Origin of the sequence: Glycomyces salinus (assembly GCF_016428645.1) — a bacterium.
Lineage (GTDB): Bacteria > Actinomycetota > Actinomycetes > Mycobacteriales > Micromonosporaceae > Glycomyces > Glycomyces salinus.
Window position 1 is genome coordinate 1 of sequence record NZ_JAELXW010000050.1, and the last position, 54,274, is coordinate 54,274.

Sequence of the window (54,274 nt, forward strand, 5' to 3'; positions counted from 1 at the left end):
GCCGGCGTGGCGATGGCGGCCGCGGCCGCCATCGCCACGCCGGCGACCCTGCCGGCAGCCGCCGACGACGGCGACAACGTTGACTGGACCGCGTGCCCGGAGGACGTGACCGGCGGCGAGCGCCTCGAATGCGCGACGCTGGATGTGCCGCTGGACTACGGCCGGCCCGACGGAGACACCATCGACATCATGATCTCACGGCTGGCCAGCCCGAACCCGGAACAGCGGCGGGGCGTACTGCTGCTCAACCCGGGCGGGCCGGGAGGCTCCGGACTCTCGCAGCCGACCGAGCTGGTCGACCTGGGGCTGCCGTCCACCGTCTCCGACGCCTACGACCTCATCGGAATGGATCCGCGCGGCGTCGGGCACTCCTCGCCAGTAAGCTGCGGTTTCACCGTCGAGCAGGACTACTGGGGCAATGTCCCCCCGTACGCGGCCGACGCGGCGGCGGTCGCCGACCGGGCCGAGGCCGCCGAGGCGATCGCCGACCAGTGCGCCGCGAACGACCCCGACGGGATCATGCGGCACATGACCACGGCCAACACCGCGCGCGACATGGACTTCATCCGCGAAGCCCTCGGCGAGGACGAGATCAGCTTCTTCGGAGCCTCGTACGGCTCCTCACTGGGCTCGGCCTACGCCTCGATGTTCCCCGAGCAGAGCGACCGGATCGTGATCGACAGCAACCTCGGTGGGACCGCGCTCGACTGGGACGCGCAGCGCCGTTGGGGACCGGGATTCGAAGAGGCATTCCCGACCTTCGCGGCCTGGACGGCCGAGCGGCACGACAGCTATGGGCTCGGGCAGACCGCGGACGAGGTGCGGGACGGCTTCCTCGCCTTGGCCGAGCAACTCGACGAGCAGCCGGTCGGGGGCGTCGACGGCGCGTCGTTCCGCTTCCAGATGTTCTTCGCGCTCTACTCTGAGGCGTCGTACGCTCCGATGGCGAGGCTCTGGCAGTCGCTGACCGCATCCGACCAGGAGGAGGTCCGCACCCGGCTCGACGAACTTCAGTCGGCACCGCCGCTCGAAGCCGCCGAGACGACGCCTGAGCTCTCGCCCTACGACAACACCTGGTCCGCGCACCTGGCCGTCACGTGCAACGACACCGAATGGCCGAAGGACGTGCAGACCTACCAGGACGCGGTCGAGGCCGACCGCGAGCGGTACCCGATGTTCGGCGCCGCCGCCGCGAACATCAACCCGTGCGCGTTCTGGCACAATGACCCGGCCGAGCCGCAGGTGGAGATCGCCGATGAAGGGCCGCGGAACGTCCTGGTGCTCCAGAACCAGCGGGACGTGGCCACCCCGCTCGAGGGCGGACAGCTCGTGAGAGAGGCGTTCGGCGACCGGGCCCGCCTGGTCACCGTGGACGGCGACGGCCACGGCGTCTACGTGTACGGCGACAACCCGTGCGCGTTGAACACCGCCACGCGGTACCTCGTGGACGGCCGGATGCCCGACTCGGACGTCTCCTGCCCTGCTTAGAGCGAGTCGGCCCAGGCGATCACCGGGCCGGGTCCCGCGATAGTGCGGGACCCGGCCCGGTGCGTCATCGTGCGGCCGCCCGCGCCTCGGCGATCGCTATGACGTCGTCGAGTCGGCGCAGCGCGGTCCGCAGCCGGTCGACGGTGCCGCCGATCCGGTCGCGTTCGGCACGGAGCATCCGCCGCTGCGCCTCGTCGGTGAGCCCGGTGTCGATGCACGGCAGTAGCTCGACGATGCGGCGGCTGGAGAGGCCCGCGGCGTACATGTCCTGGAAGAACGTGACCCGCTCGACCGCGCTCTCGGAGTAGAGGCGCTGCCCGGACGGGCTGCGCTCGGGCTCGAGCAGGCCCTGCTCCTCGTAGTACCGCAGAGCCCGCACGCTGACACCCGTGCGTCCGGCGAGTTCGCCGATGCGCATCACAGTTTCCCCTTCGATTCGCTCTTGCCTCTGACGTCAACGTCAGGTTCTAGCGTAGTCCGTATGAAGATCAACGGAGCAACAGCAATCGTGACCGGAGCCAATCGCGGAATCGGGCGCGCCTTCGCCCAGCACCTGCTCGAGCGGGGAGCCGCGAAGGTCTACGCGGCGGCGCGCCGGCCCGAGACCGTCGACCTCCCCGGCGTCGAACCGATCCGCCTCGACATCACCGACTCCGAGCAGGTGCGGCGCGCGTCCGAGATCGCCGGAGACGTGACGCTGCTGGTCAACAACGCCGGTATCAACACCTTCCAGGACCTGGTCGAGGGCGACCTCGACAAGATCAGGCTCGACCTCGAGACGCACCTGTTCGGGTCGCTGAGCATGATCCGCGCCTTCGCGCCGGCACTGGCCGCGGGCGGCGGCGGAGCGATCGTCAACGTCCTGTCGGCCAGCTCGTGGTTCGCGCTGCGGGGCGTCGACTCCTACCACGTGGCCAAGGCCGCCCAGTGGGCCATGACCAACGGGGTTCGCCTCGAACTCGCCGACCAGGGGACGCTCGTCACCGGCCTCCACCTCGGTCTCGCCGACACCGACCTGGTCGCCGACATCGACGGACCCAAGCTGCCGCCGTCGCAGGTGGCACGCGCCGCCCTCGACGGCGTCGAGGACGACCGCTGGGAGGTGCTCGTGGACGACTGGAGCAAGGGAGTCAAGTCCTCCCTCGCTTTGGACCCGCGCCCGTTCTACGAGAACCTGACGCTTCCCGCCTGAGACCGATCGGTCGGCGGCTCGTCCGCTACGGCAGCCGGATCGTGGCCAGGACCGGGGAGTGGTCGCTGCCGTCCTTCGGCAGGACCTGGAAGTCCAGGACGGCGGCGCGCTCGTCGGCCAGGACGTGGTCGAGGGCGACCGCCGGGGGTCTGACCAGTCCCCGCAGGTAGCCCTCGAGCGGCCGCCAGGTCATTGCCAGGCCCTCCCCGGTGGCGTCGGCCGCGTCGGTGTAGCCGTCGTCGATCAACTCGCGCATCAGATGGTGGTCCAGGGTGGCGTTGAAGTCGCCGGCCAGGATCCACGGGGCGCCGTCGTCGGGGCGGGGCATCTCGGCGAAGTCCTGTTCCCAGTGCGGGATCCGGTGCGGCGCGTACGGTGCGGCGGCGTGGACGGCCAGGAACCGGACCGTCTCGCCGCCGCCGAGGTCGACCTCGGCGGCGACCTGGTAGAAGATCCCGTCGGGTTCGGCCTCCTCCAGACGCTCCAGCGGATGCAGCGAGTACAGGGAGGTGCCCTCGGCGGCCCAGCCGCTGGTGATGATCGAATGCGGCATGAGGTCCTCGAGCCCGAGCCGCGCCAGCTCGTCCTGGGCGTACGGGGTCATCTCCTGGACGCTCAGCAGGTCGGGCTCGTGCTCCTCGACCAGGTCGACGACGTACTCCAGGTTCCCCGATCCCACATAGAGGTTCACGCTCATGACCGACAGTTCGGGACCGGACGCGGACGGCTGCTCGTCCGCGATCGCCCTAGGGGCCACCGCGGCCGCCATCGCGACCGCGAGCAGCGCGGTCGCGGCGACCGCCCGCCAGTGCCTGACCGCGGCCTGGACCCCGGCCCAGACGGCCGCCGCGGCGGCCGCATACGGCACGAACGCGATCGAGGTGACCAGCGGCCAACCTGAATCGATCCCGAACAGCCGCACCGCCGCGTAGACGGCGACGCCGAACGTCGAGAACCAAGAGAGACCGCGAACGAGGCGCCGCCGATACCAGGCAGTCCGCGGACGCTCATCTGACCGCTCGGCGGTCGCTTCGGCCGTATCGGCTCCAGTGGCTTCGCTCATCGAAGGGAGCATAGCGGGCCCCGGCAATCGAACCCGCCAACCGGAGTCCAATGAGGAGTCGCGCCCAAGCCGCGAACTCGGCGGCGAGTGTGGTTCAGCGCATGGCGTGGACCATGCGGGTGTAGTCGCCGAAGGCTCGGTCGACCGCGTCCTCGTCGAGGCCGTAGTGCGCCAGGCTGTACTCGTGCCCGCGCTTCATGCCCGGGCGGGCCAGGACGCGGCCGAGGTTGTCGTGGTCGTCGTCGGTCCAGTCCATCTCCAGGCGCTCGAAGATCCCCGGCAGCTCCCCGTAGGGGTTGCCGGTGAGCTGGTGGTAGGAGACGTCGACGATCTGGTTCCGGGGAAGCTTGGCGCGGCTGCTGCGGGCCGTGTCGACCATCCGCGAGAGCATCTCGATCCAGTCGGCGCCGATGTGGTGCGGATCGTACTCGCGGTTGGCCAGCGCCGTGCCCGACTCCATGAGCGAGCACCAGGACCCCATGACCGTGTTCGGGTCGCGGTGGGTCCACAGGATCTTCGCGTCCGGGAAGACCTTCAGGATCGTGTCGAGGTTCTCCAGGTGATAGGGGGACTTGAGGACCCACCGCTTGCGCGGGGCGCCGGTCTGGAGGACCTGGAGCACCTGCTTGTAGTACTGGAAGTCGGCCAGGTAGTCGTGCTCGTCGAGCCACGCGCGGTACTCCGGGAGCCGGAAGCACACCAGGAGGTTCCGCCCGTGCGGCAGGGCGAACACGCACTCCTCGGGGGATTCGGGCTCCATCGGGTGGATCTGCTTGAGCGAGGGCGCGAACCGGTGGCCGAACGCCGACATCTGCGCGGCGACCTTGCGCCGCTTGCGCTTGAGTCGCTCGTCGATGTCGAAGCGGTCGGTGGCCTGGAGCTCCCACATCAGCGGGGCCCGGTTCCCTTCAGGACGGGCGAGGATCTTGTGCGCCAGCGTGGTCGCGGTGCGGGGGAGCCCGGTGACGATGACGGGCCGGTCGATCGGCTCGTCGGCGATCTCGGGGTGCTCGGCGATCAGGCGGCGGACCCGGAACCGGTTGGCCATGCGGGTGCGCAGATCGGTGAGCATGCCGGTCCAGCCGAGCCCGGAGATGGTCGGGACCGTCGCGACCTCGCGCAGGAGCGTGCGGTACTCCTCGAGGAACGTCTCGTCGCCCGCGGACGAGCCTCCGGAGTCCTGCTCCGCCCGCGCCACGATCTTGTCGAACGCCGCGTCGGCGTCGGAGCGCTGCTTGCGCGACGAGGACTGAAGCATCGCATTGATCGGAACGACCATTCTGGAGACACGGCGCATCTGATTCAGTTCCTCTCAGGGGGGCAAAGGGTTCCAGTTCGAATCCTGGCACAGTCGCGGGCGGACGGCCATACCGGATCGGAAACAAACTTTGCCGTGATCCCCCCTTGGCGCCGGGCCGGCGGTTCACCGGGTCGCGGCGAAGCGCTCGACCGCCCGGTCCAGGAAGCAGTCCATCTCCCAGTCGATCCCGGCGGCCCTGGCCGGGCGGAACTCGCAGTGCATGCGAATGCCGTTGTCGCCGTCCTCGCTGGAGACCACGTGGTCCCAGGCGTCCCGGTCGTCCCTGGTCGCCAGCCAGCTGTAGGTGGTGACCTGGTGGCCTTGGACCAGTTCCGGTTCCAGGAACAGGAGGTTTCCCATCACCTCCCCGAAGTTCAGACCGCGCACGCCGGTCTCCTCCACCGCCTCGCGGATCGCGGCCTCACCAGGTGTCTCGCGAGGGTGCGCTCCGCCTCCGGGAATCTGGGTCCCCGCCTCCGGGGCGTCGAGGTGGAGCATTACCAGGACCTCGATCTCGCCGTCGGCGGCTCGTCGGAGCACATAGGAAGCGGCGCGCTGGCGGAACTCGAGGACGTTCTTGAGCATCGGCACCAGCCCAGTCTCGCAACGGAACCGACCGGCGGCAACAGAGATTTCACCAGACCGGCCCGCGTAGCAGGAGTCCGCGGCACCGGGGATCCGGTGCCGCGAACGGGTGTTTCCTGGTGTTCTGTTCGGGTGTTCCGACCGGACGAGTCCGCCGTCAGGCCGGGGCCGGTTCGACCGCGGACTCGGCGCCCTCGGACCGCTCGGCGAGCTTCTTCTTGGCGATTCCACCGGCCTTGCCGGCGACCTCCATCATCCCGATGCCGACCGCCACGTGCAGCATGAAGATCACCTGGCCGACCACAGTGCCCTCGGTGCTGACCAGTACGATGACCGACTGGAGGACCACCATCCCCAGCAGGATCGCGGCCAGCCCGACCAGTCGGCCACCGGCCCTGGCGAGCGCCGCGAACAGGATGCCCAACAGGGTCACGACAGTGATCAGGCGGCCGTTCAGGATGTGCAGCTCGAAGTCGTCCCCGATCGAACCGCCGCCGTAGACGCCGTAGCCGGCCAGCAGGAACTGGAGGCCCAGCAGGATCCCCAGGATCACCATCCAGACTCGGAAGAACTTAAGCATCGACCGCTCCCAACTGCTCGCACTCAGCCTGAATCCGGTCCACCGCGCTCATCGCCCCGAACGAGGCCAGCATGACCACGCAGTGATCGGAGATCTCCCCGCCCCGCCAATCCTCGACCTCCCGGTCGGTCAGCGACCCGGGGTCCAGGGCCGCCTTCGCCGCCACGCGCGCCCCCAGCGCCGCCCGAGCCGGAAGCCCGTCCAGCCCCTCGATCTCGACCGGCCACGACAGCAGGCCCAGCTCCCGGTCTACTGTGGCCTCGACGGCCCGCGCCGCCCGCTCGCTCAGCAGGCCCCGCCCGCACGAGGCGACCGCGCGCAACTGCGCGTACGCCCGCCCGCTCGGCGAGTCCCCGGCCCAGGCCGGGACGGTCAGGTCCAGACCCGGCCAGAGCTCCTCGAGCCACGCGGGCCGGTCCTCCAGCAGCGCCAGGCTCGAACCGGGCTCCAGCCGCAGACCCACCGCGTTCCGGACCATCCGCGAGGCCACCGAGCGGCCCAGCCTGGTCGACATCGACGGGTGCGGAGGTGCATTGGTGGCCATCACCTTGACCATGCGAGTGATGAACTCGAACGCCAGCAGCGTCCCGATGAAACGCGGAGCGGCCTCGGCCTCGAACGGCCCGACCGGTCCCGGCCGCTCGGTCCAATCGACCAGTTCGGCGTGGGTGCGCGGCCTGCGTCCCTCGCTGAGAGTATCGGCCAACTCCTGCTCGCCCAGCGCGTGCAGCAGCACGCTGTGGGCGTCGACGCAGAACCGGCACGAGTTCTTCACCGCGACCGACAACGCGACCACCTCCTTGGCGGCCCGCTCCTCCGGACCGCCGACCAGAAGGGACTCGCGCAGCAGCGACCACATCGCGGCGAGCGTCTCGGGGGAAGGGGTGAGCATGGCGAACGTGGCGCCGACCGCCCCGAGCTCGGCGCGGGCCTGGCGGTACACCTCGGCTATCACGCCCTCGGCGTCACCGGGGTCGACCGGCGTGATGTGTCGTATGGAGGGTGGCATGACACTTCTCCTCGATGGGTTCGCGGCGAGGGGAATGCCCCGCCTGCCATCCAGCCTCCCCGCCGCGGGCCCCCGCGTCGTCGTCCCGGCGGCGGCAATCCCGCCCTCGCCGAGCGCCGCAGGTGACGTGCCCGCATACGCCCCGGGTAGTACGCCCGGCCTGGAGCCGCAGGTAGACGCCGCCTCGGATTCCCCGGCCTAGGATGAAACGATGTTCAAGCGCCTGCCCATCGGACGAAGGGACCTGGCCCTCGCCATCGCCCTCGCGGTGCTCATCGAGACGCTCGCCGTCCTCCGCGGAGAGCCCCTGCCCCCGTGGGCCTGGATCGTTCTGGGGATCAGCCCTGTCGCCCTGATGTTCCGCCGGGCGTTCCCGCGCACCGTGATGGGCGTGGCCATCGGCTGCATGCTCGTCCTGGCCCACCTCCAGTTCGGGGCCCTCACGATCCTGCCCGCGCTGGTGGCCATCGGCACCGCCATGTACACCGGGTACCGGGCCTGGACCATCAGCGCGGTCTTCGCCGTCTCCGCGTTCGCCGCGCTCAGCTTCTGGCAGGGCGCCGACCGGCAGCTCAACGCCGAGGTCGTCCGGAACACGCTCCTGGTGGTCGGCTGGCTCCACGTCGCGATGATCACCGGCGAGTCGCGGCGCCAGCGGGACGCCTACATGGAGGAGGCCGAGCACACCAAGGAAGAAGCGGTACGCCGCAAGGCCGCGGACGAACGCGTGCGGATCGCCCGCGAGCTGCACGACTCCCTGACGCACTCGATCTCGGTGATCCGAGTCCAGGCCGGAGTAGCGATCCATTTGGCGCGCAAGCGCGGCGAGCAACCGCCCGAAGCGCTGGTGGTGGTCGAGGAGGCCGCCAAGGACGCCACGTCCGAGCTGCGCGAGACCCTGACGATGCTGCGCGGCGACGAAGGGCCCCGCCTCGCCCGGGTCAAGGAGCTGGCAGCGCGATACGAGGGACTGGGCTTCGACCTGGAGATCGACTGCCTCGCCTGCGACGAGGTCGACGTCGCCCCCGAGGTCGACCACGCGGCCTACCGGATCGTGCAGGAGGCGCTGACCAACGCCGTCAGGCACTCGGGCGGCGACCGCGTGACCGTCACCGTCGCCCACGACAGAGGCGAGCTCGCCATCGAGGTGTTCGACAACGGCACCCCGGGCGGATTCGAACCAGGACGCGGCATCACCGGCATGCGCGAGCGCGTCGATTCCCTGGGCGGGGAGCTCGCGGTCGGACCCACCGCCGGCGGCTTCGCCGTCCGCGTGCGTCTCCCGGCCCGCGCCGACGTCCTGGAGCCCCAGGCCGTGGACCTAGAGAGGATCGAGCAGTGATCAAGGTGCTGCTGGCCGACGACCAGCCGCTCATGCGCGGCGGCTTCAAGGCGCTCATCGAGGCCGAGGACGACATGACCGTCGTCGCCGAGGCCGCCGACGGGCCCGCCGCGGTCGAGCTGGCGCTCGAGAGCCGCCCCGACGTGGCGCTGGTCGACGTGGAGATGCCCGGCGGCGACGGTATCAGCGCCGTCCGCGAGATCGCCGAGTGCGCGCGGCTGGCCGACCTGCGCGTGGTCATGCTGACCAACTACTCGTTCGACTCCTATGTGTTCGACGCGCTGCGCGCCGGAGCGGCCGGGTACCTGGTCAAGGACACCGAGCCGGAGGAGTTGCTGCGCTGCGTCCGCGCCGCCGCGGCGGGCGAGACGCTGCTGTCCCCGGCGATCGCCTCGAAGCTGGTGGCCGAGTACGTGGCGCACCCGCCTTCGCGGCTGGCCGGGAAGGTCGACGGACTGACCGAGCGCGAATCCGAGATCGTGGCGCTGGTCGCGCGCGGCCTGACCAACACCGAGATCGCCGAGCGCCTGTTCATCAGTCCCGCCACGGCCAAGACCCACGTGCACCGGGCGATGATGAAGCTGCGGGTGCGCGATCGCGCGGGCCTGGTGGTGTTCGCCTACGAATCGGGCATGGTGCAGCCCAGAACCGGCCAGTGATCTTCAGTCGACGGCGGCCTCGTCCTCGTCCGGCTCGGTCCGGTCCGAGGCGTTGAACTCCGAGCCGAACAGCAGGACGGCGTTGGTGATCCACAGCCACACCAGGAACACGATGACGCCGCCGAGGGTGCCGTAGGTCTTGTCGTAGCTGCCGAAGTTCGCCGCGTACAGCCCGAACAGGGCCGAGGCGGCGAGCCACAGCGCCACGGCCAGGGCCGCGCCGGGCGCGCGGAAGCCGAAGCCGCGCCGCTCGGCCGGGCCCAGCCAGTACAGCAGCGCGACGATGACGACCACCAGGACCAGCACGACGGGCCACTTCACCCAGTCCCACACGGTCACCGCGGTATCGGTGGCGCCGACCGCGCCGCCGATCTGTCGGGCGAGCGCCCCTCCGGTCGCGGCCACCATCGCGCAGGCGGCCACCATCGTCCCGACGATGACCGTCAGCACTACGCGCACGATCAGGACCGCCCACCACTTGCGGGTGCGGCTGGCCCCGTCGACCGCGTCGAGCGCCCTGGAGAAGGCCGCCACCCAGTTCGAGGCCGCCCACAGCGCGCCGGCGAGGCCGACCAGGGCCAGCACTCCGGCCGCCGCGGGATTCCGCTGGAGCCCGTCGACGGCGGTCTCGACGATGTCGAACCCGTCGGCCGGGACGATATCGCGCGCGCCGTCCAGCAGCTCGGCGGTGGCGTCGTCGTCGAGCATGCCGATGATCGAGGTGCCGACGAGGATCGCCGGGAAGATCGACAGGACCGAGTAATAGGTCAGGGCAGCGGCGGTGTCCGAGCGGTTCTCCGCACCGAACCGCTTCGCCGCCCGCACCACTGAACGTCCCGCCATCGTTTCACCGTGCCAGGCGGTGCGCCGGGTGTGGGCCTAAACGGGAGATTCGGTCCCGCTCGTCGGCCTCGGGCCCCGCCTCGATCCGGATGGCGAGGACCCAGATGACGAGGACGTCGGCCGCGATCGCCAGCGTCGACCACAGCGGGTACTGCGGGGCCAGGAAGAACTGGCCGATCGCCGAGACCGCCGCGACGCCGCACGCGAGCAGGGCGCCCGCACGCCGCCGCCGGTCGCCGCGACCGGACGCGGTCATCACGACCGCCAGGACGATCGCGGCCAGGCCGAGGAGCAGGTTGAGCCAGCCCCAGCCGGGGCCGTCGGCCCGGTGCCAGTAGCCGTCGCCGGAGAACGCGGCCGCCTCGCCGGTGGCGATCGAGTAGCCGATGAGCACCTGCCAGGCCCCGGTGAGCAGCAGCAGCATCGACGCGAAGGCGAGACCGCCGTCGGGCCGGGGCCCGGGGCGAGGATTCCAGTCCTCTCGAGTCACGTGTCAGCAGTCCCCCGCGTCCGTGTGGGTGTGCGGATCGGTGCGGATCGACCGGACGCCGCGGCCCGATCGACCGCCTCGGTTCCTAAATGGCCTCACGAGCCGATTCGGGCAGCCTCCCCAGCCAGTTCTCCAGGAGGGCGCTGCCGTCCTCGGTGAGGATCGATTCGGGGTGGAACTGCACGCCCTCGACGTCGGCGTCGAGGTGGCGCAGCGCCATGACCACGCCGTCGGCCGTGGAGGCGGTCACCGCCAGCGGAGGGGAGACGGTATCAGGCTCGACGGCCAGGGAGTGGTAGCGGGTGGCGGTCATCGGGCTGGGGCAGCCGGCGAACAGGCCGGAGCCGTCGTGGATGATCGCGGAGGTCTCGCCGTGGCGCAGTTGCGGGGCGCGGACGACCGAGGCGCCCCAGTGCTCGGCGATGACCTGGTGGCCCAGGCACACGCCGAGGATGGGCACGCGGCCGGTGAAGCGGTCGAGCAGCTCGTGGCCGAGGCGGGCCTCCTCGGGGCGGCCGGGGCCCGGAGAGAGCAGCACGCCGGCCGGGCCGAGCTCGACGGCCTCGTCGACGCTGGTCTGGTCGGAGCGGCGGACTTCGACGCGGGCGCCGAGGGCCCGCAGGTAGCTGACGATGGTGTGAACGAACGAGTCCCGGAAGTCGACGACCAGGACACTACCCATCGCCCTCCTGATCGTCCTCGCCCGGCTCCGGCGACTCCGCGGTCTCGTAGTCCTCGGGATCGGCGTCGCTGTGCCTGCAGTCAACTCCCGGGGTGCAGGTGGGTTCGTCTCCGGCGGGCTCGTCATCGCCGCCCTCCTCGTTCTCGACCAGCGATCCGCCCTCGTCCGGGATGTTGCTCCAGGGCATGATTGGGCGGACGGCCGGGAAGATCGCGAACCACAGCAGCGCCAAGACGCCCGCTGTCAGGGCCAGCGATCCGATGATCTTGCCGGGCAAGCCCAGCGGAAGTTTTCGCCAGATCCATCCGTACATCTCAGACCTCCGGATCGACCGCGGCGTCGGGCAGGTCGCTGTCGGGGTCGCGTTCGACGGTGTCGACCAGCTGGGAGTAGACGACGTACCGCTCGAAGTTGTCCCACAGCGGATGGCACGTGAACAGCGTCATCCAGTAGTCGTCGTCGCCGGGCTCGACGCCGGGCTGCTGGGGTACCGGCGCGGTGATGTCGACCTCGGTCTCGTCGACCACGACGTGATCGGTGACCTCGTAGACGTAGAAGTTCTCCTTGGTCTCGATGACGACCTTGTCGCCGGGTTCGAGCTCGCGGATCTTCTGGAAGATGATCGGCACGTTGTGCCCGGCGAGGGTGAAGTTGCCCTGCTCGCCGGGGTAGGCGCCGTCCAGGTAGCGGCCGGGCGCGTACTCGATGTCGGACAGGTCGGTCCCCTCGACCAGGATCCAGGGCTCGGGCCGGATGTCCGGGGCCCACATGCGGGCGAAGGCGTCGCCGAGCTCGGGCACGGGCGCGCCGTCGACCTCGTCCTCGCCGGTCTCGGCCTGGTCCCACATGATGTCGAGGTCGCCGGAGAGGTCCTGCTGGTGGTCGTTGACCTCCGCGGCGACGCCGTAGACCTCGTAGACGGCGTAGAGCAGGACGATGACGCCGAAGGTCACCAGGATCTCGCCGATGCCTCGCACGGCCTTGCGGCCCGTGCCGCCGCCCTCGCCGCGGTGGCGCTTGACGGTGAGCTTCTTGCGGACCTCGCTGCCGGCGCCCTCCGGGGCCGGGACCTCCCCGCCAGGGATCTGCGGGAGGATCGCGGTGCCGTCGGGAGTCGGGATGAGCCCGGGCCGGTCCTTTCCGGCCGAAGGCGGTCGCAGCGGCGTGGTCTGGTCGCTCGGAGGCTCGTCGCCTCCGCCGGGCGCCTCGGATCCGGGACCGGGCACACGGGCCCTGCCCGAGCTCGGGTTGCCGCCCGGCTGCCCGCTCGGCGGCTCCGAGCCGGGGAAGGGCGACCAATCCTGGTTGCTCACTTGGGGCGCTCGCCTCCGTCGGTGCAAGTGATCGGCTCGTAGAGAAGGTTCCGAAACCTTAACGTCTGAACCCAGCCTATGGTTACGACTCAAGTTCAAGTATCGCCCGAACGGGCAAAGCGGTGTGTACCGGCGCTCACGGTACGCTAGAGCCGGACCTGTCCCTCAGTTGGAGATTCGACGATGCCGAAGTCACGTGTGCGCAAGAAGAAGGTCTACTCGAACCCCACCAATACGGGTTCACAGACCAGCGACAGCTACGAGCCGAGCCCGCTGTGGGTGCCGATCACCGCGGTCTCGCTGATCGTGATCGGGATCGGCTGGCTGGTGCTCTACTACCTGTCCGGGCAGGCCTACCCGGTGGCCGCATGGGGCTACTGGAACCTCGCGGTCGGCTTCTCGTGCATGGTCGCGTCTCTGCTGGTGCTCTCCAAGTGGCGATAGCGAGGCCGCACTCACACTGAGGCGGCCACCGCTCCCGCACGATATGTCGGACCCCGGACTTAGACTTGTCGTTGGACCAATTTACGGCTTGCAAGCTTCGCCGAGGCGGGGTTCCTTTATGTCGTATTTATCGCTTTAAATCGGGTTTCACTTTTCGCGGTCACCGCAGCAGCTCGAAGACTGTGGCGTTCGCCATACCGCCGCCCTCGCACATCGTCTGGAGCCCCCGGTGCGCGCCGGTGTCCCTCATGTAGTGCAGCAGCGTCGTCGCCAGCCTGGCGCCCGAGGCCCCCAGCGGGTGACCCAGCGCGATCGCGCCACCGCGCGGATTGAGCCGGTCCTCGTCGGCGCCGATCTCGGCCAGCCACGCCAGCGGCACCGAGGCGAACGCCTCGTTGACCTCGAAGACGTCGATCTCGTCCAGATCCAGACCGGCGCGGTCCAGGATCCTCGCCGTGGCCGGGATCGGACCGTCGAGCATCGTCACCGGGTCCGAGCCGACCGCCGTCGCCGCCGCGATCCTCGCCAGCGGCGCCACCCCGAGCCGCCGCGCGTGCTCGTCGGTCGTGATCACCAGCGCCGCGGCCCCGTCCGAGATCTGCGAGGACGACCCGGCAGTGACCGAACCGTCGGCCTTGAACACCGGCTTCAGCCCGCCGAGCTTGGCCATGTCCGTGTCGCGCCGGATGCCCTCGTCGGCCTCCACCCCGGCCAGCGGCGCGATCTCGGCCGCGAAGGCGCCCTTATCGGTCGCGTCCGCGGCCTTCTGGTGGCTGGCCAGGGAGAACTCGTCCATCGCCTCACGGGCGATTCCGTAGCGCTCGGCCACCAGCTCGGCGGCCAGCCCCTGCTGGAACAGCACCGCCTCGCCCGCGTCCACCCGGTCGGCGTAGCGCACGCGCACCGCCGGACCGTAGGGAGTGCCGACCCCGGTCGAGACGTTCGAGCCCATCGGGGCCCGGCTCATCGACTCCACGCCCCCGGCCACCACCACGTCGGCGTGCCCGGCCAGGACCGCCGCGGCCGCGCTCGACACCGTCTGCTGGCTGGAGCCGCACTGCCGGTCGACCGTGGCGCCCGGGATCGTCTCCGGCCACCCGGCGGCCAGCACCGCGTTGCGGGCGATGTTCCAGGACTGCTCGCCGACCTGCGTGACGCATCCGAACAGCACGTCGTCGACCGCGTCGGGCTCCAGGCCGGAGCGCTCCAGAGCCGCGTTCAGCGCGTGCGCGGCCAGATCGACCGCGTGCACCCCCGACAGGCCGCCGCCGCGCCTGCCCAGCGGCGTGCGCGCCGCCGCCAAGACCACCGCCTCAGGCATTGCGGTACACCGGGGTGATCAGGCCGCGCGCCAGCACGGCGAAGGTCAGGTTGAAACTGCCGACCGCGTTCGAGGCGTCCGGCGGCACCTCGACCTTCTGGCGCAGGGCGTGCACGGCGAAGATGTAGCGGTGCGGGTAGTCGCCGGCGGGCGGGGCCGCGCCCATGTAACCGACCTTCCCGCCGTCGTTGCGCAGCTGCACCGCCCCGGCGGGCGGGGCGTCGGCGGCCCCGGTCGGCAGCTCGGTGACCGAGGCGTCGAGGTTGAGCAGCATCCAGTGCCAGAAGCCCGACCCGGTCGGGGCGTCGGGGTCGAAGCAGGTCACGGCGAACGCGGCGGTCTCGTCCGGGAAGCCGGACCAGGACAGCTGCGGGGAGACGTCGTTGGGGGCCACCTGCGGCTGCGGCAGCGTCTCGCCGTCGACGACGTCGGTCGAGGTGACCTCGAACGACGGGATCCGGGGCAGGAAGTCGTACGGCCAGGGAGCCTGCGGACGGTCGAGCGTCATCGATTTCCTCCTAGTGGCGAAGCCTCTGGGGCCCAAAGGAGAGCCCCTCACTTGCACCGTATCGCGCCGAGCCCGCGCCGGTCAGGTGCACCGCGCCACCGGCAAGCCGCTCGACGGAGCCGTCGGCGGCCGCATACCCTGAGGGCATGCCGAACACCGACGTCATCTCATTCTCCCGGGGCGCTCCGTCGCTCGACATCGTCGACACCGAAGGAATCAAGGCCGCCGCCGCAGCCGCGATCGACAAGGACCCGGCGCGGGTCACCGGCTACGGCACCTCCGTCGGCTACCCGCTGCTGCGCGAGTGGATCGCCGCCAAGCACGACGTTCCGGTGGAGTCCGTGCTCGTCACCAACGGCTCGATGCAGGCCGACGCGTTCCTGTTCGACCAGCTGGTCGAGCCCGACTCCCCGGTGATCGTCGAGCGGCCCACCTACGACCGGACCCTGCTGGGCCTGCGCAACCGGCACGGTCGGCTCCACCCGGTGACCGTCCAGGCCGACGGCCTCGACGTCGACGAGCTCGAAGGCCTCCTCAAAGGCGGCGTCCGCCCGACGCTGGCCCACATCATCCCGAACTTCCAGAACCCGGCCGGCGTGACGCTCTCGGGCGAGAAGCGCGCCCGCCTGCTGGCGCTCGCCGAGGAGTACGACTTCACGATCTTCGAGGACGACCCGTACCTCGACATCCGCTTCCGCGGCGAGCAGTTCCCGACCATGCTCTCCCAGGACGACTCGGGGCGCGTGGTGTACGCCTCCTCGTTCTCCAAGACCGTCTGCCCGGGGCTGCGCACCGGCTACCTGGTCGGCCCGCCCGACCTGATCAAGTCGATCGCGACGGCGGCCACCAACACCTACATCGCCCCGAACATGTTCGCCGAGGCCACCATCTACCAGTTCGCCGCCTCCGGGGCGCTGGACCGGTCGATCGCCACGGTCAAGGCCGCGCTCGAGGAGCGGGTGGACCAGCTGGCCGCGAGCCTGCGGGCGCACCTGCCGGACGCCGAGTTCGTCGTGCCCGACGGCGGATACTTCCTGTGGGTGGACCTGGGCGAGGGCGTCGACTGCGCCAAGGTCTCGGCCGCGGCGGCCGACGAGGGGGTCCAGGTGGTCAAGGGCACCGACTTCGTCGTCGACGGCGGCGAGTCCTGCCTGCGTCTGGCCTACTCGGCCGTCCACGCCGACCGGATCGACGAAGGGGTGCGGCGCCTGGCGAAGGCAGTCGAGGCCTCCCGCGCCTGACCACTACTTCACGTAGCGGTCGAAACACTTTGTGTGGAAACGGGATGGCGGTTATGCGACATGGCGTATAACCGCCACCGGAAAACCCTTCACATAGGGCCTGCGGGGCGCGAGAATCGGTCTCGTGAAACGCGGCGGATGGCTGCGACGCTCACCGAGAGACACGGTGAGACCGCGGATTCAGCCGCCGGCCGCGCGGAATGACCGTATTCCCGCCCCCATTGGCGCCGGATCGGTGAACTCGCCCACTCCCCCCCGGGGCGAGGCACCGGTCCGGCGTTCAACTTCTCATCACGAACGGGCAGAGCGGATTTCGAGCAGCCTCCACCATGCCCCCGGCCCCGCGCGCGGCGCCGTGCACCGAGCGATCCATCCGTTCGGCCGGGGGTCATCGGGCCGCCTTCGGCTCCGGCCTCAGCGCGTCACGCTGTCGACGAGCTCCTCGCCCAGCTGCGGGTCCTGGAGCCGCGGGTCGTCCCGCGAGGGCTCCTCGGTCTCGTCGAGCAGCTCGTCCGCCAGCAGCGCCTCGCCCATCGACTCGGTGCGGCGGCGGTAGATCAGGTAGGCCAGCGCCCCGCCCGCGGCGACACCGACGCTGATCGCGCCGGCCACCCACGGCCACTTGGCGGCCTGCTTCTTCCTGATGCCGACCTTGGTGAGCATGACCTCGACTCTCGGTCCGGCGGCGTCGCGCGTGCCCTTCGCCGCGGCCACCCCGGCGTTCTTCAGGTGGGAGACCCCCTGGCTCAGGTTATCCCTGACCTCCCGGGCCGGTGCGGTCGATTTCCGGCTGAAACCCATCGTGATTGCCTCCTCTAGGTGCTTCCGTACGTCTCATGTTGCCCCGCCTTGTGACACCCGTCGAGGGAAACGGGGGAGAAAGTTGGAACGACATCCGGCACATGGCACCATGGACGGCATGACTGTGGCGACTCTCAATACCAATGTCGGTGACATCAAGATCAAGCTCTACGACGACCACGCGCCCAAGACCGTGGCGAACTTCGTGGGCCTGGCCGAAGGCACCAAGGAGTACAAGGACCCCAACACCGGGCAGCCGGGCTCGGGTCCGTACTACGACGGTGTCATCTTCCACCGGGTCATCGACGGCTTCATGATCCAGGGCGGCGACCCGACCGGCACCGGTCGCGGCGGCCCCGGCTTCCAGTTCGCCGACGAGTTCCACCCGGACCTGCACTTCGGCAGCCCGTACCTGCTGGCCATGGCCAACGCCGGGCCCGGCACCAACGGCTCCCAGTTCTTCATCACCCTCGGCCCGACCCCGCACCTCAACGGCCGCCACACCATCTTCGGCGAGGTCACCGAGGGCCAGGACGTGGTCGACCGGATCGGCAAGACCGCGACCGGACCGTCGGACAAGCCCGTGAACGACATCGTCATCAATTCGGTGAGCATCGAGCGGTAGATGAGCGAGGAGCAGTCGCCCCCGGTCTGCTACCGCCACCGGAACCGCCAGACCTACCTGCGGTGTGTCCGCTGCGATAAGCCGATCTGCGCCGACTGCCGAATCGACGCGCCCGTGGGGTTCCAATGCCCCGACTGCGTCGCCGAAGGCCGGAAGTCGGTCCGCCGAGCCCGCACGGCCTTCGGCGGCCGCGCCACCACCGCCTTCGGTGGCGGCGCGGGCGGATCGGCCGGCGTCGTCACCAAGACGATGATCGGCGTCAACGTCGCCATGTTCGTGCTCACGCTCGCCGTCGGCGGCATGAGGGCCGTCGGCGGGGCCGCCACCGAGCTGCACTACGCGTTCGCTCAGGCGAGCTTCTTCTTCTACAACACCTCTACCGGCGGCACCGTGGCCCGCCCCGACGCCCACATCGACCTGTTCGGCAACCCGCTCTCACTGCCCGGGGTCTCGACCGGCGGCGAGTACCGGCTGCTGACCTCGACGTTCATGCACTACGGCGTCATCCACCTTCTGTTCAACATGGTGGTGCTGTGGATCCTGGGCCGGGTCCTGGAGAAGGACCTCGGCTCGCTGCGGTTCCTGTCGGTCTACCTCCTCTCCGGTCTTGCCGGGAGCGTCGCGACCTACCTGTTCGCCGACCCCGCCACGCTCAGCGCCGGCGCCTCGGGGGCCATCTACGGCATGTTCGGCGCGCTCATCATGATCAACCGGCGGCTGAGCCGGGACAACTCCGGCCTGTACGTGCTGCTGGGCCTGAACCTGGTGCTGACATTCATGGTGCCCTCGATCAGCATCACCGGGCACCTCGGCGGCCTGGTCGGCGGCGCGATCACCGGCGCGATCCTTTCCTTCACGCCCCGGAACAAGCGCTACCTGCACTGGATCGGCTTCGCCGCGTTCCTGGCGCTGATGGCGGCCCTGACCGTATGGCGCACCGGCGTCCTCGAAGCCCAGTACGGGCTCGTCTGATCCCGGCTATTCCTTCAGCTCCGCCGCCCACCCGCGGGCCTGCTCCAGGTCCTCGGGGGTGTCGCAGTCGAACCACGGCGGCGGTCCGTCCAGGTCCCAGCACACACTCCGGGTGCTGATCCGGTCGAACAGCCGCCGCGCCGGGTCGCCCGGCCGCACCTTGGCGGCGCCCGCGCGCAGGGCCGCGGCGGGCCACATGCCGCACAGCCACTGCCTGCGCCCGGCGTCGTCGTGGAAGACCACCCCGACTCCGTCGCCGGCCGGCCCGGAGGCCCCCAGCAGGAGACCGATCGCGGTCGGGCATAGGAACGGCAGGTCCCCGGGGAAGACGGCCACCCGGTCGATCCCGTCCGGGATCCGTCCGAGTCCGACGGCCACCGCCATCGCCGGGCCCGAGCCCGGCGGGTCCTCGACGGTCGAGACCACCCCGGCCGGCAGCGGCTCGGCCCAGGAGGGCCTGGTCCCCACCACCACCCGGGCCGCCGCGTCGCCGCAGGCGGAGAGCATCCGGTGCAGGATGGTGGCGCCGCCGATCTCCAGCTCGCTCTTGGCGATGCCGCCCAGGCGCTTGGCCCTGCCGCCGACCAGGAACATCGCCGCGTAACCGCCCGCCCCCGGCTCCGCAGGCGGCTCCGAACCGGAGTGGACACCTTGCCTCGATGGGGTGTCAGCCATGCGACCAGACTATCCATTCGGCGACTCCGCGTGGTCCCCGCCGCCGATTCTGTCGAGCGCGCTCGGCGGCATTCCGGCCTGGAGCGCGGCGATCAGCATCTGCGCCAACCGGTAGTTCGGCTGCGCCCGCAGCGCCAGCTCGAAGGCCTCGAGCGCCAGCACGCCGTTGCCGTTCCGGTAGGCGGCGAAGCCCGCCACCGTCGCCGCCGGTGCGACCAGGTCGTCCTCGAGGTGGCGGGCGAGCCAGATCCACAGGTCGGCGCGGCCGTCCGGGAGGCCGCCGGCGCCCACCCGCCGCAGCGCGTAGTCGCGGATGTCGACATCGCCCAGGGCCAGGCCGAGCGTGGCGATGTCGGACGGGCCCGGCAGGCGCTCGGACTCCAGCCAGTGGTCGACCGCGTGCAGGTCGCGCCCGCGCTGGGCGGCCCAGTCGCTGTCGGCCTCGGCCGCCAGGGACAGCTCGACCTCGCGGGCCACCGCGGCGCGAGCCCCGGACCCGGCCGGGTCCAGGAGCGCGGCGACCTGCGCCCGGTCGCCGAACGCGTAGCCGCCCGCGACGGCCACTTCGCACGAGGCCGCAGAGGTCTCGGGGACCTCTCGGCCCTGGGGAGGGCAGCAGTCCCGGCCGCATCTGAGGCTGTACCAGCGGTCATCGGTGACGCGGAGGAGGTCGAGGGCCTCGGCGCCGGCCGCCGCGAGCCGCACCGCCGACCGCTCCAGGGCGGCCTCGGCGACCTCCTGCTCGCCGTAGGCGATGAGGACCGTGCCGTCGCAGTCGTTGCGGGAGAGCTGGGGCGTCAGGTCGGGCAGGTGCTCGATGTGCTCGGCCGAGCCGGGCAGGTCGACACGGAACGTGCACTGCACGTGTCCGTCGACCAGCCCGACCGCGACCAGGCTGTGCTCGGGTTTGAATCCGAGGAGCAGCGGAACTGTGGTTATGAGATCGGTGGGTCCTGTGAGCTTGATCTGCGCTTCGGTGACGTTCATGCCTCAAGGGTCCGCCGACGACGCATCCACACCAAAAGTAAGTCTTCTTCTTGTGGATAACTTCCCGTATCCTGTGGATAACTCCGACTCACATGAGCGGTGCTCGCGGCCGAATGCCTGTGAGGCATCCGGCCGCGAGCCGCTCAAGCGGCCTTGAGTCGCCGCAGCCCCACCTCTTCGAGCACGACGAACACCGCCACCAGGGCCGCGCCCGCGAGCATGACGCCCACCCCGGCCGCGTTCAGGTCCACGAACCCGGTGAACGGCAGCGCCAGCAGCGCCGCGGCGGCCACGACATTGTTGACCACGACGCCGGCGACCTGCCCGGCCACCAGCCGCGGATAGCCAGCGACCAGCAGCAACGCCACCGCGCAGCCGAGCAGGTAGACACCGAACGGCAGCGCCCACGCCACCGGCAGGCCCAGCAGCGCCTCGACCAGCGGCGCACCCGCGGCCATCACCACGCCGAGCGCGCCGCAGGCGGCGGCGTCCCAGCGCAGCACCGAGCGCAGCCGCGCCGCGGCCTGGCCCGCGCCGATCGCCTCTGCGGAAAGTGAATGAGCAGTCATGGTGTCCTCCAGGGAGAGTCGGGTCCAGGGGCCGATCCCCCGGATGCGGTCAATGCTGGCCGCAGCCGGTCATGACCGCAATGACCTCCGAGGTCATGGCCGCGCGACACGCCGGTGGCTAAGCTGGCCGCCGTGAGCGATCGAACCCGGCCCGCAATCGGCGTCCTCCTGAAGCGCTGGAGGGGCCGCCGCCGACTCAGCCAGCTCGAACTGTCGGTGCGGACCGGCGTCTCGGCGCGGCACCTGTCCTGCATCGAGACCGGCAGGTCCGAGCCCAGCCGCGAGATGGTCCTGCGCCTCGCCGACGCGCTCGACGTGCCGCTGCGCGAACACAACGCGCTGCTCCTGGCCGCCGGGTACGCGCCCGCCTGGACCGAGTCCGCCCCGGGAGACGAGCGCCTGGCGCCCGTCGACCGCGCCGTCGAGATGATCCTGGAGAACCACGAGCCCTACCCAGCCGTCGCGGTCGACCGCCGCTGGAACATCGTCGCGGCCAACCGGGGACTGGCCGTGCTCACCGAAGAGGTCGCACCCGAGCTGCTGGCCCCGCCGGCCAACATCGCCCGCGCCGCTCTCCATCCCGACGGCCTCGGGCCGCGCCTGCGCAACTTCGCCGAGGTCCGCGACTACTTCCTCCACCGGCTCCCGGCCCACTACGCCGACGACCCCGAACTCAGGGCGCTCTACGACGAGATCGCGGCCGCCGAGCCGCCGCCCGGCACCGCCGCTTCCGAGCCGGCCCGTGAAGCCGACCCGGTGACCCTGCCGCTGCGGCTGACCACCCGCCGCGGAGAGTTCGCCCTGTTCACGACCATCGTGACGTTCAGTGCGGCCCTCGACGTCACCGTCTCCGAGCTGTCGATCGAACTGTTCTTCCCGCTCGACGAGGCCACCGCCGAGGCGTTCCGGAGCGCCGCTGAGGCCGACCCCATCCAGGCCCCGGAGTCGGCGCGGACGGCCTCCGGCGGGGACTAGGCTAGGTGACTTGAAGCCCGGCGGAGCCGCCTCGCGGCGGTGTCGGAGGCCGCGGGTTGAATAGGGCGCAGAGTCAGGGAGCAGTACCTCGTGTCGAAGCAGTTCGTTCACCTTCACGTCCACACCGAGTACTCGATGCTCGACGGAGCGGCCAAACTCGGGCCCCTGTTCAAGGAGGCCGATCGGCTCGGGCAGCCCGCCATCGCCATGACCGACCACGGCAACATGTACGGCGGCTACTCCTTCTACCACGCCGCCAAGAAGTCCGGCGTCAAACCGATCCTCGGCATCGAGGCATACCTGGCCCCCCACGACCGGTTCCACAAGAAACCGGTCTGGTGGGGCGAGCCGAGCCAGCGGTCCGACGACCTCTCCGGCGCGGGCTCGTACACCCACATGACCATGGTCGCCAAGAACTCCGCGGGCGCCCGCAACCTCTTCCGCCTCTCCAGCCAGGCCTCCTTCGAGGGCTACTACTACAAGCCCCGAATGGACCGGGAGCTGATCTCCCAGCACTCCGAGGGCATCGTCGCCACCACAGGCTGCCCGTCCGGCGAGGTCCAGACCCGCATGCGCCTGGGCCAGATGGAGGCCGCCTACCAGGCCGCCAGCGACTACCGGGACATCTTCGGCAAGGAGAACTACTTCCTGGAGCTGATGGACCACGGCAACGCCATCGAGCAGCGCGTCAAGGACGAGCTGTACGAGATGGGCAGGAAGATGGGCCTGCCGCCGCTGGTCACCAACGACTCCCACTTCGTGACCGAGGAACAGAAGGACACCCACGCCGCGCTCCTGTGCGTCCAGTCCGGCTCGACCCTGGACGACCCGAAGCGGTTCAAGTTCGACGGCGAGGGCTACTTCCTGCGCTCGGCCGACCAGATGTACGGCGTCCGCGGCGACGAGATCTGGCAGCAGGGCTGCGAGAACACGCTGCTGGTCGCCGAGATGGTCGAGGACTACGACGAGATCTTCGCCGTCCAGGACCGGATGCCGAAGATCGAGGTCCCCGAGGGCCACGACCAGGGCACCTGGCTGACCCAGTTGGTCATGGACGGCCTGAATGAGCGCTTCAGCGGCGGCGAGGTGCCCGAGGAGTACCTCGCGCGGGTCAAGTTCGAGCTCGACGTCATCATCAAGACCGGCTACCCCTCCTACTTCCTGGTCGTCGCCGACCTCATCTCCCATGCCCGCTCCATCGGCATCTACGTCGGCCCCGGCCGCGGGTCGGCCGCCGGCTCCCTGGTCGCCTATGCGCTCAAGATCACCAACATCGACCCGATCGAGTACGGGCTGCTGTTCGAGCGGTTCCTCAACCCCGAGCGCGTCTCGATGCCCGACATCGACATCGACTTCGACGACCGCCGACGCGGCGAGATGATCACCTACGCCACCGAGAAGTACGGCCAGGAGTTCGTCGCCCAGGTCATCACCTTCGGCACCATCAAGACCAAGGCCGCGATCAAGGACGCCGCGCGCGTCCACCACGGTCAGCCGGGCTTCTCGATCGCCGAGCGCATCACCAAGGCGCTGCCGCCGCCGGTGGCCGCCAAGGACATCCCGCTGGCCGGGATCACCGACCCCGAACACGAGCGGTACAAGGAGGCCGGGGAGGTCCGCGGTCTGATCGAGAACGACGGCGAGGTCCGCCAGATCTTCGACACCGCCCTGGGCCTGGAGGGGCTGATCCGCAACGCGGGTGTCCACGCCTGCGCGGTGATCCTGTCCTCCCAGCCGCTGGTCGACTGCATCCCCATGTGGGCCAGGCCGGACGGTTCGATCATCACCGGCTGGGACTATCCGTCCTGCGAGGACATCGGCCTGCTGAAGATGGACTTCCTCGGCCTGCGCAACCTCACCGTCATCGGCGACGCGATCGAGGCGATCAAGGCCAACAAGGGCATCGACATCGACCTGGACACGCTTCCGGTCGACGACCCGAAGGCGTACGAGCTGCTGGCCCGCGGCGACACCCTGGGCGTGTTCCAGCTGGACGGCACGGCCATGCGGGAACTGCTCAAGCGCTTGAAGCCCACCGGTTTCAACGACATCATCGCCGTGCTGGCGCTGTACCGGCCGGGCCCGATGGAGGCCAACTCGCACAACAATTACGCCGACCGCAAGAACGGCCGCCAGGAGATCACCCCGATCCACCCCGAGCTGGCCGAGCCGCTGGAGGAGATTCTGGCCGAAACGTACGGCCTGATCGTCTACCAGGAGCAGATCATGAAGATCGCCCAGAAGGTCGCCGGTTTCACCATGGGGCAAGCGGACGTGCTCCGCAAGGCCATGGGCAAGAAGAAGGTCGACGTGCTGGAGAAGATGTTCGCCGACTTCGAGGCGGGCATGCTCGGCAACGGCTTCTCCAAGGAGGCCATCAAGACCCTGTGGGACATCATGCTGCCCTTCGCCGGGTACGCGTTCAACAAGTCGCACGCGGCCGGTTACGGCCTGGTCTCCTACTGGACGGCCTACCTCAAGGCCAACTACCCGGCCGAGTACATGTCGGGTCTGCTCACCAGCGTCGGCGACTCCAAGGACAAGTCCGCCGTCTACCTGTCCGAGTGCCGCAAGATGGGAATCACCGTCATGCCCCCGGACGTCAACGACTCCCGCCACGTCTTCCACCCGGTCGGTGAGGACATCCGCTACGGCATGGGGGCCGTCCGCAACGTCGGCGCCAACGTCGTCGAGGGCATCATCGAGGCCCGCGAGAGCGATGGCGTCTTCACCGACTTCAAGGACTTCCTGCAGAAGGTCCCGGCGCAGGTGTGCAACAAGCGCACCATCGAGTCGCTGATCAAGGCCGGGGCGTTCGACTCCCTCGGCCACACCCGCCGCGGCCTGGCCGAGGTCCACGAGAAGGCCATCGACGCGATGGTCTCGATCAAGAAAGAGGAGGCCCGCGGCCAGTTCGACCTGTTCGGCGGCATGGCCGAGACCACCGACACCATCGGGGTCGACCTGACGATCTCCGATGACGAATGGGACCGGCGCGACAAGCTCGCCTTCGAGCGGGAGATGCTGGGCCTCTATGTCTCCGACCACCCGCTCAACGGCTTCGAGCGACTGCTTTCATCGAACGCCGACCGCCCGGTGGCGGCCCTGCACGGCGAGGAGCTGCCCGACGGCGCCAACGTCAAGGTCGCCGGGATCCTCCAGAACGTCGCCAAACGCGTCACCAAGCAGGGCAAGCTGTGGGCCTCGGCCACCCTGGAGGACCTGGCCGGGTCGATCGAGGTGCGGTTCTTCCCCAACACCTACGAGCTGGTCTCCGACTCCCTGGCCGACGACCTGATCTGCTGCGTCAAGGGCAAACTCGACCGGCGCGACGGCACCGCCCAGCTCATCGCCCAGGACCTGGCCGTCCTGGACACCTCCTCGGGCCCCGAGGCCGGCTCGGCTCCGGTCACGCTCGCGCTGCGGGCCGCGGTGGTCAACCGCGACCTGATCTCGAAGCTGTCCGACACCTTCCGCACCCACCGCGGCGAGGCCCAAGTGCGCGTCCAGCTCAACGGCGGCCCGCAGCCGACCATGCTCGCCCTCGGCGACGAATGGCGGGTCCGGCCATCGGTCGAGCTGTCGGCCGACCTGAAGGCACTGCTGGGAGCCGGAGCCGTCGTGGGCTGACCAGCCCGGCCCCCTTCTCCGCCGAAGTCGCCTTGACGGCCGAGGGTTGGTAGCCTCAGTCGCCTCCTCGCACTCGAGAGTGCACGGAACTATACTTCCCATAAGTGTACTTCCGTGGATTCCCAGCGAAGGTGGGCCGATGCTCGAGAAGCCTCAGGACATGTTCGATCGTGATCGCGAATGGCGGGCGCTGACCGGTTTCGCTTCCACTGGCCAGCGCAACGCGACGCTAGGGGTGGTCTCGGGCAGGCGGCGCCAGGGGAAGACGTTTCTACTGGAAGCACTGTGCGAGGCCACCGGCGGATTCTATTTCGCGGCCGAACAGGCCACCGCGGCCGAATCGCTGCGGAGCTTGTCCGAGGCCGTAATGCGTTTCACCGGCACGCCCCTGCCGATCAGCTTCGCCGATTGGAGGCAGGCGATCGACGCGCTATTGGCCCTCGCCGACGACCGGGAGATCCCGGTGGTGATCGACGAGTTCCCCTACTTGGTGCGGTCGAGCCCTTCGCTGCCGTCGGTCGTCCAAGCGGCGCTGTCACCGCGACGACCCGAACGGCTGGAATCCCGGGCACGACTGCTGCTGTGCGGATCCGCGATGTCGTTCATGGGGTCGCTCCTGTCGGGCTCGGCTCCGCTGCGCGGCCGGGCGGGATTGGAGCTCATCGTCCACACACTCGACTACCGGCTCGCCGCCGAGTTCTGGGGTATCGGCGATCCCGAACTGGCGGTCAAGGTCAACGCGATCGTGGGAGGCACCCCCGCCTACCGGCGCGAGTTCGTCGCCGACGATGTTCCCGCAGCACGCGAGGATTTCGACGCCTGGGTGCTGCGGACCGTGCTCAACCCCGCCAGCCCGATGTTCCGTGAAGCCAGGTACCTGCTGAGTGAGGAGCCGGGAGTGCGCGATCCCGGGCTCTACCACTCGGTGCTGGCCGCGGTGGCGTTCGGCAAGCACACCTCTGGCGGCATCGCGACCTATGTCGGCAGGAAGAGCGGCGATATCACCCATCCGCTGTCGGTGCTGGAGGACAGCGGCCTCCTGCGTCGAGAGACCGACGCCTTCCGGGCCAACCGGTCCCTGTACCGGATCGCCGAGCCCCTGATCGCCTTCTACCAGGCGATCATGCGCCCCGATTGGCGTGAATGGGAGCACGGCCGCGACCCGGAGGGGCTGTGGCGAGAGCTGCGACACCGTTTCGATGGCAATGTGATCGGCCCGCATTTCGAGGACATCTGCCGGGCTTGGTCGATCGACTACGCCCCACGCGAAGTATTCGGAGGCAGGGTCGCCCGGGTGGCCTCCGGCACCGTCAACGACCCGCGGGGACGCACCACCCACGAGGTGGATCTGGCCGTCTTCGGAACCGACGGCGATGGGCGCGAGACCCTGCTCGCGATAGGCGAGGTCAAATGGAACGACGTCATGGGCGTCGGTCATCTCGACAGACTGCGGCGGATACGCGAGCTGTTGTCGCAGGGCGGTCGCTTCGACACGTCGCGCACTCGCCTGGCCTGCTTCAGCGGAGCGGGCTTCATGCCGACACTCCAGGAAGCGGCCGAGGCTGGAGAGGCGGTTCTGGTCGGTCTCGACGATTTGTACCGGGCGTAGCCCGGTCCTCGGCTCGTTCGCGCTGACGAGATCGGCGCCGTGCGAGTGGAGATGCGCGACAGTGTCCTCGATGTCGTCGACAACGATGCTGACCTTTCTCGCGCGTGAATCGTCACGTTCCGAGCCCGGAGGCCGAATAGAGGGCCGCCGGCCCCGCGGTCGCGAGTCGGCCGAGGGACCGGCGGTACGGAGCCGGCGGCGGAGAGGTCCGTCCTACTGGATGCCGTAGGACCGGATGGTTTGGTGCCGCACGTAGTTGCCCGACTCGTCGGCGGCGGTGAAGCGCACCGAGACGAAGCCGGGCTCGTCGGGCAGTTCGAGCTCGGCCGAGGCCAGGTCGCCCTCGCGGTCGATCTCGACCTCTTGCCAGGTGGCGCCGTCGTCGAAGGAGACCTCGAAGGTCATCGACGCGCACGCCTGGTCGTCGCCACCCGGCTGCGTGGCGAACTCCAGGTCGATCCGCTGGGTCGTCCCGGCTTCGGCGTAGCCGTTGACGATGCCGGACGGTTCGAAGGTCACGACCGACACCGGCATGATCGGGTTCTCGGCGTCCGGGTCGAAGTCGAACTCCCATTCGGCCTCGGACTTCGTCCCCAGAGTCGTCCAGTCCGCTTCGCGTTCGGACTCGGCGACCACCTTCATCGAGCCGCCGTCACCGAGCTCGTCCAGATAGACGCCGACTCCGGTTCCGTCGTTGTTCTCGGCCACGATCTCGCCGTCCAGGCTGAGCCGGATGCTGCCGGGGAGAAAATCGCTGTAGACGCTCTCACCGCCGTTGACGGTCGAGAACAGCCACGGGTTGGCGTAGAACGAATCCAGTTCGTCCCAGCGCAGGATCTGCGCCGGCGGCCAGTCCCGGGCGTTGTTGTCGAGGCTCACCGATATCGGGGCGTTGTTCCACGTCATCGACTGCTTCGAGCCCGGTTCGAGCACGCCGCTGGAGTGGTAGACCTCGTCGTAGGGGACGCCGATGCCCTCGAAGCCGAGTGAACCCTTGTGCGACCAGGAGAGTTCCGAATCGGCGGTGTAGAACTCGGTGCGCCGCCCCGGCAGGTCGACCGCGCCGGAGTCGGTCCACCACCACGCCTCGTAGACAGGGTGCTCGACCAGGTCGAGCCGCTCCATGGGGACCTCGACGCCGAAGCTCTGGTAGTCGGCGTCGATGCGGGCCAGCTCGTCGTCGTGGACGACCGGGCTCAGATCGCTCGGGATGCCGTCGGTCTCGGCCCGGAAGAGGTTGTAGCTGTAGGGGTCGGTGCCGCCTTCGGGGCTCGCGTAACCCTGGCGCAGCACGAATCCGGCGTCGCGGTCCGCATCGAGGCCGTCGGAGGGGATCGCGTACAGAAGTTCGTCGCCGAACGTCGTGATGCCGCCCCAGGCGCCGTTCTGGGTACCGGGCTCGTAGCTGATCAGGTCGAGGGCGACCGACTGCTGGACGGCCTTCCGGTCGAGGTCGAAGCCCACGCGTTCGGCCTCGGTGCCGTCGACGGTGACGGCCGCGCCGTTCTCGTCCACCTCGACTTCGTCGACGGCGACGATGACGTCACCGTCGCCCTCGTTCTCGTAGAGCTGGGTGAGCAGATGGTAGGTGCCCGGCTCCAACTGAACGGTGGCGGCCTTCCCGTCGGTGAAGTCGGGGCCGTACGTCTCGCCGGAGTCGATGTCCACCAGGGAGATCCCGATCACGGTCGCGCCGGTGCCGTCGAGCCACCGGCCCTTGACGGTGAGGTCCACGGCCGTCTCGGACGGCGGCTCCACCTCCTCTTCGGTGGCCTCGCCCCTCAGGAGGGCGTCAACGTTGAACTGCTCGGTGCTGAGTTCGCCGGAGGCGATTTCGTCGACCGCGTCGAGCGGCACCGCGATGCGGTCGCCGTCGGCGGTCAATCCGGTGGTGAACGCGGTCTGGTCGCCGTCCGGCGAGTCGAACGCGAGGGTGCCGTCGGCCAGGGCCCGCACCGTCTCGCCGGTCGGCAGGACCGCCGCGTCGGCGGGGGCTTCGGGTGGCGCCCCGATGTCGGGCGGGTCGGTTTCGTATGCGGGATCGGCGAAGGCGGCCGCGGGGGCGACGGCGATGATCGCCGCCGTCCCGGCCGCGGTCAGGTATCGCTTGCGCATGGAACCTCCATGTGGGGGATTTCGGCGGTAAGCCGCTGTCGCCCCTAATACGTCGGTTCGCGTGCCGTCGTTGCCCATGCCGCCTCACGCGATCCAAGCGGAACCGACCCCTGGGCGAGATGACTCGGCCCGGTCGAAGCACTCCGATGAATCACGGCGCCGCAAGGAGTCTGATCTAGTGGGACCGAATGCCGAATCACGGCTCGGATCCCGAATGCAGCTCAACGATCGCGCCCGTACCAGGGTGCGGAGGACGATAGGAATCGAAGATGCGGAAGCTCGTAGTCCAGCAGTGGGTCACCGTCGACAACTTCGCCGCGGAGGAGGGCGGCGGGCTCGGTTTCGTGTCGGGCGAGCCGTTCGACGACGCGGTCACCGACGACCCGTTCCAGAACAGCATGATGGCCTTCATCGACTCGGTCGACACGATGATCCTCGGCGCGAACACCTACGCGATGGCCAAGGGCTACTGGCCGACCGCCGACGACCAGGGCGAGTACGGGCGGAGGCTCAACAGCCTGGCCAAGTTCGTCGCCTCCTCCAAGCTGGACGAAGCCCCGTGGGGCGACTATCCCGCGGCGACCGTGACGCGCGACGCGGCCGCCACCGTCCGGGAACTCAAGGCGCAGGGCGGCAAGGACCTCTGGCTGTGGGGGAGCTTGCAGCTCATGCATTCGCTGCTGCAGGACGGCCTCGTCGACGAAGTCCGGATGCTGGTCTGCCCGGCCGCGATCGGCAAGGGCACGCCCGTCTTCGAGGATCGGCACGACCTGAAGCTGATCGAGGCCGCAGGGTTCGACAAAGGCGTGGCACTGCTGCGTTACGGGATCGAGAAGTAGGCGCGTGGCCAGCACCTTGGAGTTCCCCTGATCGTCGAGTAGCCCGAGCCGCGCCCGAAGTGGTGGTCCACCTCGACTACGAGAACGAGGACTGCACGATCAAGTTCCGTCCCGCTGACGTCGGATTCAATGGGGACCCGTCGAGACGGCGTCGAGCGACACGAATACTGCGCCGTAGGCGAGCAGCGCGAGCACGCCGACGACGGCCAAGGTGCGCGCCCGTTCGCCGCGCACCGCCAGGAGCGGCACGGCGATCGCGATCGCGGCGCACGCCCATGCCTGGGCCGGATAGTGCAGCACGACCGCATAGTGGATGCTCTCCGCGCCGAAGACGCCGCCGAGGGCGCCGAGGCCGGCCGAACGGTGCCATACGGTCCGGCCCCGCCGCCACCAGGCCGCCGCGACGGCGAAGAGGGGGCCGGCGACGAGGGCGAATGCCGTCCAGATGAGCGGCCAGCCCAGCAGCGAGTCGACATCGTCGTGCCGCGCGAGGACGGCGTACCCGTAGTACCCGGCGACCAGGCCGATCTCGACGCACGCGCCCGCCGCGGCGATCGTCGGGTACCGGCAGCGCCCGGCCAGCGCGGCTCCGGCCGCGAAGGCGAACGCGGCCCAGACCGCCCCGGAGTTCGCGATCTGGTTCCACGCGCCAGGAAGCCAGCCCTGAGCGAGGTTCGTGAGCACCCCCAGGACGAGACCGCCTGCCAGGGAGCACGCCAGGGCCGCCGGCGGTGAAGTCGGATTCGGGGTCGTTTCGGTCATTTCCGTATTCTCGCCTCGACGAAACCAGGATGCCTACGGGGTATGTATCGAGAGGGAAGCGTCACTGCCCGCGGAGGTCCTCGCTGAACGACCCGGCGATCCCGCGCGGGGACCGCCGGTCGTGCCCGGCTCTCTTCGTCACGCGTCTTCGAGGAGGCCGCGCAATGCCGCCGACCACGCCTGGGGCTGGTCGAAGTAGGCGATGTGGTGGCCCGGGAAGACGGCGGTCTCATGCCCGAGTTCGGCGGCCAGGATCGGGGCGGTGCGGCCGTAGTAGTCACCGGTGTCGAGGGTGAGTCGGCCCGCGGCCATGATCAGGTCCACTCCGTTGGACTCGATCGCGTCGGTGTCGGGGCGGTAGTTGACGAACGGCAGCATCTCGTTCCTGATGAAGAACCCGTGGTTGCCGTCGGCGCGTTCGGCGAAACCTTCCGGTGTGTGACCGAAGGCGCTGAACGGCACGGCCTTGAGCGACATCGAGAACTGGAAGTTCGCGGTTTGCGGGCCCAATGCGAAGGACGTGCGGTAGACGCTCGCGAACATCCCCAGCCACTTGTCGGCGTCGGGCAGGACGTGCAGGGTCGGCGGCTCGTGGGCGACGACCGTGCGCAGCACCTCGGGGTGGCTCGCGGCGAGTTCGAGGGCGATGATGGCTCCGGCGCTGTTGCCGAAGACGTGTGCCGACTCGTGACCCGCCGCCCGGATCACGGCCTCGGCGTCGCGCGCCTGCTGGGAGATGTCGAAGCTGTCGGGGAAGTTGCGGGTGCTCCGCGAGTTCCCGCGCCGGTCGTAGGTGATGACCTCGTAGTCGTCGGCGAGGATGTCGGCGACGTAGGTGTAGAACCCCGCGTCGCCACCGCCGCCGGAGATCATCAGCAGCGGCGGTCCCTCGCCGCGGACCTCGAAGTACAGCTCGTCGCCTTCGGTGGTCACCGAGCTCGGGGTCACCGGATGCGTCGCCTCGGGTGCCGCCTGGCCGATGCTCGGGGCGATCGCCGCGGCGGTGGTCGCCCAGGCGACGATGAACGCGATCGTCATGCCCGCGCTCACCGCCGCCCGAGTCGCCCTGACGCGTCCGCGGACAGCGGCACCGGGTTCGATTCTCCGGCGCGAATGCCGGTAGATCGAGGCGGCCGTCCATGCGACCAGGAGCGCGACCGGGACGGCGACATCGGACGGGCGCAGGATCGGGTGCGGCGCGAAGAGGAAGTACAGGTTCGCCCCGGCCGCCAGAGCCGCCGCCTGCGGTGGCACCACGAGCAGCGGGCCGGCGGCGGGCTCATCCGTGCGCCGGGCGGCGACGATCCGCGGCAGGCTCACCGCGGCGGCGGCCGCGCCTGGGACGGCCGTGAACGCCAGGTGCAGCCACAACAGGTCCGGGGTCATGAACCAGCTTTGGTCGGTGAGTGCGGCGAGGTCGTATGCGGCCGTCGCGGCCATCGCCGCCACGAAGGTCCCCAGCAGGTTGCGGACTCGGCGCCGGTAGCGCTGCGGCGCGGTGGGGTGGGCGAGTCGACCGGACTGGATTCCGGCGGCGAACCAGAGCGCGAACGCGAGGAGCGCCAACGGCGTGTCGATGCCGTAGAGCAATGGGTGGTCTCCCGTTCCTGAGAGAATTTCCTTAGCATTGCTAAGGACTGTGCGGTGCTAAGGTATCCCGGCGGAAACGAGCCGTCAACTCGGGGAAGGCGGTCGGCACCATGAACCGGCGCACCATCGCCGCCGCCGGGCTCGACCTGTTGGACGAGACCGGGCTGGACGGGTTGACCGTGCGCAAGCTGGCGGCGCGACTGGAGGTGAAGTCTCCGGCGCTCTACTGGCACTTCAAGAGCAAGCACGAACTGCTCGACGAAATGGCTCGGCTCCTCGAATCGGAGCAGGACCGCGAATTTCCCGGTGAGGACGAGACGTGGGACGCCTGGATGACCCGCCAGGCGAGAGCGCGCCGCCGGATACTGCTGTCGCGGCGCGACGGCGCCCGCCTGATCGCGGGCAGCCGCGGCAGCGCGGACGTGCTGTCTCACCTCGACGCCACGATCGCCGCGCTGATCGGGCTCGGGTTCACCGCCGTCCAGGCGTTGCGGGCGCTGACGACGATCAACTCCTACGTCACCGGATTCGTCCTGGAGGAACAGGCGGACCGCCAGCGGCACGCCGACACTGGGGAGACCCCACCGGAGGACATGTCACCGGAGCAGCAAGAGCAGCTCCTCAGTGCGACACCGGCCTTGGGGCAGGCGATCAGAGAAGGCGGCGACCCCGGCGGACCGGCGGCCTTCGAAGACGGCCTGCGCACGATCGTCGCCGGAATCGGTCAAGCTCTGGGCCCATGATGGCGGGCCGCGAACCCTGCTCAATGACCGGACCGCGAACGCACCTGGAGCGCATTACGGGCGATCGGGATCCGCGGTGATCTGTACTTCCTGCGGTGTGTCTCGGGGGAACTTCCAGATGTAGCCGGCCGTGCTGACGGCGGTGAGGAAGTGGAAGTCCAATTCGACCCTGGAGAACGGATTGGAGGAGACTGAGGTCGCCGCCCATACCAAGGTGCCTGCGAGGACCGGCCTTCCGGCTGCGCGGTCGAGGCGCCGAACTCGGGGGCCGACCACGAGCCGAGGAGCTGCAACGCCTCGTGCGAGGCCGTATCCGGCTCGGCCGACCACAGCAGGAGCCGCCGCTCGGGATCGTCGGCTTGGAGGAGTCGATGCTTCCGGCCAGGTCTCGGGCGGACTCGGCGTTGCCGCCGACATCTCCCGCGGCTTCATCGGCGATCCTCCCTGGAATGTAGGGGAGAGACAGCATGTGGTAACGAGTTCGGTCGGGTCCGATCCGATGCGCGTTCTTGCGGACGCGGTGATCTTGTCGGTGTGGTGTGGCAAGGTTCGTGACCATGAGGACTCAAGTCACGTTCGATTGCGCCGACCCGCACTCGCAGGCCGTGTTCTGGGCTCAGGTGTTCGGCATCGACGTCGAAGACCACTCGGCATTCGTGGATCAGTTGGTGGCCGATGGTCGCCTGCCCGTGGAGGATCGGATCATCGTCGGTGGCCGCTCGGCGTTCCGGGATGTCGCGGCTTGCCGGGACGCTGAGGGCATCGAGCCACGGCTGTTCTTCCAGCGCGTGCCGGAGGGTAAGACCGCGAAGAACCGGGTGCACCTGGATATCCATGTCGAGGAGGGTCAGAAACGGGCCGAGGTCGAACGGTTGATCGGGCTTGGGGCGGAGTTCATGGCGACGCATAGTGATCGCGGGCCGACGACCTATGTCATGCGTGATCCAGAAGGCAATGAGTTCTGCCTGCACTGAGGCGACTCAGGTTCCCTGCGGCCGTTGACAGGCAGGTTGCACGGAATGCACGTAGGTGTTTGCCGGTATCCGCGCCTTGGACGGATCGGGCTTCACGCCGCACCCAGAGTCGCCCCGGGAAGGAGCCGAGGTTCGGTTCGAAGGTGCGCAGGGGTTTGCGGAGTGGCGCTCGATCGCTCGGAGGTCGCGGTCTAGGTGAGGGTGCCGGATTTGGCGGCGGTGATGAGGGCGGTCCAGGTGGCGGCGGAGACGAGGAGGTGCGGGAAGTCGCCGTCGGTGGGGAGCTTGGAGTCCCGGATCGCGAACGCCGGGGACTCGGTTCCGCCTACGGGAGCGGCCTCGACACATTGACCGTTGGTAGACGACCGGCTGGACTTCCGCCAGACGGCTGAATTCAAGTCATTGGCGCTGGTCATGTCAATCCTTTAGGCTTTGGGCTCGCTGCTTCAGTAGCTTCACCGATTGCTCGGGGCTCAGCGCGGTGGACCTAATGTGATTATATGCCGTGACCGGGACTGTCCTGTTAAATACACAGTCCCCATTGGGCCCGCGCCTGGGACGGCGACCGGCTCAGCCCCGGCATCCTCACCGACGCACGCAACATCGTCCAGCACCCGGCCGAATAGCTCTCCGGGCGCGGCGGTGCGGCGTGAGGTCGTTCCCTCGCGGCACCGCCGCGCCCGGGCCTTCTCGGTCGCTGGGGAGTCCTTTCCTATGCGGCCGTTCGCGGGCGGTACGTCGCCGGTTCTTTCGCGACGGTGTAATCGGGGGTCATGAACTGGCGTTGGATCTCTGGGCGCCACATCAGGTGGAGCTTCTCGGTCACCGCATCGCTCGCCTCGTCCAGGCGAGCCATCTGCTCGTCCGTCAGCTCGAATTCGAGCGCGGCCAGGTTCTGCTCGAGCTGGTCGGTATTGCGGGCGCCGATGATGGTCGAAGCGATCGCGGATCGCCGCGTCACCCAGTTGAGCGCGACTTGCGCTATGGGGCGGCCGATCTCGGCGGCCACGGCTTCGGCCGCCGCCAGCGCCGCCCAGTGGCGGTCGCCGAAGCCGCCGGTCATAGACGCGATCATCCGCTGTGTCTCGTCTTCCAGGCGGCCGGTGCCGGTCACGTAGTCGCCTTCGCGCCGGTACTTGCCAGAGAGAAACCCGCTGGCCAGCGGCCCCCAGGGGATCAGACCGATGCCGAGGTCGAGGGCGGCGCCGACGTACTCGGTCTCGATATAGCGGTTGGCCAGCGAGTACTCCATCTGGAGCGCCGCGACCGGCTCCCAGCCGCGCCAGCGCGCGGTCACCTGCGCCTTGGCCGCGTACCAGGACGGCACGTTGGAGAACCCGAACGCCCGGACTATCCCGGCGCGCACCAGCGCGTCGAAGGTCGACATGACCTCTTCGACCGGAGTGACGGTGTCCCAGATGTGGACCCAGTACAGGTCGATGTAGTCGGTGCCGAGCCTCCGCAGCGAGGCATCGAGCGAGGCGATCAGGTTCTTGCGCCCGTTGCCGGACCGGTTCGGGTCGGCGCTGCGGTCGCCCTGGGAGAACTTGGTGGCCAGCACGACCGAGTCGCGCAGTCCCGATTCGCCGAGGAACTTGCCGAGCAGTTCCTCGCTGCGGCCGGAGGAGTAGACGTCGGCGGTGTCGATGAAGTTGCCGCCGGATTCGAGGTAGCGGTCGAGGACGGCCCGCGAGTCGGCCTCGTCGCTGCCGAACTGCTCGCTGCCGAAGGTCATGGTGCCGAGGGCCAGCGGGGAGACGCGCAGGCCGCTGCCGCCGAGGAGGCGGTAGTCGTTCATGGCGGTCATGGATAGGCTCCTTGCCGTGAGAGAATGAAGCGGAATGCTGGTTCCGCTTTCAATATACGGAATCATCATTCCGTTTACAAGCGAGGGGGCGGCAATGGGCGACGAGCGGCCGTTGCGGGCGGACGCGGCGCGCAACCGCGCCAGGATTCTCCAGATCGCCGAGGAGGTCGTGTCCGAGCGCGGGTTCGAGGTGCCGGTCAGTGTGATCGCCGCCGAGGCCGGGGTGGGGGTGGGCACCGTCTACCGCCACTTCCCGACCAAGGAGGCCCTGTTCGGGGCCATCCTGACCGACAAGATCGGCCAGGTCAGGGAGTATGTGGAATCGCTGGCCGAATCGGACGATCCGGCGGCGGCCTTCCGCGAGTACCTGAACGGGATCGTGGACTGGACCATGCGCGACCGCTCGATCTACAAGGGCCTCGCCGAGGTATCCGGCACCGACCTGCACGCGCTGGCAGACGGACTGCGCCGGGCCGAGGCGCGGCTGCTCGGCCACGCCCAGGCCGCTGGAGGCGTCCGCGCCGATCTGACGCCCTCGGACCTGAAGAGCATCATGATGGGCTGCGTCGTCATGGTCGAGCACGGCACCCCGCTGGAGCGGGCCGTGCAACTGGCCACCGAAGGGCTCGGACCGCGGTGACCGGCCTCAGAGGATCTTGCGCAGCGCCTCGACCAGCGGGGCGTACTCGGGTTCGCCCTCGGCCTCGGCCAGGGCCTCTTCGAGGGCCCGGTCGTGGGTGGGGCGGGCGGCCTGCAAGAGCGCCGCTCCGGAGGCGGTGACGTCGGTGTAGATGCCGCGCCGGTCCGACTTGCAGATGGTGCGGGCCAGCAGGCCCCGGTCCTCGAGCCGGGCGACCAGGCGGGTGGTGGCGCTCTGGCTCAGCACCACGGCCTCGGCCACCTGGCGCATCTGGAGGTGGCGGCCCTCGCTCTGGCGGCTGAGGACGGTGAGCAGGGAGAATTCGCGCACGCTCAGATCGTGCTCGGCCTGCAACCGCTTCTCGATGCGGCCGGCGATGCGCTCGTGCAGGGCCGACAGCGCGCACCACTGCTGCGCCAGTTCCGTGCCCGCGAGCGGCGTGGTCGACACCGTGCTCCTCCGTCCCGGTCCGATAGTCGTTCACCTCAGTGTACCGGGATATGCATTACACCACGATAGTCGTCGCTTGCATTAGTCGGCGTCTGCAAGTAATCTCGGTTTCGGGCCGGAACGACCGCCTCTGAAGGGAAACGGCGAAATGGCAGATCAGCTGACCGTAGCGGTGCTGGGCACCGGCATCATGGGGGCCGCCATGGCCCGCAACCTCGCCCGGTCCGGACACGCCGTCCGGGCCTGGAACCGCACCAGGGCCAAGGCCGAACCGCTCTCCGATGACGGCGCGCACATCGCGGACACGCCCGCCGAGGCAGTCGACGGCGCCGACGTCGTCCTCACCATGCTCCACGACGGACCGGCCGTCCGCCAGGTCATGGGCGAGGCCGCGCCCGGCCTGCGCGCCGGCGTCCGCTGGGTCCAGTCGACCACCGTCGGCATCGAGGCCGTCGGCCCCCTCGCTGACCTCGCCGCCCGACACGAACTGGTCTTCTTCGACGCGCCCGTCCTCGGCACCCGCGAACCGGCCGAGGCCGGCAAGCTCACCGTCCTGGCCGCCGGGCCCGCCGAGGACCCCCAAGCCCAGGCGGTGTTCGACGCCGTCGGCGCAAAGACCGTGCGGACGAGCGAAGACGCCGCCGACGGCAGCGCCTCGGCCCTCAAACTCGTCGCCAACAGCTGGGTGTTCATCCTCACCCACGGCATCGGCGAAGTCCTCGCGCTCGCCAAAGGGCTCGGCGTCGACCCCGCCCGCTTCTTCGAACTCATCGACGGCGGACCGCTCGACGCCGGATACGCCCGCGTCAAGGGCTCCCTCATCCTCGACGGCGGCCTCGACCCGGCCAGTTTCGGCCTGGACACCGCCGCCAAGGACACCCGGCTCATCCTCGAAGCCGCCCGCGAAGGAGGCGTCCGCCTCGACCTGGCCGAGGCCGGCCTGGAACGCTTCCGCCGCGCCTCCGACCAGGGCCACGGCGACCAGGACATGGCCGCCGGCTACTACGCCAGCTTCGACCGATAGCGAAGGGAACCAACGACATGGCGAAAATCCTGTTCATCATGACCGGCTCCGGCACCTGGACCCTCGCCGACGGCACCGCGCACCCGACCGGGTACTGGGCCGACGAGGCCGTGATCCCGCTCGAGGCGTTCAAAGATGCCGGACACGAGGTCACCGTGGCCACCCCCGGCGGCGTCGTCCCGCCGGTCGACCAGGGGTCGCTGAGCCCCGACGCGAACGGCGGCGAGGACAACGCCGCCCGCGTCCGCGCCATCGTCGAGACCGCCCCCGAATTCGCCTCCCCGGTCGCGCTCGACGCGGTCGACCTCGCCGACTTCGACGCCGTCTACATCCCCGGCGGGCACGGCCCCATGGAGGACCTGGCCGCCGACGCCGACTCCGGGCGCCTGCTCGCCGCCGCCCTCCAAGGCGGCAAGCCCGTCGGCGTGGTCTGCCACGGCCCGGCCGCGCTGCTCGCGGCCTCCGGAGAAGGGAAGAACGCCTTCGCCGGCTACCGGATCACCGCCTTCACCAACGCCGAGGAGCACGCCGCCGGGCTCGCCGAGCGGGCGAAATGGCTGCTCCAGGACCGCCTCACCGAAGCCGGGATCGACGTCGTCGCGGACGAGCCGTTCGCCGCCCACGTCGAAGTCGACCGCAACCTCGTCACCGGCCAGAACCCGGCCTCCGCCCCCGGAGCCGCCTCCGCGCTGCTCGAACTCATCGCATAAGAGGAACAACCATCATGTCCAGCAACTTGTTCGCACCGATCACTCTGCGCGGGATCACCATCCCCAACCGGGCCTGGATGGCCCCGATGTGCCAGTACAGCGCCGCCGTCTCCGGGCCCGGCACCAGCGCGCCGAACGACTGGCACGTCCAGCACTACGGTTCCCGCGCCGCGGGTGGGGCCGGTCTGATCCTCACCGAGGCCACCGCCGTCGTCCCCGAAGGCCGCATCAGCCCCGCCGACCTCGGCATCTGGAACGACGAGCAGGCCGCCGGGCACCGGCGCCTGACCGAGCTCATGCGCTCCTTGGGCGCCGTCCCCGGCATCCAGCTCGCCCACGCCGGCCGCAAAGCCTCCACCGACATCGAATTCCACGGCGGCAAGCCACTGGCCGACGACGAAGGCGGCTGGGAACCGCAGGGCCCCAGCCCCATCCCCTTCTCCGAGCGCCACCGCACCCCGCACGAACTCAGCGCCGACGAGATCGCCGGGACCGTCGAAGCCTTCGCGCGGGCCGCCCGCCGCGCCGTCGAGGCCGGATACGACGTCATCGAGGTCCACTCCGCCCACGGCTACCTGCTCCATGAGTTCCTCTCCCCGGTCTCCAACCACCGCGAGGACGCCTACGGCGGCTCGTTCGAGAACCGCACCCGGTTCGTGACCGAGGCGGTCGAGGCCGTCCGCGAGACCATCGGCCCCGACCGGCCGCTGCTGGTGCGCGTCTCGGCCACCGACTGGATCGAGCCCGACGGCTGGACCGGCGACGACACCGTGCGGCTTGCCGCGCACCTGGCCGAACGCGGCGTGGACATGCTCGACATCTCCACCGGCGGCAACCTCACCGGCGCCAAGATCCCGGTCGGCCCCGGATACCAGGTCCCCTTCGCCGCGCGGGTGCGGCGCGAGACCGGCCTGTCGGCCGCGGCCGCGGGCTTGATCACCGAGGCCGAGCAGGCCGAGAAGATCCTCGCCAACGGCGAAGCCGACGCCGTCATGCTCGGCCGCGAGCTGCTGCGCAACCCGTACTGGCCGCACCAGGCCGCCCGCGAACTCGGCGACGAGCACCACCTGCCGATCCAGTACGGCCGCGCTTAGGGCCCGAGACTGTCACAGGTGGCGCCTACGCTTCGAGCCATGAGCCTGAAGATCGCGAACGTAACGGTCAACACCGCCCGCCCACGCGAGCTCGCCGACTGGTGGGCGAACGCGCTGGGCGAGCGGGTCACGACCGACTGGGGCGAATACGTCATGGTCGGCGGCGGCATCGCCTTCCAGTACGTCGAGGACACCAGTCCCGGGCGCATCCACGTCGACCTGGTCGCCACCGACCACGCCGGCGAGGTCGAGCGCCTGGTCGCCTCCGGAGCCGAGCGCCTGGCCGACCACCGGATCCCAGGCGTCGGATTCTCCTGGACGGTCCTGGCCGACCCCGACGGCAACGAGTTCTGCGTCAGCGGAGGCCACGCGGACTGACCCGGCCCGGCCGGGTCAGCGCCCGAAGTAGTGGCCCTCGGCGAGGTTGCGGAACGGGACGGACTCAGCGGCCTCGCCCATCGCGCTTCGCGTAGCGGCTACGCTCCCCGGGGAGGCCCGCGGATCGCTTAGGATGCCCTGTACCGGCAGCACCACCATTGAGTCGAGGTCCACGATGAGCGCCGCCGAAACCGCCCGACCCCGCTCGATCGCCGCGGCGAGCGCGATCCTGTGGGTCGTCGCCGTGGCGCTCTTGGCGGCCGGGGCCGCGAAGATCGCGATGTACGACCAGTTCGACGATTCCGTGGGCGAGGCCGTCCAGACCGTGTTCGAGCGCATGCCCGAGGAGGGCTTCGACGACGCCTCCTCACCGGGCGAGCAGTTCGGCAGCGTCCCCATGTACGCCGCCTACCTCGCCTCGGCCACCGGCTTCATCCTGTTCGGAGTGTTCTTCCTCTCGACGGCGATCGCCGTCGGCCGGGCCCGATCCGAGTCGAGAGCGGTGGCGGTCGTCGGCGGCGGCATCGCGATCGTCCTGTGCGCCGTGCCGAATCTGATCGACCTGGGCTGGATCATCGCCATCGGCGCCTCGAACCAGGCCGACTCCCTGGTGGCCGAACGGGTCCGAGCGGCGGTCCCGACCTGGACCGTCATCGCCGACAACGCCGCCGCGGCACTGCTCGTCCTCGGCTCGATCGCGGCCGCGCTGCTGCTGCACCGCCCGGAGGCGAAGGAGTACCTCAGCCCCCGTCCAGACGCCGCCTGACCGCCTCGAAGTGCCGGGCGGCGACGCCCGCCCCCGTCAGGAACCCCTCGGCGCCGCCGTGCCGTTCCCGGAGGTCGGCGAGGAACGCCGTCATGGTCTCGGGGTCGGTGCCATCGGTCAGCGCGTACTCGGCGGCGATGGCCTCGTCCGACGCGCCCGCGACAGCCAATGCCAACGCGACCAGGACACCGGTCCGGTCGCGCCCGCCGTGGCAGTGCACCATGACCGGCCCGTCGGGTGCCTCCGCGAGCGCGGTGAACGCGGCCGCGATGGTGCCGGGCGTGTCGGTCAGAGTCCGGTAGTCGTCCTGCGCGTTTGGATCGAACTCGGGCCGGTCCCGGTCGAGCGGCACGTTCGCGTAGATCGGATCGGAGGCGAACGGACTGGGAAACTCGCGGGCCTCCCACGCGTGGCGCACATCGAGAATGCGCCGGACCCCGAGCCGCCGGACCGCGTCGATCCCGGCCGGGGTGAGCTTGTCGTGGTTGTCCGTCCGCAGCAGCACGCCCTCGGCGACCGCGCGGCCACCGGTGAGTGGCACGCCGCCGACGTCGCGGGCGTTCCGGCAGGCGGGAAGGTCCAGAAAAGCCATGGCGCTCCGGTTCGGGGAGAGGGACGTACAGATTATCCGGTCGGCGCGATTTCGAGTCGGGTCGGTCACATCCGGTTCGATAATTTACCTTCCGGTTGGTAAAGTATCGAATGTGAAACCGAGTTCTCGAACCCAGATCCTCGAAGGCGCGCTGGACCTCCTCAGGGAGGGAGAGGCTGTCTCGCTGGAGTCGGCCGCGCGGCGCGCGAACCTGACCAAACCGGGGGTGATGTACCACTTCCCGACCAAGGAAGCACTGATGCTCGCACTGCTCGACTGGGTGGTCGACTGCTGGGAACGCGACCTGAACGCACAGCTCGAAGGGCCCCTCGAACAGGCCACGCCGGAGCAGCGGACGTACGCGTACCTGGACTGGGCGCTCTCCGGGAAGGTCGACCGGGCCGACCTCGTCATGCTCGCCGACCCGAGACTGCGCGAACCGCTGACGGCGCGCTGGTGCGAGCGGATGCATCCGTGGCTCGACCTGCCCGACGACCTCCCGGCCGCCGACCGGGCCCGGCTGACGGCGGTCCGACTGATCGCCGACGGCGCCTGGATCGACGAGGCGCTGGGCGCCTACTCGCCCGCCGCCGACCTGAGAGGACCGCTGCGCGAGGTCGCCGCATCGATCATGGAGGGCAAGGAATGAAGTGGAAACCGTGGCTCCTGCTGGCCGGGGCGATCGCCAGCGAGGTGACCGGCTCGCTCTCGCTCAAGGCCGCCCTCGATCATCCGGCCTGGTACGCGCCGGTGGCGGTCGGCTATCTCACCTCCTTCACGCTCCTCGCCGCCGTCCTGAGCCGAGGCATGCAACTGGGGGTCGCCTACGGCATCTGGGGCGCGACCGGAGTCGCCCTGACCGCGATCCTGGCGGCGGCGATCTACGGCGAGGCGCTCACCGCGGTAATGGGACTTGGGATCGCACTGATTGCGCTCGGCGTCCTCACCGTCGAGTTCGGATCGCAGAAGGCCAGGGAACGGGAGGAGACGGCGTAATGGAATGGGTGTATCTGGCAGGCGCGATCTTGACCGAGACCGCGGCCGCGCTCTCCCTGAAGGCGGCGACGAACGGCCGCCGCATCTGGTACGCCGCCGTGATCGCCGGGTACCTGTCGGCCTTCGGATTCCTGGTGTTGACGCTCGGCGAGGGCCTGGGCATCGGCATCGCCTACGGGATCTGGGCGGCGGCGGGCGTGGCCATCACGGCCGTCGCGAGCAAGTTCCTGTTCAAGGAGCACTTCACGCGCCTCATGGCCCTGGGAATCGGACTCATCTCCGCCGGAGTCCTGCTCGTCGAGCTGGGCAGTCACTGACCTCGTGCCTCATCGGCGACAATGAGGACGATCTTGCCGGTGTAGAACCCGCTCTCGCGGGCGGCCGGGTCGACCGGGTTCACCCCGGAGGAGCAGACCCGCACTGGCACCTCGCCGTAAGAGGGTTCGGGCCGTTCGGTCTCGGCCAGCTCGAGGACTTCGGGACCGCCGAGGACCGACTGGCTCACGGCTCGTATCGTCTCGGGCATAGGCGTCAGTCCTCCGTGTGGCTTGGTTCTCTTTCTTGTTCTCGCGCATCGGATTCTGGAAGTAGTACTCGACCATCGCCATAGACTGAGACGTCTAGCCTGGGCGGGCGCGACCAGTCCTCGACCTTGGTGAAGTCGAGATACTCCGATCCGAGAGCGGTACCGTCAAAGGAGACTTCCGCACCGGAGAAGCAGGCATCTGCGAAGCCTATGGAAGGACCGAAGGCGTCCGTCTCTCCGGCCGGATCGTTCGGCACAATCTTGAATTCGACCCTCCCGCCGATGAACTTGGTCCCGTCGAACCAGGTAGGTCCCAGGAACTTCGCGCTCCGGAAGAACAGCCCGCCGTCGGACACCGTCATCTCGGCGAAGGTCGAGTTGCGATGGAACTCGGCGGAATCGAAGACGACGTCGCCCCCGTCGATGGTCGCCCTCCGGAAGTTGAACGGGCCCGCGAAGACGGCGCCCGTGAAGTTGACCATCGATCTCGGGAAGCGGGCGTAGGCGAACGAGGCAAAGCCCAAGAATCTCGCGTTTCGGAAGTCGCCGTCGTCGAGTGTCGCTCCGTTGAAGTTGAAGTCGCACCAGTGCCACGTGCGCCCCTCGACCGGTTCGGCGCGCAGGTGTTCCCCGATCACGTCCGTCACGGTGTGGCGGACCAGCCGCTCCTCGATCACCGATTGGAAGCGCCCCGGTTCGGCCGCGTCGCGTTCCGCCCGGTGGGGCGGTGGTTCGTACGGCATTCGCACGTACGCGCACAGGACGTCCACACAGGTCTGGCGGCCCGCGTCCCAGTCGTCGGCCAGGGCCGCCATCGCGTAGACGCCCGCGAGGCGGTTCGCGGCCTGCTCCGAGGCGAGTTGCTCGGCGGCGGCCGCGAACCGCTCGTTGTAGAGCTTGGTGTCTTCGCGTTCGTCCGCCGCCTCGTGGAGGCGCTGCCGACGGTAGGCGACGGTCAGCGCGACCACGCCGCCGATGCCCGCGACGGCGTAGAACGCCAGCCGGATCGCCTCCAGCACCGAACGGTCGTCCGGGCTCGGACTCAACGGCGACGTCCGGTCGCTGGTCAACAGCCACAACAGGACGAGGACCAACACCACGGCCACACCGACCATGCCGAGGACGTGCAGCCACAGCGGCGCCGACCGGGCGGGCGTGGAGCGGGCGAGTGATCTGCGACGGGGGGTCACCGCTAAGTTCTACCAGAATCCAAGCGGCCGAGGGCACCTCGATCCACCAACCGACTCCTCGGGGTCGAAGCCTCGGACCAGTGGGCTCAGGTCCGCTGCCGAGCACGCTCGGCTTCGCCGATGTGCAGGACCGCGTCGGCTCCGTCCAGGGTCTCCTGGTCCAGCGGGAAGTATCCCTGTTCCGGCCTCGTGTCGGTGCGCGAGACCGCTGAGCGGTCGGCGCCTGCCACCTCCAGGCGCCAAGCGGCGGCCCCGGCCTGGAGTCGTCCCTCGTGGGTGCCCGGGTCGGGCTCGGCGAGCCCGAGCCCTTCGCTGCGACCCAGGCTGCCCGCGATGAAGGCGTACCGCGTGCCCAGCAGGGACGCGAGGATGGCGCCGGTCCCGAACCAGGTGAGGTCCATGCCCGCCATGCTCATATGGCTCGGATTCCGCTGTAGGTGCACGTTGCCCGCGAACACCAGTGTCGGGCCCCGGCGGGCCTCGATGTCGCGGATGTCGAGGAGGTTCCGGGCCATCAGCGCGTCCCGGACCGCCGACAGGCGCGACCACCTGAGGCCGTTCTCGATGCGCTCCGCGGCCTGCCGGTGGTAGCGCAGCAGCCCGATACCGGAGGTGAGCTGGATCTTGGCCCGCTGCCAGTCGTCGCGCGAGGTGGCCGCGATCAGTTCGGGCGCACGGGCGTAGAGCGCGGCGAGCATGTCGTCGGCGATCGCGCGAAGCCTCTCGGCCCCGGCGGTGTCGCCGGGCGATTCGGCCGGGTCCATGACCGCCTCCGCGCGGCCCCAGCGCTCGTCCTCGCCTGCCGGGCCCGCGATGTCGAGATCGAGCCCCAGAAAATCGCGGGCGTATTCGAGATAGGGCCGCGGGCTGGGGGCGCTGAACTCCATCGGGGCGTCCATACCGTGGAAGGCCAGCCGCTCCTTCGGGGAGCGGCCCGTGTTGTACTCGCGCATCCACGCCACCAGGCGCCGGTTGCCCTCCGATACGCCGAACATGGCATGAGAGAAGCCCTCGCGCATCACCGTGTCGAGCGAACCCGGTCCTCCTTGCACGAAGTCGTTCACGACCAGCGCCGCCGCCCGGCCGGTCTCGAGTGCGATCGACCGGAAGCCGCGGTCGACGAGCTGCGCGAACAGCTCGTTCCGCACGTGCGCGAAGGCCGGTTCCCGATGCGTCGGCTCGCCGAGCCCCACCAGGTCGCACGAGATGCTCACGAAGTCTCCGATGTACTGAGTCATGGCCTCAAACATATCGTTGAAACAGCGGTTGATACTTTCATCGCATCCGGCCTCGGAAATAAGGGTTGAAGTCTCAACAGGGGATGACATGCGACCATCGGATCTGGCGCGGGAGCACGGCCTCTCGACCCAAGCGGTCCGCAACTACGAACGCGACGGCCTCATCCCACCCGCCGAACGCACCGGCAGCGGCTACCGCGTCTACACCCGGGCCCACGCGGCGGCGCTCCGCGCCTTCCTCGCCCTCGCCCGCGCCTACGGCCACTCGACGGCCCGCGAGATCATGCACGCGATCGGGGACGGCGATCTCGACGGCGCCCTGATGGTCATCGACCGCGGCCACGAGCAGTTGCTGCGCGACCGGAGCACGCTCGACTCGGTGCGGGCGGCGATCCGACGCCTCGCGTCCGAGCCCGACGCCGCCCCGGACCGGGCGGCACCGCCGACCCCGTTCACCATCGGCGAGCTCGCGCGCCGGCTCCGCGTCACCCCCGCGACCATCCGGAACTGGGAGGAGGCCCGAATCCTCGCGCCCGAGCGCGATCGGGCCACCGGCTACCGCCGCTACCGCGCCGCCGACGTCCGCGACGCCGAACTGGCGCACCTGCTGCGGCGCGGCGGCTACCCCCTCGACCACATTGCGACCGTGGTCCGGCAGCTCCGCACGGCGGGCGGCACCGAATCCCTCTCGGCGGCCCTGGACGACTGGCGGCGCAGGCTGACCGACCGGGGCCTGGCCATGCTCGAAGCATCCGCCCGCCTCGACGACTACCTAACTGATCGGCCGCCGGGTTGCATTCGACTCCCGGCTCGCGTTCCGGGTCGTGCTTCGCAATCCTCAATATGAGTGAATTCGCCGCGCCCGGAATTGCGCGTCCAGAACGTGCGCACGCGGGTTCACCTGGGCGAGTAGGCATTCGTTTCCATCTGATGGACATGCTCGGAAAGAGATTCTCAGATCACTCTCGGTAAGGTGCAGGTGCCCTTTTCCAAGCGCGTGGGGACGGTCGATCGCCGCGCCGAACCCGGCACTCAAAAGGAGACCGTGTGGACATCGGATCGCTCGTCGCCGAGCGCTACCGTCTCGACCGCCCCATAGCGGCCGGCGGCATGGGCGAAGTGTGGCGGGGGTTCGACACGCTGCTCGAACGCCGAGTGGCGGTGAAGATCCTCCACCGATCGGACGGCGACCCCGACCGCCTCGGCGACCGCTTCTTCAGAGAGGCCAGGATCCTCGCCAGCCTCCGCGGCCCGGGTCTGGTGGAGGTCTACGACTACGGCCGGGACTCCTCCAGCGGGCGGCCCGTGCGGTACATCGTCATGGAGCTGGTCGAGGGCACCTCGCTCGCGGACGTGCTCGACCGGCGCGGCCCGCTCCCGCCCGATGAGACCCTGCGGTACCTCGCCGCCACCGCCGAAGTCCTCGAAGTCACGCACGGCGGCGGCGTCGTCCACCGGGACATCAAACCGGCCAACCTGCTCATCGAGCCCGACGGCCGGCTGCGCCTGGTGGACTTCGGCATCTCGCTCACCGACGGCGGGACCCGCCTGACACGGCCGGGCGGCATCCTCGGGACCACCTCGTACGTTTCGCCCGAGCAGCTCAACGGGCGGGAGGTCGGCGGCGGTGCCGACCTCTACTCGCTCGGCGCGGTCGCCTACGAATGCCTCGCCGGACGCCCGCCCTTCGCCGCCGAGGACCCGCTCGGTGTCGTGCGGATGCACCTGTACGAGGAACCGCCGCCGCTGCCGGACGGCCTGCCGCCCGCCGTCGTCGAGATCGTGATGCGCTGCCTGCGGAAGGACCCGCAGCAGCGCTGGCCGTCCGCGGCCGCGCTCGCCGCGTCCTGCCGTCTCGCCGCCGACGCCGGGGACCCCACGGAGGTCGTCGCCGCCCGGACCGGCCAGGACGGCGGCGATTCGGCCGGGAGGCACCGGCGGCGTTCGCGGCCGACGCTGCTCCTGATCGCGGTGGCCCTGGTGCTCGCCGCGGTCGGCCTGCTCTTGCTGCGGCAGTTCTCGGTGTCCGAGGTCGAACCTCCGGCCGAGGCCGGAGCGGCGGGGATCGACAGGTCCACCTCCGAGGCGCCCGCCGCGGCGTCCGGATCGCCGGAGGAGGCCGAGGAGCCGTCCGCCGAGCCGGCCGCCTCCAGCCACGAGCCGTCGACCCCGTCCGAGACCGACGAGGCGTCCCCGCGGCCGAGCGAGACCGGTGACGCGACGCCCGCGACGGGCGACGTGCTGCCCGACGTGCTCGGCGTGGACGTCTCGGAGGCGCAGGAGTACCTGAACTCCCTGGGCTGGACGGACGTGCGCATCGTGTCCACGCTCCTGCTCAGCGAGTCCCAGCCCGAGGACTGCGAGGTCGTGTCGCAGAACCCGAAGCCGGACACGGTCGTCGAGTACGACGATCCCGTCAGGATCGCCTACTGGGGGCTCCACGACTGCCCGTGACCGGGCCGGGATCGCCTGCGCCGCCCGGAAGGAGGACGATCCGGCCCGCGGAGGATAGGGTTCGCGGATGGACAGGCAGCACAGCTATGAAGTGACGGTGGAATGGACCGGCGACCTCGGTTCGGGAACCAGCGGTTACCGCGCCTTCAGCCGCGACAACGTGGCCTCGGCCGAGGGCAAGGCGTCGATCGACGGCTCCTCCGAACCCGCGTTCCGCGGGGACGCCTCGCGTTGGAATCCGGAGGAGCTGCTGGTGGTCTCGCTGTCCCAGTGCCACATGCTCTGGTACCTCCACCTCTGCTCGGCCGGAGGGGTGCGGGTGGTCGGCTACGTCGACCGGCCGCGCGGCGTGATGGAGATGGACGAGCGCGGCGGTGGAGGCGCGTTCACCGATGTCGTCCTGCGCCCCGAGGTGACGGTGGCCGAGGCCGGGATGGTCGCCAAGGCCGAGCGCCTCCACGCCGACGTGCCGGCCCGGTGCTTCATCGCCCGCTCGGTGAACTTCCCGGTGCGCCACGAGCCGGTGGTCGGGCACCGGTGAGCCGCCCGCTCACCGGCGCCCGAGCGTGTCAGCTCGTCCAGATGTTGGAGTAGCCGCTGCTCTGGTAGCCCTCGGTCGCCGTGATCATGTAGTAGGCGAAGCTTCCGAGGTTCATTCCCGCGCCCGCCCACGCGTCGAAGTGGTTCCCGGTGGTGATCTGGCCGCCGGAGTAGTTCTTCGAGGTGCGGACGCTCCAGTACTGGTCGAAGGTCTGGGTGCCCTCGACCGACGGGGCGTCGTAGCGGGTCGTCTTGTAGATGTCGTACGTGCCGCCGTCGCTGTTGACCGTGCCGCGGTGCTCGCCGGTGGGGCGGTAGGAGCCCCAGTTGTCGACGATGTAGTACTCGACGAGCGGGTTCGAGGTCCATCCGTAGACGCACAGGTAGGCGTTGCCGGACGGGCTGAAGTTGCCCGACCAGTTGACGGTGCGGCGGCCGCCGTTGCTCCAGCCCTTGCCGATGACGAAGTTCCCGGTGTTGGACCAGTCGACGGAGTAGTTGCCGCCGGACTTGAGCACGCACGAGACGGAGCCGGGAGCGTCGGTCCAGAACGAGTAGAAGTAGCCCTCGTGGGTGCCGGTCTGGTTCGAGGTCACTGTCTGGTCCGCGTGAGCGGTACCGGGCATGAGCAGTGCGGACGCGCCGAGCCCCAGGAGTCCGGCACCGCCGAGCAGCAGGCTCCTGCGGCTCTTGGGGTTCTGGGGGGCGTTCTCTTCGGACATGGATCCTCCTCGATCGATTCGGCCTGGTGCGGCCGCCGCGCGTCGGGCGACCGGAGTTCGAGCCCCCATCACTTTGTATTGATGAGAGTCGATTTGTTTCGTTCGCAACGATATGTCCGTGCCAACGGTGTGTCAATGACTTCCGGAAAAATACCGATATCTTCCGGAGGATCGGATGCCCGCCTTCCGGTCATAATAGCTGGTAAGAGAGCTGAATGAGGCTTCGTGATCGGACGAATTCAGTGATGGTGCTCGATCTGCTGCAGTCGATCAGGTATTTCGGCCGAAACTTTCGCTCTGGGGGCCGGGGCCCTCACAGCCACCGGGCCTTGCGGGCGGTGCGGCGCAGGACCTTCAGCAGGACCGGCCCGGTCAGGGCGATCAGGACGGCCGTCGTCACCGCCCGGCCGATGTCCCAACCCAGCGAGGTCGCCAGCGTGTAGGCGACGAGCCGGGGCAGGTTCTCCCCGGGACCGGCGCCGGGGACGTACGCCAGCTCGCCCTGGGTGAACACGAACGGCCACAGCGACATGTTCAGCATCAGCCCGTAGGCCAGCGAGGCCACCAGGGCGTAGGCGACCAGCATGGCGAGCTCGGCGGCGCGCCCGCCCCGGCTTGCCGGGGCGCGCCCCGGCAGCAGGCCCGCGCCCAGGCCGACGAACGCCGAAGCGAACATCTGGTACGGCATCCACGGCCCCACCCCGCCGGTCAGCAGCGCCGAGGCGAACAGGCCCGTATTGCCCAGGATGAACCCGAACGCGGGCCCGAACACCCTGCCGGCCAGGACGATCAGGAAGAACACCGTCTCCACTCCGGCCGCTCCGGCCCCGAACGGACGGACGGCCGCGACCACCGCCGACAGCACGCCCAGCATCGCCACCGCCCGGGCGTCCATGCCGCCGTCGGACAGCTGTACCAGTGCCACGGCCGTCACCAGCGGCAGCAGCAGCGCGAACAGCCAAGGGCCCGAAGTCGTCTCGGTCAGCACGCCTCCGGGCTCGGCCAGCAGCGGCCACCCCATCGCGACCAGCCCGAACCCGGCTGCCAGCGCCACGGCCAGACCACCGCGCAGGCGCAGAACCGGACGAGGGCTAGCGGCCGCCATCGGCCCCGCCCAGCGCCGCGGCAACCTCGGCCACCGTCAGCCAGCCCGGCAGGATCTTCTCCACCTGCGGGGCGAACATCGGTGAGGCCGAGACGATCTCCCGCGCCGGGCCGTCGGCCACCACCTGCCCGTCGGAGAGGATCACCACCCGGTCGGCGAACTCGGCCACGAACTCGACGTCATGGGTCGCCACCGCCACGCAGTGCCCGGCCTCGGCCAGTCCCCGCAGGCGGCGAGCCAGGGCCGCCTTGCCCGGATAGTCCAGGCCGCGCGTCGGCTCGTCGAGCAGCAGCAGCGGCGGGGCCGCCGTGAGGGTGACGGCCAGGGCCAGCGCGAGCCGCTGCCCCTCGGACAGGTCCCTGGGATGGGTGTCGGCCCCGATCCCCTCGGCCAGGTCGGCGAGGATCTTCGCGCAGGCCCCGGCGCTCGCGCCGCCGTCGCGGTCGGCCGCTTCGCATTCGGCAGCGACGGTGTCGGCGTACAGCAGATCCGCCGGCTCGGCCGGGACCAGGCCCGCCAGGGTGCGGCGCCGCACCGGCTTGAGCCCGCCCGGATCGGCGCCCTCGATCGCGACCGCGCCGCCCGACCGCTTCCCGGTGCCCTGGAGTGCCCACAGGAGACTGGACTTGCCGGACCCGTTGCGGCCCATCAGAGCGATCCGCTCCCCGCGCCGGGCTTCCAGGTCGATCCCGTCGACGGCGTGGACCCCCGGGTAGTCGACGGTCACCGCCTCGGCCACCAGCAGCGCCGGCCCGGCGCTCGGCCCGCCCCTCTCGGCCGGGGCGAGCCCCGCCAGGCGCTCGCGCAGCCCGCCCGCTTCCCGCCTGGCCTGCCTGATCGTGACCGGCGGGCCCGGCCAGTCGGCGAGCTTGCCCAGGTGGACGACGGGAGGCGCGACCGGCGAGTCCGCCAGGATCCGGCCGGTGTCACCGGCGCGGACCTCGCCGCCTTCGAGCAGCAGCGCCGAGTCGGCGTACTGCACGACGCGCTCGAGGCGGTGCTCGGCGAGCAGGACGGTGACGCCGAGGTCGTGCACGAGCCGGTGCAGCGCCGAGAGGACCTCGTCGGCCGCGCCGGGGTCGAGCGCCGAGGTCGGCTCGTCCAGGACCAGCGCCCGCGGCCCGGCGACCAGGGCCGCGCCGATCGCGACCCGCTGCCGCTGCCCCGAGGAGAGCGCCGCGAGGGTGCGGTCGCGCACCTCGGCCAGGCCCAGCAGGTCCACGATCTCGGTGACGCGCTTGCGCATCGCGGCCGGAGCGATACCGAGTTGCTCGGCGGTGTAGGCCAGTTCGAGTTCGACGTCGTCGGTGACGAACCCGGCCAGGGGGTCCTGGGCGACGTAGCCGACCACATCGGCCAGGTCGGCCGGGGTCGAGCCGCGCACCGGCCGCCCGGCGACGGTGATCTCGCCGCTCATGGTCCCGCCGGTGAAGTGGGGGACCAGGCCGTTGACGGATTTGAGCAGTGTGGACTTCCCGGCGCCGGTGGCGCCGACCAGCAGGCAGAACTCGCCTTCGGGGACGGTGAAGGAGGCGTCGTCGAGGATCGGCCGGTCGGCGTACCGGAAGGTCACCTGGTCGAAGCGGATCACGCGGGCCTCCCAGCGGCGGCGGTTCTGGCGGACGGGACGAGCAGGGCCGGCGCGGCGGCGGCGATGATCCCGGCGGCGGCGACAGGCGGCACCGGCGGCATCGAGACCGGGTTCGCGGCCGGCCACAGCGCGCCCGGATCGAGCGCGGCGGCCGCGACGGTCCCGGCGACGGCGGCGGCCCCGGAGGCGACGACGGCCCAGTCGCGGCCGCTGAACCGGTCGGTGCGGTAGCGGGTGTGCGGGACGCGCGCCGAGGCGAAGGCGATCCCGAACACCGCGGCGGCGGCCCCGAGCGCGAGCACGCTCCACGCGAGCGGCGCGGGGGTGGCGGACCCGAGCAGCGCGTACGCCCCGGCGCACAGCCCGAGCAGGCCGGTCAGCAGCATCGCCGAGGTGGCTCGGCGGTCGCGGGAGGGGATGCCGGCGGCGCGGCCGTAGCCGCGCGAGGCCATGGCCGCGGCCAGCGCCAGGGACCGGTCGAGCGCGTCGTGCAGGACCGGCACGACGACGGTGCGCATGAAGTGGGCCGGGCCCCTCCCGGTGGTGCCGCGCAGCGCCCTGGCGCGCCTGATGCGCGCGACCCCGGCGACCAGTTGTGGGGCCACCGACAGCGCGACGACCACGGCGACGCTGACCTCGTAGAGCGCGGCGGGCATCGACCGCAGGAGCCGCCTGGGGCTGGCCAGGGCGTTGGCCGCGCCCACGCACACCAGGAGGGTGGCCAGGCGCAGGCCGTCGTAGGCCGCGGCCAGCGCGCCCTCGGCGGTGACCGCGCCGCCGAGTCGGAAGCCCGCCGCCCAGTCGGGAAGCCGGACCTCGGGCAGCGTGAACAGGACCGTGGCCCCGTCGGCGCCGCCGAACACGATATAGAAGACCATCCTGACGGCGATGGCCGTCCCGCCGATGAGCAGGAACACCCGGTAGGCGCCCGACCAGGGCTCGTCACCGCGGCACCAGGTGACTACTAGGCCGGAGACGGCGACGATGAGCGCCAGCAGCCACGGGTTGCCGGTCCGGCTGGCGGCGGTGGCCAGCAGCAGCGCCCAGCCCCACCAGGCGACCGGGTGCGCCCGCCTCATGAGGCGGAGCCGCGTCGCCGCCGCCAGACGGCGAGGGCGATGATCGCGACCAGGGCGACCGCGCCGATCAGCCACGTCGACGACGGGGTCGACTCGGACTCGGATTCGCTCTCGCCCTCGGCTTCCCGGGCCGCGACCGCGGCCTGCCCGGGTTCGATGGACGGCGGGGCCGAGCCGTCCCCGAACACCCATCCTTCGATGTCGCCCGGATCGGGCTCGAAGGTCCCGGCACCGACACTGGAGAACGTCCACTTCTCGCCGTCGCCGTGCCAGTACGACCAGGACGCGCCGGCCTCGGGCATGTCGGCGCACTCGGCGCGCGGGTACCGGTCGATGCGGCAGACCGCGCCGGGGAACGATGCGACCTCGTCGACCTCGAACCCGGCCTGGGTGAGCGCCTCGATCCCGGTGGCGGGGTCTTCGGCGCAGCCGACCTCCGGGTCGTGCTCGTCATGCCGGTCGACCACGACGACCACGCCGCCGCATTCGCCGTCCTGGGCCGAGACCGGCGCCGCCCACGCCGGGACGACCGCGAACGCGGCGGCCCCGGCGAGGGCGGCGAGGCGTCGGATCACTCCTCGTCCTTGGCCTCGTCCGACGACGAGGCGGAACCGGCCCCGGCGGCGCTCTCGGTCGAGGAGCCGCGGCGGCCGCGGACGACCGCGAAGGCGATCGCGGCGACCAAGAGCACGACCGCTGCGGCGATCACCCACGGCAGCCAGGAGGTGCCTTCGTCGTCGGCCTCGTCATCGGCGGCCGCCTCGGTGGTCTGGTCGTCCTCGGCGCCGCATTCGACGGCGGGGATCTCGGCTTCGATGGCGCTCGCGTCGAGTTCGGCCAGGCTCTGCCCCGACAGCGGAACGAGCGCCTGAGTGGTGGCGAACTGGAGGGAGAGCGGGTCCGAGCCGTCGTCGTCCTCGGAGAAGCGGATGGCGCCGGCGGATTCGTCGCCGCAGCCGACCTGGAGGCCGATGAGGTAGGTCAAGGAGGTCTCGGCGGCCTCGGGCCGTCCGTCCGAGGCCAGCATCGCCTGCGAGGCCATCGCGGTCGAGTTGGCGTTGGCGTCGAAGTCGCCCGCCTCGCCCTGGTTGTCCTCCAGCCAGGTCAGGGCCGCCTCATAGGCGTCGGAGGCGTCGCCGCCGATCGCGGCCAGGGCCGAGGTGGCCACTCCGGTCGTGTCGGGGCTGCCGGTGCAGTCGCCGCCTTCGAGGGCGTCGTAGGTGAAGCCGCCGTCGTCGCACTGGGCCGCCAGAAGCGTCTCGGTGATCTCGTCGGTGACGCCGTCGTCGGTGCGGGCCAGCCCGAGCGCGGCCCAGGCGACCGAGTCGGGGGCGACGCCCTCGAGCGGGGCGTCGGCGACCTCCTCGGCCAGGCGGACGCCGCCGAAGTCGGTCGGGTCGCCTCCGGCGGTGGCCACCACGTACATGACCTTGCCGGCCGCTCCGG

Annotated in this window: 59 protein-coding genes (1 of these 59 cut by a window edge); 26 read left to right on the forward strand and 33 right to left on the reverse strand. The window is 70.1% G+C overall.

Features of this window, described 5'->3' with window-relative positions:
- On the forward strand, positions 1-1,488 hold a 1,488-nt coding region (locus JFB92_RS14610), incomplete at its 5' end, for an alpha/beta hydrolase (protein ID WP_199040130.1).
- A 64-nt stretch (positions 1,489-1,552) separates the two neighbouring features.
- Here the strand turns inward: JFB92_RS14610 and JFB92_RS14615 are convergent.
- A complete protein-coding gene (locus JFB92_RS14615) occupies positions 1,553-1,906 on the reverse strand; it encodes a MerR family transcriptional regulator (RefSeq protein ID WP_199040132.1) in 354 nt (117 codons plus the stop codon).
- A gap of 63 nt (positions 1,907-1,969) precedes the next feature.
- Between JFB92_RS14615 and JFB92_RS14620 the strand changes: the two genes are divergently transcribed.
- The gene (locus tag JFB92_RS14620; protein ID WP_199040134.1) at positions 1,970-2,680 is read left to right on the forward strand and encodes an SDR family oxidoreductase; all 711 of its coding nucleotides are present in this window, start codon (positions 1,970-1,972) and stop codon (positions 2,678-2,680) included.
- Between the two features lie 25 nt (positions 2,681-2,705).
- Here the strand turns inward: JFB92_RS14620 and JFB92_RS14625 are convergent, their stop codons facing one another.
- The 5 genes from JFB92_RS14625 to JFB92_RS14645 all read right to left on the reverse strand — a co-directional run bounded on the left by JFB92_RS14625 (position 2,706) and on the right by JFB92_RS14645 (position 7,217).
- A complete protein-coding gene (locus tag JFB92_RS14625; RefSeq protein WP_199040136.1) occupies positions 2,706-3,743 on the reverse strand; it encodes an endonuclease/exonuclease/phosphatase family protein in 1,038 nt (345 codons plus the stop codon).
- A 94-nt stretch (positions 3,744-3,837) separates the two neighbouring features.
- On the reverse strand, positions 3,838-5,001 hold the full coding sequence (locus JFB92_RS14630) for a sulfotransferase family protein (protein ID WP_199040139.1): 1,164 nt from the start codon (positions 4,999-5,001) through the stop codon (positions 3,838-3,840).
- A gap of 165 nt (positions 5,002-5,166) precedes the next feature.
- Positions 5,167-5,628, reverse strand: coding sequence for an NUDIX domain-containing protein (locus JFB92_RS14635; RefSeq protein ID WP_233163258.1), 462 nt, complete (start codon positions 5,626-5,628; stop codon positions 5,167-5,169).
- 157 nt (positions 5,629-5,785) lie between these two features.
- Complete coding sequence (locus JFB92_RS14640) at positions 5,786-6,208, reverse strand: DUF6220 domain-containing protein (protein ID WP_199040145.1); 423 nt, start codon at positions 6,206-6,208, stop codon at positions 5,786-5,788.
- Positions 6,201-7,217: a carboxymuconolactone decarboxylase family protein gene (locus JFB92_RS14645; RefSeq protein ID WP_199040147.1), complete on the reverse strand. Its 1,017-nt coding sequence runs from the start codon at positions 7,215-7,217 to the stop codon at positions 6,201-6,203. The genes JFB92_RS14640 and JFB92_RS14645 overlap by 8 nt, the downstream gene beginning before the upstream one ends.
- 211 nt (positions 7,218-7,428) lie before the next feature.
- Between JFB92_RS14645 and JFB92_RS14650 the strand changes: the two genes are divergently transcribed.
- A complete protein-coding gene (locus JFB92_RS14650; RefSeq protein WP_199040150.1) occupies positions 7,429-8,559 on the forward strand; it encodes a sensor histidine kinase in 1,131 nt (376 codons plus the stop codon).
- On the forward strand, positions 8,556-9,218 hold the full coding sequence (locus JFB92_RS14655; RefSeq protein ID WP_199040153.1) for a response regulator: 663 nt from the start codon (positions 8,556-8,558) through the stop codon (positions 9,216-9,218). Before JFB92_RS14650 ends, JFB92_RS14655 begins: the two co-directional genes overlap by 4 nt.
- Positions 9,219-9,221: 3 nt before the next feature.
- Here the strand turns inward: JFB92_RS14655 and JFB92_RS14660 are convergent, their stop codons facing one another.
- The 5 genes from JFB92_RS14660 to JFB92_RS14680 all read right to left on the reverse strand — a co-directional run bounded on the left by JFB92_RS14660 (position 9,222) and on the right by JFB92_RS14680 (position 12,546).
- Positions 9,222-10,061: a YihY/virulence factor BrkB family protein gene (locus JFB92_RS14660; protein ID WP_199040156.1), complete on the reverse strand. Its 840-nt coding sequence runs from the start codon at positions 10,059-10,061 to the stop codon at positions 9,222-9,224.
- 4 nt (positions 10,062-10,065) lie between these two features.
- Positions 10,066-10,551 (reverse strand): DUF7144 family membrane protein, encoded by a 486-nt coding sequence (locus tag JFB92_RS14665; RefSeq protein ID WP_199040159.1) that lies wholly within the window; start codon positions 10,549-10,551, stop codon positions 10,066-10,068.
- An 85-nt stretch (positions 10,552-10,636) separates the two neighbouring features.
- A complete protein-coding gene (locus JFB92_RS14670; protein WP_199040162.1) occupies positions 10,637-11,233 on the reverse strand; it encodes an anthranilate synthase component II in 597 nt (198 codons plus the stop codon).
- Positions 11,226-11,546 (reverse strand): hypothetical protein, encoded by a 321-nt coding sequence (locus tag JFB92_RS14675; RefSeq protein WP_199040165.1) that lies wholly within the window; start codon positions 11,544-11,546, stop codon positions 11,226-11,228. Before JFB92_RS14675 ends, JFB92_RS14670 begins: the two co-directional genes overlap by 8 nt.
- A gap of 1 nt (position 11,547) precedes the next feature.
- Positions 11,548-12,546 carry a class E sortase gene (locus JFB92_RS14680; protein WP_199040170.1) on the reverse strand — a complete coding sequence of 333 codons (999 nt, stop codon included), beginning with the start codon at positions 12,544-12,546 and terminating at the stop codon, positions 11,548-11,550.
- A 183-nt stretch (positions 12,547-12,729) separates the two neighbouring features.
- Here JFB92_RS14680 and JFB92_RS14685 point away from each other — a divergent pair, with 183 nt between their 5' ends.
- Positions 12,730-12,990, forward strand: a complete 261-nt coding sequence (locus JFB92_RS14685; RefSeq protein ID WP_199040173.1) for a cell division protein CrgA — start codon at positions 12,730-12,732, stop codon at positions 12,988-12,990.
- Between the two features lie 160 nt (positions 12,991-13,150).
- Here the strand turns inward: JFB92_RS14685 and JFB92_RS14690 are convergent, their stop codons facing one another.
- Together JFB92_RS14690 and JFB92_RS14695 are read right to left on the reverse strand one after the other, a co-directional pair.
- On the reverse strand, positions 13,151-14,311 hold the full coding sequence (locus JFB92_RS14690; RefSeq protein ID WP_199040176.1) for a thiolase family protein: 1,161 nt from the start codon (positions 14,309-14,311) through the stop codon (positions 13,151-13,153).
- Positions 14,304-14,819, reverse strand: a complete 516-nt coding sequence (locus JFB92_RS14695; RefSeq protein WP_199040179.1) for a YbhB/YbcL family Raf kinase inhibitor-like protein — start codon at positions 14,817-14,819, stop codon at positions 14,304-14,306. Before JFB92_RS14695 ends, JFB92_RS14690 begins: the two co-directional genes overlap by 8 nt.
- A gap of 146 nt (positions 14,820-14,965) precedes the next feature.
- On the opposite strand from JFB92_RS14695, the gene JFB92_RS14700 reads away from it, so the two are divergent.
- A complete protein-coding gene (locus tag JFB92_RS14700; RefSeq protein ID WP_199040182.1) occupies positions 14,966-16,060 on the forward strand; it encodes an aminotransferase-like domain-containing protein in 1,095 nt (364 codons plus the stop codon).
- Positions 16,061-16,474: 414 nt separating this feature from the next.
- Here JFB92_RS14700 and JFB92_RS14705 read toward each other — a convergent pair whose 3' ends face one another.
- A complete protein-coding gene (locus JFB92_RS14705; protein WP_199040186.1) occupies positions 16,475-16,861 on the reverse strand; it encodes a hypothetical protein in 387 nt (128 codons plus the stop codon).
- Between the two features lie 118 nt (positions 16,862-16,979).
- Here JFB92_RS14705 and JFB92_RS14710 point away from each other — a divergent pair, with 118 nt between their 5' ends.
- Both JFB92_RS14710 and JFB92_RS14715 read left to right on the forward strand, forming a co-directional pair.
- A complete protein-coding gene (locus tag JFB92_RS14710; RefSeq protein ID WP_199040189.1) occupies positions 16,980-17,486 on the forward strand; it encodes a peptidylprolyl isomerase in 507 nt (168 codons plus the stop codon).
- The gene (locus JFB92_RS14715) at positions 17,487-18,458 is read left to right on the forward strand and encodes a rhomboid family intramembrane serine protease (RefSeq protein ID WP_199040203.1); all 972 of its coding nucleotides are present in this window, start codon (positions 17,487-17,489) and stop codon (positions 18,456-18,458) included. It abuts the gene before it with no gap.
- Positions 18,459-18,464: 6 nt separating this feature from the next.
- Here the strand turns inward: JFB92_RS14715 and mobA are convergent, their stop codons facing one another.
- The 3 genes from mobA to JFB92_RS14730 form a co-directional block, all read right to left on the reverse strand.
- Entirely contained in the window at positions 18,465-19,133 is a 669-nt protein-coding gene (gene mobA / locus JFB92_RS14720; RefSeq protein ID WP_199040206.1) for a molybdenum cofactor guanylyltransferase, read from the reverse strand.
- 9 nt (positions 19,134-19,142) lie between these two features.
- Complete coding sequence (locus tag JFB92_RS14725) at positions 19,143-20,120, reverse strand: DUF4192 domain-containing protein (protein ID WP_199040209.1); 978 nt, start codon at positions 20,118-20,120, stop codon at positions 19,143-19,145.
- Positions 20,121-20,263: 143 nt separating this feature from the next.
- Positions 20,264-20,689, reverse strand: coding sequence for a hypothetical protein (locus tag JFB92_RS14730; protein WP_199040212.1), 426 nt, complete (start codon positions 20,687-20,689; stop codon positions 20,264-20,266).
- Between the two features lie 132 nt (positions 20,690-20,821).
- Here JFB92_RS14730 and JFB92_RS14735 point away from each other — a divergent pair, with 132 nt between their 5' ends.
- The 3 genes from JFB92_RS14735 (at position 20,822) to JFB92_RS14745 (ending at position 26,903) form a co-directional block, all read left to right on the forward strand.
- Entirely contained in the window at positions 20,822-21,664 is an 843-nt protein-coding gene (locus JFB92_RS14735) for a helix-turn-helix domain-containing protein (protein ID WP_199040215.1), read from the forward strand.
- Positions 21,665-21,754: 90 nt separating this feature from the next.
- Positions 21,755-25,294: a DNA polymerase III subunit alpha gene (gene dnaE, locus JFB92_RS14740; RefSeq protein ID WP_199040218.1), complete on the forward strand. Its 3,540-nt coding sequence runs from the start codon at positions 21,755-21,757 to the stop codon at positions 25,292-25,294.
- Positions 25,295-25,433: 139 nt separating this feature from the next.
- A complete protein-coding gene (locus JFB92_RS14745) occupies positions 25,434-26,903 on the forward strand; it encodes an AAA family ATPase (RefSeq protein ID WP_199040221.1) in 1,470 nt (489 codons plus the stop codon).
- Positions 26,904-27,116: 213 nt separating this feature from the next.
- Here JFB92_RS14745 and JFB92_RS14750 read toward each other — a convergent pair whose 3' ends face one another.
- Positions 27,117-29,018, reverse strand: a complete 1,902-nt coding sequence (locus JFB92_RS14750; protein ID WP_199040224.1) for a hypothetical protein — start codon at positions 29,016-29,018, stop codon at positions 27,117-27,119.
- A 269-nt stretch (positions 29,019-29,287) separates the two neighbouring features.
- On the opposite strand from JFB92_RS14750, the gene JFB92_RS14755 reads away from it, so the two are divergent.
- Positions 29,288-29,857 carry a dihydrofolate reductase family protein gene (locus tag JFB92_RS14755; protein WP_199040227.1) on the forward strand — a complete coding sequence of 190 codons (570 nt, stop codon included), beginning with the start codon at positions 29,288-29,290 and terminating at the stop codon, positions 29,855-29,857.
- Between the two features lie 126 nt (positions 29,858-29,983).
- Here JFB92_RS14755 and JFB92_RS14760 read toward each other — a convergent pair whose 3' ends face one another.
- Both JFB92_RS14760 and JFB92_RS14765 read right to left on the reverse strand, forming a co-directional pair.
- The gene (locus tag JFB92_RS14760) at positions 29,984-30,619 is read right to left on the reverse strand and encodes a DUF6518 family protein (RefSeq protein ID WP_199040230.1); all 636 of its coding nucleotides are present in this window, start codon (positions 30,617-30,619) and stop codon (positions 29,984-29,986) included.
- 138 nt (positions 30,620-30,757) lie between these two features.
- Positions 30,758-32,209: an alpha/beta fold hydrolase gene (locus JFB92_RS14765; RefSeq protein WP_199040233.1), complete on the reverse strand. Its 1,452-nt coding sequence runs from the start codon at positions 32,207-32,209 to the stop codon at positions 30,758-30,760.
- A 110-nt stretch (positions 32,210-32,319) separates the two neighbouring features.
- On the opposite strand from JFB92_RS14765, the gene JFB92_RS14770 reads away from it, so the two are divergent.
- Entirely contained in the window at positions 32,320-32,952 is a 633-nt protein-coding gene (locus tag JFB92_RS14770) for a TetR/AcrR family transcriptional regulator C-terminal domain-containing protein (protein ID WP_199040236.1), read from the forward strand.
- Between the two features lie 557 nt (positions 32,953-33,509).
- Complete coding sequence (locus JFB92_RS14775) at positions 33,510-33,926, forward strand: VOC family protein (protein WP_199040239.1); 417 nt, start codon at positions 33,510-33,512, stop codon at positions 33,924-33,926.
- Between the two features lie 191 nt (positions 33,927-34,117).
- Here JFB92_RS14775 and JFB92_RS14780 read toward each other — a convergent pair whose 3' ends face one another.
- Positions 34,118-34,342, reverse strand: coding sequence for a DUF397 domain-containing protein (locus JFB92_RS14780; RefSeq protein WP_199040242.1), 225 nt, complete (start codon positions 34,340-34,342; stop codon positions 34,118-34,120).
- A gap of 296 nt (positions 34,343-34,638) precedes the next feature.
- Positions 34,639-35,733 (reverse strand): aldo/keto reductase, encoded by a 1,095-nt coding sequence (locus JFB92_RS14785; protein WP_199040245.1) that lies wholly within the window; start codon positions 35,731-35,733, stop codon positions 34,639-34,641.
- Between the two features lie 94 nt (positions 35,734-35,827).
- On the opposite strand from JFB92_RS14785, the gene JFB92_RS14790 reads away from it, so the two are divergent.
- Positions 35,828-36,373 carry a TetR/AcrR family transcriptional regulator gene (locus tag JFB92_RS14790; RefSeq protein ID WP_199040248.1) on the forward strand — a complete coding sequence of 182 codons (546 nt, stop codon included), beginning with the start codon at positions 35,828-35,830 and terminating at the stop codon, positions 36,371-36,373.
- A gap of 6 nt (positions 36,374-36,379) precedes the next feature.
- Here the strand turns inward: JFB92_RS14790 and JFB92_RS14795 are convergent, their stop codons facing one another.
- Complete coding sequence (locus JFB92_RS14795) at positions 36,380-36,823, reverse strand: MarR family winged helix-turn-helix transcriptional regulator (protein WP_199040251.1); 444 nt, start codon at positions 36,821-36,823, stop codon at positions 36,380-36,382.
- Positions 36,824-36,971: 148 nt separating this feature from the next.
- Between JFB92_RS14795 and JFB92_RS14800 the strand changes: the two genes are divergently transcribed.
- From JFB92_RS14800 to JFB92_RS14820, 5 genes are all read left to right on the forward strand, one after another.
- Positions 36,972-37,847, forward strand: a complete 876-nt coding sequence (locus JFB92_RS14800) for an NAD(P)-dependent oxidoreductase (RefSeq protein WP_199040254.1) — start codon at positions 36,972-36,974, stop codon at positions 37,845-37,847.
- 17 nt (positions 37,848-37,864) lie between these two features.
- Positions 37,865-38,557, forward strand: a complete 693-nt coding sequence (locus JFB92_RS14805; RefSeq protein WP_199040257.1) for a type 1 glutamine amidotransferase domain-containing protein — start codon at positions 37,865-37,867, stop codon at positions 38,555-38,557.
- Positions 38,558-38,571: 14 nt separating this feature from the next.
- Positions 38,572-39,651 carry an NADH:flavin oxidoreductase/NADH oxidase gene (locus JFB92_RS14810; protein WP_199040260.1) on the forward strand — a complete coding sequence of 360 codons (1,080 nt, stop codon included), beginning with the start codon at positions 38,572-38,574 and terminating at the stop codon, positions 39,649-39,651.
- A gap of 39 nt (positions 39,652-39,690) precedes the next feature.
- Entirely contained in the window at positions 39,691-40,029 is a 339-nt protein-coding gene (locus JFB92_RS14815; RefSeq protein WP_199040263.1) for a VOC family protein, read from the forward strand.
- A gap of 175 nt (positions 40,030-40,204) precedes the next feature.
- Positions 40,205-40,795 carry a hypothetical protein gene (locus JFB92_RS14820; RefSeq protein WP_199040266.1) on the forward strand — a complete coding sequence of 197 codons (591 nt, stop codon included), beginning with the start codon at positions 40,205-40,207 and terminating at the stop codon, positions 40,793-40,795.
- Here JFB92_RS14820 and JFB92_RS14825 read toward each other — a convergent pair.
- The gene (locus tag JFB92_RS14825) at positions 40,770-41,387 is read right to left on the reverse strand and encodes a tyrosine-protein phosphatase (RefSeq protein WP_199040269.1); all 618 of its coding nucleotides are present in this window, start codon (positions 41,385-41,387) and stop codon (positions 40,770-40,772) included. The two genes, JFB92_RS14820 and JFB92_RS14825, sit on opposite strands and share 26 nt — an antisense overlap.
- Before the next feature lie 112 nt (positions 41,388-41,499).
- On the opposite strand from JFB92_RS14825, the gene JFB92_RS14830 reads away from it, so the two are divergent.
- Genes JFB92_RS14830 through JFB92_RS14840 form a run of 3 tightly spaced genes read left to right on the forward strand, consistent with a single transcriptional unit; the run spans position 41,500 to position 42,700 of the window.
- Positions 41,500-42,036 (forward strand): TetR/AcrR family transcriptional regulator, encoded by a 537-nt coding sequence (locus tag JFB92_RS14830; protein WP_199040272.1) that lies wholly within the window; start codon positions 41,500-41,502, stop codon positions 42,034-42,036.
- A complete protein-coding gene (locus JFB92_RS14835) occupies positions 42,033-42,383 on the forward strand; it encodes a DMT family transporter (protein WP_199040275.1) in 351 nt (116 codons plus the stop codon). Before JFB92_RS14830 ends, JFB92_RS14835 begins: the two co-directional genes overlap by 4 nt.
- Complete coding sequence (locus JFB92_RS14840) at positions 42,383-42,700, forward strand: DMT family transporter (protein ID WP_199040278.1); 318 nt, start codon at positions 42,383-42,385, stop codon at positions 42,698-42,700. The genes JFB92_RS14835 and JFB92_RS14840 overlap by 1 nt, the downstream gene beginning before the upstream one ends.
- Here the strand turns inward: JFB92_RS14840 and JFB92_RS14845 are convergent.
- From JFB92_RS14845 to JFB92_RS14855, 3 genes are all read right to left on the reverse strand, one after another.
- Positions 42,694-42,888 carry a hypothetical protein gene (locus JFB92_RS14845; RefSeq protein WP_199040281.1) on the reverse strand — a complete coding sequence of 65 codons (195 nt, stop codon included), beginning with the start codon at positions 42,886-42,888 and terminating at the stop codon, positions 42,694-42,696. The genes JFB92_RS14840 and JFB92_RS14845 overlap by 7 nt on opposite strands.
- A 26-nt stretch (positions 42,889-42,914) precedes the next feature.
- The gene (locus tag JFB92_RS26635; protein ID WP_199040284.1) at positions 42,915-44,099 is read right to left on the reverse strand and encodes a pentapeptide repeat-containing protein; all 1,185 of its coding nucleotides are present in this window, start codon (positions 44,097-44,099) and stop codon (positions 42,915-42,917) included.
- A gap of 86 nt (positions 44,100-44,185) precedes the next feature.
- Complete coding sequence (locus tag JFB92_RS14855; RefSeq protein ID WP_199040286.1) at positions 44,186-45,337, reverse strand: erythromycin esterase family protein; 1,152 nt, start codon at positions 45,335-45,337, stop codon at positions 44,186-44,188.
- Between the two features lie 88 nt (positions 45,338-45,425).
- On the opposite strand from JFB92_RS14855, the gene JFB92_RS14860 reads away from it, so the two are divergent.
- The 3 genes from JFB92_RS14860 (at position 45,426) to JFB92_RS14870 (ending at position 48,332) form a co-directional block, all read left to right on the forward strand.
- Entirely contained in the window at positions 45,426-46,184 is a 759-nt protein-coding gene (locus JFB92_RS14860; protein ID WP_199040289.1) for a TioE family transcriptional regulator, read from the forward strand.
- 200 nt (positions 46,185-46,384) lie between these two features.
- Positions 46,385-47,791, forward strand: coding sequence for a serine/threonine protein kinase (locus tag JFB92_RS26640; RefSeq protein WP_199040291.1), 1,407 nt, complete (start codon positions 46,385-46,387; stop codon positions 47,789-47,791).
- Between the two features lie 67 nt (positions 47,792-47,858).
- Positions 47,859-48,332, forward strand: coding sequence for an OsmC family protein (locus JFB92_RS14870; protein WP_199040293.1), 474 nt, complete (start codon positions 47,859-47,861; stop codon positions 48,330-48,332).
- 28 nt (positions 48,333-48,360) lie between these two features.
- Here the strand turns inward: JFB92_RS14870 and JFB92_RS14875 are convergent, their stop codons facing one another.
- From JFB92_RS14875 to JFB92_RS14900, 6 genes are all read right to left on the reverse strand, one after another.
- Positions 48,361-49,053, reverse strand: a complete 693-nt coding sequence (locus JFB92_RS14875) for a glycoside hydrolase family 11 protein (protein ID WP_233163256.1) — start codon at positions 49,051-49,053, stop codon at positions 48,361-48,363.
- A 313-nt stretch (positions 49,054-49,366) separates the two neighbouring features.
- Complete coding sequence (locus JFB92_RS14880; protein WP_199040295.1) at positions 49,367-50,158, reverse strand: ECF transporter S component family protein; 792 nt, start codon at positions 50,156-50,158, stop codon at positions 49,367-49,369.
- Positions 50,145-51,749: an ABC transporter ATP-binding protein gene (locus JFB92_RS14885; protein ID WP_199040297.1), complete on the reverse strand. Its 1,605-nt coding sequence runs from the start codon at positions 51,747-51,749 to the stop codon at positions 50,145-50,147. Before JFB92_RS14885 ends, JFB92_RS14880 begins: the two co-directional genes overlap by 14 nt.
- The gene (locus tag JFB92_RS14890; protein ID WP_199040299.1) at positions 51,746-52,828 is read right to left on the reverse strand and encodes a CbiQ family ECF transporter T component; all 1,083 of its coding nucleotides are present in this window, start codon (positions 52,826-52,828) and stop codon (positions 51,746-51,748) included. Before JFB92_RS14890 ends, JFB92_RS14885 begins: the two co-directional genes overlap by 4 nt.
- The gene (locus tag JFB92_RS14895; RefSeq protein ID WP_199040301.1) at positions 52,825-53,403 is read right to left on the reverse strand and encodes a hypothetical protein; all 579 of its coding nucleotides are present in this window, start codon (positions 53,401-53,403) and stop codon (positions 52,825-52,827) included. Before JFB92_RS14895 ends, JFB92_RS14890 begins: the two co-directional genes overlap by 4 nt.
- A protein-coding gene (locus JFB92_RS14900; RefSeq protein WP_199040303.1) for a prenyltransferase/squalene oxidase repeat-containing protein crosses the window boundary here: on the reverse strand, positions 53,400-54,274 show its 3' portion. It continues 331 nt past the right edge of the window; the window shows 875 of its 1,206 coding nt (coding positions 332-1,206); its start codon lies beyond the right edge, outside the window; it ends in the stop codon at positions 53,400-53,402. Before JFB92_RS14900 ends, JFB92_RS14895 begins: the two co-directional genes overlap by 4 nt.

Excerpts from the sequence above, each read along its gene's own strand:
- JFB92_RS14615 (WP_199040132.1), bottom strand. The coding sequence starts at position 1,906 with ATGCGCATCGGCGAACTCGCCGGACGCACGGGTGTCAGCGTGCGGGCT.
- JFB92_RS14620 (WP_199040134.1), top strand. The coding sequence starts at position 1,970 with ATGAAGATCAACGGAGCAACAGCAATCGTGACCGGAGCCAATCGCGGA.
- JFB92_RS14625 (WP_199040136.1), bottom strand. The coding sequence starts at position 3,743 with ATGAGCGAAGCCACTGGAGCCGATACGGCCGAAGCGACCGCCGAGCGG.
- JFB92_RS14630 (WP_199040139.1), bottom strand. The coding sequence starts at position 5,001 with ATGCTTCAGTCCTCGTCGCGCAAGCAGCGCTCCGACGCCGACGCGGCG.
- JFB92_RS14635 (WP_233163258.1), bottom strand. The coding sequence starts at position 5,628 with ATGCTCAAGAACGTCCTCGAGTTCCGCCAGCGCGCCGCTTCCTATGTG.
- JFB92_RS14640 (WP_199040145.1), bottom strand. The coding sequence starts at position 6,208 with ATGCTTAAGTTCTTCCGAGTCTGGATGGTGATCCTGGGGATCCTGCTG.
- JFB92_RS14645 (WP_199040147.1), bottom strand. The coding sequence starts at position 7,217 with ATGCCACCCTCCATACGACACATCACGCCGGTCGACCCCGGTGACGCC.
- JFB92_RS14650 (WP_199040150.1), top strand. The coding sequence starts at position 7,429 with ATGTTCAAGCGCCTGCCCATCGGACGAAGGGACCTGGCCCTCGCCATC.
- JFB92_RS14660 (WP_199040156.1), bottom strand. The coding sequence starts at position 10,061 with ATGGCGGGACGTTCAGTGGTGCGGGCGGCGAAGCGGTTCGGTGCGGAG.
- JFB92_RS14670 (WP_199040162.1), bottom strand. The coding sequence starts at position 11,233 with ATGGGTAGTGTCCTGGTCGTCGACTTCCGGGACTCGTTCGTTCACACC.
- JFB92_RS14675 (WP_199040165.1), bottom strand. The coding sequence starts at position 11,546 with ATGTACGGATGGATCTGGCGAAAACTTCCGCTGGGCTTGCCCGGCAAG.
- JFB92_RS14685 (WP_199040173.1), top strand. The coding sequence starts at position 12,730 with ATGCCGAAGTCACGTGTGCGCAAGAAGAAGGTCTACTCGAACCCCACC.
- JFB92_RS14690 (WP_199040176.1), bottom strand. The coding sequence starts at position 14,311 with ATGCCTGAGGCGGTGGTCTTGGCGGCGGCGCGCACGCCGCTGGGCAGG.
- JFB92_RS14695 (WP_199040179.1), bottom strand. The coding sequence starts at position 14,819 with ATGACGCTCGACCGTCCGCAGGCTCCCTGGCCGTACGACTTCCTGCCC.
- JFB92_RS14700 (WP_199040182.1), top strand. The coding sequence starts at position 14,966 with ATGCCGAACACCGACGTCATCTCATTCTCCCGGGGCGCTCCGTCGCTC.
- JFB92_RS14705 (WP_199040186.1), bottom strand. The coding sequence starts at position 16,861 with ATGGGTTTCAGCCGGAAATCGACCGCACCGGCCCGGGAGGTCAGGGAT.
- JFB92_RS14710 (WP_199040189.1), top strand. The coding sequence starts at position 16,980 with ATGACTGTGGCGACTCTCAATACCAATGTCGGTGACATCAAGATCAAG.
- JFB92_RS14715 (WP_199040203.1), top strand. The coding sequence starts at position 17,487 with ATGAGCGAGGAGCAGTCGCCCCCGGTCTGCTACCGCCACCGGAACCGC.
- mobA (WP_199040206.1), bottom strand. The coding sequence starts at position 19,133 with ATGGCTGACACCCCATCGAGGCAAGGTGTCCACTCCGGTTCGGAGCCG.
- JFB92_RS14725 (WP_199040209.1), bottom strand. The coding sequence starts at position 20,120 with ATGAACGTCACCGAAGCGCAGATCAAGCTCACAGGACCCACCGATCTC.
- JFB92_RS14730 (WP_199040212.1), bottom strand. The coding sequence starts at position 20,689 with ATGACTGCTCATTCACTTTCCGCAGAGGCGATCGGCGCGGGCCAGGCC.
- JFB92_RS14745 (WP_199040221.1), top strand. The coding sequence starts at position 25,434 with ATGCTCGAGAAGCCTCAGGACATGTTCGATCGTGATCGCGAATGGCGG.
- JFB92_RS14750 (WP_199040224.1), bottom strand. The coding sequence starts at position 29,018 with ATGCGCAAGCGATACCTGACCGCGGCCGGGACGGCGGCGATCATCGCC.
- JFB92_RS14755 (WP_199040227.1), top strand. The coding sequence starts at position 29,288 with ATGCGGAAGCTCGTAGTCCAGCAGTGGGTCACCGTCGACAACTTCGCC.
- JFB92_RS14760 (WP_199040230.1), bottom strand. The coding sequence starts at position 30,619 with ATGACCGAAACGACCCCGAATCCGACTTCACCGCCGGCGGCCCTGGCG.
- JFB92_RS14770 (WP_199040236.1), top strand. The coding sequence starts at position 32,320 with ATGAACCGGCGCACCATCGCCGCCGCCGGGCTCGACCTGTTGGACGAG.
- JFB92_RS14775 (WP_199040239.1), top strand. The coding sequence starts at position 33,510 with ATGAGGACTCAAGTCACGTTCGATTGCGCCGACCCGCACTCGCAGGCC.
- JFB92_RS14780 (WP_199040242.1), bottom strand. The coding sequence starts at position 34,342 with ATGACCAGCGCCAATGACTTGAATTCAGCCGTCTGGCGGAAGTCCAGC.
- JFB92_RS14785 (WP_199040245.1), bottom strand. The coding sequence starts at position 35,733 with ATGACCGCCATGAACGACTACCGCCTCCTCGGCGGCAGCGGCCTGCGC.
- JFB92_RS14790 (WP_199040248.1), top strand. The coding sequence starts at position 35,828 with ATGGGCGACGAGCGGCCGTTGCGGGCGGACGCGGCGCGCAACCGCGCC.
- JFB92_RS14800 (WP_199040254.1), top strand. The coding sequence starts at position 36,972 with ATGGCAGATCAGCTGACCGTAGCGGTGCTGGGCACCGGCATCATGGGG.
- JFB92_RS14805 (WP_199040257.1), top strand. The coding sequence starts at position 37,865 with ATGGCGAAAATCCTGTTCATCATGACCGGCTCCGGCACCTGGACCCTC.
- JFB92_RS14810 (WP_199040260.1), top strand. The coding sequence starts at position 38,572 with ATGTCCAGCAACTTGTTCGCACCGATCACTCTGCGCGGGATCACCATC.
- JFB92_RS14815 (WP_199040263.1), top strand. The coding sequence starts at position 39,691 with ATGAGCCTGAAGATCGCGAACGTAACGGTCAACACCGCCCGCCCACGC.
- JFB92_RS14820 (WP_199040266.1), top strand. The coding sequence starts at position 40,205 with ATGAGCGCCGCCGAAACCGCCCGACCCCGCTCGATCGCCGCGGCGAGC.
- JFB92_RS14825 (WP_199040269.1), bottom strand. The coding sequence starts at position 41,387 with ATGGCTTTTCTGGACCTTCCCGCCTGCCGGAACGCCCGCGACGTCGGC.
- JFB92_RS14835 (WP_199040275.1), top strand. The coding sequence starts at position 42,033 with ATGAAGTGGAAACCGTGGCTCCTGCTGGCCGGGGCGATCGCCAGCGAG.
- JFB92_RS14840 (WP_199040278.1), top strand. The coding sequence starts at position 42,383 with ATGGAATGGGTGTATCTGGCAGGCGCGATCTTGACCGAGACCGCGGCC.
- JFB92_RS14855 (WP_199040286.1), bottom strand. The coding sequence starts at position 45,337 with ATGACTCAGTACATCGGAGACTTCGTGAGCATCTCGTGCGACCTGGTG.
- JFB92_RS14860 (WP_199040289.1), top strand. The coding sequence starts at position 45,426 with ATGCGACCATCGGATCTGGCGCGGGAGCACGGCCTCTCGACCCAAGCG.
- JFB92_RS14870 (WP_199040293.1), top strand. The coding sequence starts at position 47,859 with ATGGACAGGCAGCACAGCTATGAAGTGACGGTGGAATGGACCGGCGAC.
- JFB92_RS14875 (WP_233163256.1), bottom strand. The coding sequence starts at position 49,053 with ATGTCCGAAGAGAACGCCCCCCAGAACCCCAAGAGCCGCAGGAGCCTG.
- JFB92_RS14880 (WP_199040295.1), bottom strand. The coding sequence starts at position 50,158 with ATGGCGGCCGCTAGCCCTCGTCCGGTTCTGCGCCTGCGCGGTGGTCTG.
- JFB92_RS14890 (WP_199040299.1), bottom strand. The coding sequence starts at position 52,828 with ATGAGGCGGGCGCACCCGGTCGCCTGGTGGGGCTGGGCGCTGCTGCTG.